Source organism: Acinetobacter colistiniresistens (genome assembly GCF_000413935.1).
Classification (GTDB): Bacteria; Pseudomonadota; Gammaproteobacteria; order Pseudomonadales; family Moraxellaceae; genus Acinetobacter; species Acinetobacter colistiniresistens.
The window spans coordinates 346,028-403,698 of sequence record NZ_KE340380.1; the positions used below are offsets into that span (position 1 = coordinate 346,028).

Annotated in this window: 60 protein-coding genes and 1 other annotated feature (2 of these 61 running past the window's edge); of the genes, 35 read left to right on the forward strand and 25 right to left on the reverse strand. The window is 40.9% G+C overall.

All coding sequences use genetic code 11. The features are described 5' to 3' along the window. On the reverse strand, window positions 1–339 hold the 5' portion of the coding sequence (locus F907_RS08575) for an MFS transporter (RefSeq protein WP_016652265.1). Its footprint begins 882 nt before the window's first position; 339 of the gene's 1,221 nt are visible here — the first part of the coding sequence; its start codon is at window positions 337–339; its stop codon lies off the left edge, out of view. Between the two features lie 196 nt (window positions 340–535). Here F907_RS08575 and F907_RS08570 point away from each other — a divergent pair, with 196 nt between their 5' ends. Continuing rightward, window positions 536–1,327, forward strand: coding sequence for a DUF4198 domain-containing protein (locus F907_RS08570; RefSeq protein WP_016652266.1), 792 nt, complete (start codon window positions 536–538; stop codon window positions 1,325–1,327). A 57-nt stretch (window positions 1,328–1,384) separates the two neighbouring features. Here F907_RS08570 and F907_RS08565 read toward each other — a convergent pair whose 3' ends face one another. Beyond that, window positions 1,385–2,089 carry an epoxyqueuosine reductase QueH gene (locus F907_RS08565; protein ID WP_005274940.1) on the reverse strand — a complete coding sequence of 235 codons (705 nt, stop codon included), beginning with the start codon at window positions 2,087–2,089 and terminating at the stop codon, window positions 1,385–1,387. Window positions 2,090–2,487: 398 nt separating this feature from the next. Here F907_RS08565 and F907_RS08560 point away from each other — a divergent pair, with 398 nt between their 5' ends. Then, a complete protein-coding gene (locus F907_RS08560) occupies window positions 2,488–3,408 on the forward strand; it encodes a LysR family transcriptional regulator (RefSeq protein WP_016652267.1) in 921 nt (306 codons plus the stop codon). Between the two features lie 86 nt (window positions 3,409–3,494). Here F907_RS08560 and F907_RS08555 read toward each other — a convergent pair whose 3' ends face one another. Beyond that, entirely contained in the window at window positions 3,495–3,950 is a 456-nt protein-coding gene (locus F907_RS08555; RefSeq protein WP_005274944.1) for a DUF441 domain-containing protein, read from the reverse strand. Between the two features lie 182 nt (window positions 3,951–4,132). Further along, on the reverse strand, window positions 4,133–4,987 hold the full coding sequence (locus F907_RS08550) for a hypothetical protein (protein ID WP_016652268.1): 855 nt from the start codon (window positions 4,985–4,987) through the stop codon (window positions 4,133–4,135). 452 nt (window positions 4,988–5,439) lie between these two features. On the opposite strand from F907_RS08550, the gene F907_RS08545 reads away from it, so the two are divergent. Further along, a complete protein-coding gene (locus F907_RS08545) occupies window positions 5,440–6,000 on the forward strand; it encodes a TetR/AcrR family transcriptional regulator (protein ID WP_016652269.1) in 561 nt (186 codons plus the stop codon). Between the two features lie 126 nt (window positions 6,001–6,126). Here the strand turns inward: F907_RS08545 and F907_RS08540 are convergent, their stop codons facing one another. Further along, window positions 6,127–6,906 (reverse strand): ferredoxin--NADP reductase, encoded by a 780-nt coding sequence (locus F907_RS08540; RefSeq protein WP_005274954.1) that lies wholly within the window; start codon window positions 6,904–6,906, stop codon window positions 6,127–6,129. A gap of 118 nt (window positions 6,907–7,024) precedes the next feature. Between F907_RS08540 and tsaA the strand changes: the two genes are divergently transcribed. From tsaA to F907_RS08515, 5 genes are all read left to right on the forward strand, one after another. Beyond that, complete coding sequence (tsaA, locus tag F907_RS08535) at window positions 7,025–7,738, forward strand: tRNA (N6-threonylcarbamoyladenosine(37)-N6)-methyltransferase TrmO (protein ID WP_171068380.1); 714 nt, start codon at window positions 7,025–7,027, stop codon at window positions 7,736–7,738. Between the two features lie 48 nt (window positions 7,739–7,786). Next, window positions 7,787–9,565, forward strand: a complete 1,779-nt coding sequence (locus F907_RS08530) for a type IV pilus assembly ATPase TfpB (protein WP_016652271.1) — start codon at window positions 7,787–7,789, stop codon at window positions 9,563–9,565. 98 nt (window positions 9,566–9,663) lie between these two features. Further along, the gene (locus tag F907_RS08525; RefSeq protein WP_016652272.1) at window positions 9,664–10,029 is read left to right on the forward strand and encodes a NirD/YgiW/YdeI family stress tolerance protein; all 366 of its coding nucleotides are present in this window, start codon (window positions 9,664–9,666) and stop codon (window positions 10,027–10,029) included. Between the two features lie 99 nt (window positions 10,030–10,128). Beyond that, a complete protein-coding gene (locus tag F907_RS08520) occupies window positions 10,129–10,788 on the forward strand; it encodes a response regulator transcription factor (RefSeq protein WP_016652273.1) in 660 nt (219 codons plus the stop codon). Window positions 10,789–10,792: 4 nt separating this feature from the next. Further along, window positions 10,793–12,124, forward strand: coding sequence for a sensor histidine kinase (locus F907_RS08515; RefSeq protein WP_016652274.1), 1,332 nt, complete (start codon window positions 10,793–10,795; stop codon window positions 12,122–12,124). 93 nt (window positions 12,125–12,217) lie between these two features. Here F907_RS08515 and hemP read toward each other — a convergent pair whose 3' ends face one another. Then, complete coding sequence (gene hemP, locus F907_RS08510; RefSeq protein ID WP_004653932.1) at window positions 12,218–12,388, reverse strand: hemin uptake protein HemP; 171 nt, start codon at window positions 12,386–12,388, stop codon at window positions 12,218–12,220. Window positions 12,389–12,565: 177 nt separating this feature from the next. Here hemP and F907_RS08505 point away from each other — a divergent pair, with 177 nt between their 5' ends. Continuing rightward, entirely contained in the window at window positions 12,566–13,471 is a 906-nt protein-coding gene (locus F907_RS08505) for a thiamine phosphate synthase (RefSeq protein WP_016652275.1), read from the forward strand. Between the two features lies 1 nt (window position 13,472). Here F907_RS08505 and F907_RS08500 read toward each other — a convergent pair whose 3' ends face one another. Then, on the reverse strand, window positions 13,473–14,018 hold the full coding sequence (locus F907_RS08500) for a tetratricopeptide repeat protein (protein WP_016652276.1): 546 nt from the start codon (window positions 14,016–14,018) through the stop codon (window positions 13,473–13,475). 17 nt (window positions 14,019–14,035) lie between these two features. Next, the gene (mrcB, locus tag F907_RS08495) at window positions 14,036–16,444 is read right to left on the reverse strand and encodes a penicillin-binding protein 1B (protein ID WP_016652277.1); all 2,409 of its coding nucleotides are present in this window, start codon (window positions 16,442–16,444) and stop codon (window positions 14,036–14,038) included. A gap of 234 nt (window positions 16,445–16,678) precedes the next feature. Here mrcB and F907_RS08490 point away from each other — a divergent pair, with 234 nt between their 5' ends. The 3 genes from F907_RS08490 to F907_RS08480 are packed head-to-tail and all read left to right on the forward strand — an operon-like array spanning window position 16,679 to window position 18,321. Further along, window positions 16,679–17,587 (forward strand): NAD(+) kinase, encoded by a 909-nt coding sequence (locus F907_RS08490; RefSeq protein WP_010589837.1) that lies wholly within the window; start codon window positions 16,679–16,681, stop codon window positions 17,585–17,587. Further along, on the forward strand, window positions 17,584–17,853 hold the full coding sequence (locus F907_RS08485; protein ID WP_016652278.1) for a YeaC family protein: 270 nt from the start codon (window positions 17,584–17,586) through the stop codon (window positions 17,851–17,853). Before F907_RS08490 ends, F907_RS08485 begins: the two co-directional genes overlap by 4 nt. 60 nt (window positions 17,854–17,913) lie before the next feature. Beyond that, the gene (locus tag F907_RS08480; protein ID WP_032862088.1) at window positions 17,914–18,321 is read left to right on the forward strand and encodes a hypothetical protein; all 408 of its coding nucleotides are present in this window, start codon (window positions 17,914–17,916) and stop codon (window positions 18,319–18,321) included. 39 nt (window positions 18,322–18,360) lie between these two features. Here the strand turns inward: F907_RS08480 and F907_RS08475 are convergent, their stop codons facing one another. Beyond that, entirely contained in the window at window positions 18,361–19,356 is a 996-nt protein-coding gene (locus tag F907_RS08475; protein ID WP_016652280.1) for a glycosyl transferase family protein, read from the reverse strand. Window positions 19,357–19,603: 247 nt separating this feature from the next. Here F907_RS08475 and F907_RS08470 point away from each other — a divergent pair, with 247 nt between their 5' ends. Continuing rightward, on the forward strand, window positions 19,604–20,749 hold the full coding sequence (locus tag F907_RS08470) for an acyl-CoA dehydrogenase family protein (protein WP_005241926.1): 1,146 nt from the start codon (window positions 19,604–19,606) through the stop codon (window positions 20,747–20,749). A gap of 61 nt (window positions 20,750–20,810) precedes the next feature. Here the strand turns inward: F907_RS08470 and F907_RS08465 are convergent, their stop codons facing one another. Continuing rightward, window positions 20,811–21,752 (reverse strand): alpha/beta hydrolase, encoded by a 942-nt coding sequence (locus F907_RS08465; RefSeq protein ID WP_032862171.1) that lies wholly within the window; start codon window positions 21,750–21,752, stop codon window positions 20,811–20,813. A 195-nt stretch (window positions 21,753–21,947) separates the two neighbouring features. Between F907_RS08465 and pheA the strand changes: the two genes are divergently transcribed. The 4 genes from pheA (at window position 21,948) to F907_RS08445 (ending at window position 27,621) form a co-directional block, all read left to right on the forward strand. Next, window positions 21,948–23,057, forward strand: a complete 1,110-nt coding sequence (gene pheA, locus F907_RS08460) for a prephenate dehydratase (RefSeq protein ID WP_005204264.1) — start codon at window positions 21,948–21,950, stop codon at window positions 23,055–23,057. 75 nt (window positions 23,058–23,132) lie between these two features. Beyond that, a complete protein-coding gene (locus tag F907_RS08455) occupies window positions 23,133–25,382 on the forward strand; it encodes a bifunctional prephenate dehydrogenase/3-phosphoshikimate 1-carboxyvinyltransferase (RefSeq protein ID WP_016652282.1) in 2,250 nt (749 codons plus the stop codon). 293 nt (window positions 25,383–25,675) lie between these two features. After that, window positions 25,676–26,059 carry a hypothetical protein gene (locus F907_RS08450; RefSeq protein ID WP_016652283.1) on the forward strand — a complete coding sequence of 128 codons (384 nt, stop codon included), beginning with the start codon at window positions 25,676–25,678 and terminating at the stop codon, window positions 26,057–26,059. Between the two features lie 101 nt (window positions 26,060–26,160). Then, a complete protein-coding gene (locus F907_RS08445; protein WP_016652284.1) occupies window positions 26,161–27,621 on the forward strand; it encodes an aminoacyl-histidine dipeptidase in 1,461 nt (486 codons plus the stop codon). Between the two features lie 155 nt (window positions 27,622–27,776). Here the strand turns inward: F907_RS08445 and rtcA are convergent, their stop codons facing one another. After that, entirely contained in the window at window positions 27,777–28,835 is a 1,059-nt protein-coding gene (gene rtcA, locus F907_RS08440) for an RNA 3'-terminal phosphate cyclase (protein WP_016652285.1), read from the reverse strand. 258 nt (window positions 28,836–29,093) lie between these two features. Beyond that, window positions 29,094–29,552, reverse strand: a complete 459-nt coding sequence (locus tag F907_RS08435) for a DIP1984 family protein (protein WP_016652286.1) — start codon at window positions 29,550–29,552, stop codon at window positions 29,094–29,096. A 77-nt stretch (window positions 29,553–29,629) separates the two neighbouring features. Between F907_RS08435 and F907_RS08425 the strand changes: the two genes are divergently transcribed. Next, window positions 29,630–30,849 (forward strand): IS3-like element ISAba19 family transposase gene (locus tag F907_RS08425; RefSeq protein ID WP_087486619.1). Its coding sequence is split into 2 segments (ribosomal slippage): window positions 29,630–29,906 and window positions 29,906–30,849, totalling 1,221 coding nucleotides; the frame shifts between segments, so codons are not numbered across the junction. After that, window positions 29,905–30,021 (forward strand) — a sequence feature (AL1L pseudoknot). Its footprint overlaps the gene before it by 117 nt. On the opposite strand, the gene F907_RS08420 is transcribed toward F907_RS08425, so the two are convergent. Then, window positions 30,846–31,319 (reverse strand): hypothetical protein, encoded by a 474-nt coding sequence (locus tag F907_RS08420; RefSeq protein ID WP_016652287.1) that lies wholly within the window; start codon window positions 31,317–31,319, stop codon window positions 30,846–30,848. The two genes, F907_RS08425 and F907_RS08420, sit on opposite strands and share 4 nt — an antisense overlap. Window positions 31,320–31,341: 22 nt before the next feature. Beyond that, window positions 31,342–32,613 carry an RtcB family protein gene (locus F907_RS08415; protein ID WP_016652288.1) on the reverse strand — a complete coding sequence of 424 codons (1,272 nt, stop codon included), beginning with the start codon at window positions 32,611–32,613 and terminating at the stop codon, window positions 31,342–31,344. A 433-nt stretch (window positions 32,614–33,046) separates the two neighbouring features. On the opposite strand from F907_RS08415, the gene F907_RS08410 reads away from it, so the two are divergent. Then, window positions 33,047–33,337, forward strand: coding sequence for a hypothetical protein (locus F907_RS08410; RefSeq protein WP_005241917.1), 291 nt, complete (start codon window positions 33,047–33,049; stop codon window positions 33,335–33,337). A 21-nt stretch (window positions 33,338–33,358) separates the two neighbouring features. On the opposite strand, the gene F907_RS08405 is transcribed toward F907_RS08410, so the two are convergent. Continuing rightward, entirely contained in the window at window positions 33,359–34,321 is a 963-nt protein-coding gene (locus tag F907_RS08405) for a ribonuclease Z (RefSeq protein WP_032862090.1), read from the reverse strand. A gap of 67 nt (window positions 34,322–34,388) precedes the next feature. On the opposite strand from F907_RS08405, the gene rtcR reads away from it, so the two are divergent. Further along, the gene (rtcR, locus tag F907_RS08400; protein ID WP_016652290.1) at window positions 34,389–35,990 is read left to right on the forward strand and encodes an RNA repair transcriptional activator RtcR; all 1,602 of its coding nucleotides are present in this window, start codon (window positions 34,389–34,391) and stop codon (window positions 35,988–35,990) included. On the opposite strand, the gene F907_RS08395 is transcribed toward rtcR, so the two are convergent. Beyond that, a complete protein-coding gene (locus F907_RS08395; RefSeq protein WP_016652291.1) occupies window positions 35,991–37,064 on the reverse strand; it encodes a DUF2157 domain-containing protein in 1,074 nt (357 codons plus the stop codon). A gap of 93 nt (window positions 37,065–37,157) precedes the next feature. Next, window positions 37,158–37,787, reverse strand: coding sequence for an alpha/beta hydrolase (locus F907_RS08390; RefSeq protein ID WP_016652292.1), 630 nt, complete (start codon window positions 37,785–37,787; stop codon window positions 37,158–37,160). 125 nt (window positions 37,788–37,912) lie between these two features. Here F907_RS08390 and yaaA point away from each other — a divergent pair, with 125 nt between their 5' ends. Genes yaaA through F907_RS08375 form a run of 3 tightly spaced genes read left to right on the forward strand, consistent with a single transcriptional unit; the run spans window position 37,913 to window position 39,604 of the window. Further along, window positions 37,913–38,695, forward strand: a complete 783-nt coding sequence (gene yaaA / locus F907_RS08385) for a peroxide stress protein YaaA (protein ID WP_016652293.1) — start codon at window positions 37,913–37,915, stop codon at window positions 38,693–38,695. Between the two features lie 21 nt (window positions 38,696–38,716). Next, window positions 38,717–38,980 (forward strand): hypothetical protein, encoded by a 264-nt coding sequence (locus F907_RS08380; RefSeq protein ID WP_005241911.1) that lies wholly within the window; start codon window positions 38,717–38,719, stop codon window positions 38,978–38,980. A gap of 9 nt (window positions 38,981–38,989) precedes the next feature. After that, window positions 38,990–39,604: an HD domain-containing protein gene (locus F907_RS08375; RefSeq protein ID WP_016652294.1), complete on the forward strand. Its 615-nt coding sequence runs from the start codon at window positions 38,990–38,992 to the stop codon at window positions 39,602–39,604. A gap of 70 nt (window positions 39,605–39,674) precedes the next feature. Here the strand turns inward: F907_RS08375 and F907_RS08370 are convergent, their stop codons facing one another. The 6 genes from F907_RS08370 to F907_RS08345 form a co-directional block, all read right to left on the reverse strand. After that, complete coding sequence (locus tag F907_RS08370; RefSeq protein ID WP_016652295.1) at window positions 39,675–40,001, reverse strand: hypothetical protein; 327 nt, start codon at window positions 39,999–40,001, stop codon at window positions 39,675–39,677. Window positions 40,002–40,179: 178 nt separating this feature from the next. Continuing rightward, on the reverse strand, window positions 40,180–40,965 hold the full coding sequence (locus tag F907_RS08365) for a thiazole synthase (RefSeq protein WP_016652296.1): 786 nt from the start codon (window positions 40,963–40,965) through the stop codon (window positions 40,180–40,182). A 23-nt stretch (window positions 40,966–40,988) separates the two neighbouring features. Then, entirely contained in the window at window positions 40,989–41,186 is a 198-nt protein-coding gene (gene thiS / locus F907_RS08360; RefSeq protein ID WP_005241908.1) for a sulfur carrier protein ThiS, read from the reverse strand. A gap of 9 nt (window positions 41,187–41,195) precedes the next feature. Next, a complete protein-coding gene (locus F907_RS08355; protein ID WP_004806592.1) occupies window positions 41,196–41,561 on the reverse strand; it encodes a DUF423 domain-containing protein in 366 nt (121 codons plus the stop codon). Between the two features lie 107 nt (window positions 41,562–41,668). Beyond that, window positions 41,669–42,538 carry an RNA polymerase sigma factor RpoH gene (rpoH, locus tag F907_RS08350; protein WP_005241906.1) on the reverse strand — a complete coding sequence of 290 codons (870 nt, stop codon included), beginning with the start codon at window positions 42,536–42,538 and terminating at the stop codon, window positions 41,669–41,671. Between the two features lie 132 nt (window positions 42,539–42,670). Continuing rightward, window positions 42,671–42,910, reverse strand: a complete 240-nt coding sequence (locus F907_RS08345) for a sulfurtransferase TusA family protein (RefSeq protein ID WP_026040228.1) — start codon at window positions 42,908–42,910, stop codon at window positions 42,671–42,673. Between the two features lie 357 nt (window positions 42,911–43,267). Between F907_RS08345 and F907_RS08340 the strand changes: the two genes are divergently transcribed. From F907_RS08340 to fba, 3 genes are all read left to right on the forward strand, one after another. Next, window positions 43,268–43,480: a cold-shock protein gene (locus F907_RS08340; protein WP_004911569.1), complete on the forward strand. Its 213-nt coding sequence runs from the start codon at window positions 43,268–43,270 to the stop codon at window positions 43,478–43,480. A gap of 102 nt (window positions 43,481–43,582) precedes the next feature. Then, window positions 43,583–44,734, forward strand: a complete 1,152-nt coding sequence (rhlB, locus tag F907_RS08335; RefSeq protein WP_005241904.1) for an ATP-dependent RNA helicase RhlB — start codon at window positions 43,583–43,585, stop codon at window positions 44,732–44,734. Between the two features lie 203 nt (window positions 44,735–44,937). Continuing rightward, entirely contained in the window at window positions 44,938–45,975 is a 1,038-nt protein-coding gene (gene fba / locus F907_RS08330) for a class II fructose-bisphosphate aldolase (RefSeq protein ID WP_005241903.1), read from the forward strand. A gap of 101 nt (window positions 45,976–46,076) precedes the next feature. Here fba and F907_RS08325 read toward each other — a convergent pair whose 3' ends face one another. After that, complete coding sequence (locus tag F907_RS08325) at window positions 46,077–47,390, reverse strand: peptidylprolyl isomerase (RefSeq protein WP_016652297.1); 1,314 nt, start codon at window positions 47,388–47,390, stop codon at window positions 46,077–46,079. Beyond that, the gene (locus F907_RS08320) at window positions 47,390–49,852 is read right to left on the reverse strand and encodes an LPS-assembly protein LptD (RefSeq protein WP_016652298.1); all 2,463 of its coding nucleotides are present in this window, start codon (window positions 49,850–49,852) and stop codon (window positions 47,390–47,392) included. Before F907_RS08320 ends, F907_RS08325 begins: the two co-directional genes overlap by 1 nt. Before the next feature lie 118 nt (window positions 49,853–49,970). Here F907_RS08320 and F907_RS08315 point away from each other — a divergent pair, with 118 nt between their 5' ends. The 9 genes from F907_RS08315 to lpxK all read left to right on the forward strand — a co-directional run. Continuing rightward, a complete protein-coding gene (locus F907_RS08315; RefSeq protein ID WP_016652299.1) occupies window positions 49,971–50,984 on the forward strand; it encodes an aminoglycoside phosphotransferase family protein in 1,014 nt (337 codons plus the stop codon). Beyond that, the gene (murU, locus tag F907_RS08310; protein WP_005275038.1) at window positions 50,984–51,673 is read left to right on the forward strand and encodes an N-acetylmuramate alpha-1-phosphate uridylyltransferase MurU; all 690 of its coding nucleotides are present in this window, start codon (window positions 50,984–50,986) and stop codon (window positions 51,671–51,673) included. The genes F907_RS08315 and murU overlap by 1 nt, the downstream gene beginning before the upstream one ends. Window positions 51,674–51,913: 240 nt before the next feature. After that, window positions 51,914–52,549: a 16S rRNA (guanine(527)-N(7))-methyltransferase RsmG gene (rsmG, locus tag F907_RS08305; protein WP_005241898.1), complete on the forward strand. Its 636-nt coding sequence runs from the start codon at window positions 51,914–51,916 to the stop codon at window positions 52,547–52,549. An 18-nt stretch (window positions 52,550–52,567) separates the two neighbouring features. Then, window positions 52,568–53,350 carry a ParA family protein gene (locus F907_RS08300; protein ID WP_016652300.1) on the forward strand — a complete coding sequence of 261 codons (783 nt, stop codon included), beginning with the start codon at window positions 52,568–52,570 and terminating at the stop codon, window positions 53,348–53,350. Further along, a complete protein-coding gene (locus F907_RS08295; protein ID WP_016652301.1) occupies window positions 53,347–54,234 on the forward strand; it encodes a ParB/RepB/Spo0J family partition protein in 888 nt (295 codons plus the stop codon). Before F907_RS08300 ends, F907_RS08295 begins: the two co-directional genes overlap by 4 nt. Before the next feature lie 99 nt (window positions 54,235–54,333). Beyond that, a complete protein-coding gene (locus F907_RS08290; protein ID WP_016652302.1) occupies window positions 54,334–54,963 on the forward strand; it encodes a MotA/TolQ/ExbB proton channel family protein in 630 nt (209 codons plus the stop codon). 14 nt (window positions 54,964–54,977) lie between these two features. Then, window positions 54,978–55,406 (forward strand): ExbD/TolR family protein, encoded by a 429-nt coding sequence (locus tag F907_RS08285; RefSeq protein ID WP_004806616.1) that lies wholly within the window; start codon window positions 54,978–54,980, stop codon window positions 55,404–55,406. Further along, the gene (gene msbA, locus F907_RS08280) at window positions 55,403–57,130 is read left to right on the forward strand and encodes a lipid A export permease/ATP-binding protein MsbA (RefSeq protein WP_016652303.1); all 1,728 of its coding nucleotides are present in this window, start codon (window positions 55,403–55,405) and stop codon (window positions 57,128–57,130) included. Before F907_RS08285 ends, msbA begins: the two co-directional genes overlap by 4 nt. 2 nt (window positions 57,131–57,132) lie before the next feature. Next, a protein-coding gene (lpxK, locus tag F907_RS08275; protein WP_016652304.1) for a tetraacyldisaccharide 4'-kinase crosses the window boundary here: on the forward strand, window positions 57,133–57,671 show its 5' portion. Its footprint extends 469 nt past the window's final position; the window shows 539 of its 1,008 coding nt (coding positions 1–539); its start codon is at window positions 57,133–57,135; the stop codon falls past the right edge of the window.

Here is a 57,671-nt window from a genome sequence, read left to right on the forward strand (position 1 = left end):
CAGCAGCATGGCTTCTGGTGTCGTTGCAAAAGCCGTCGCCGCATTGGCCAAGCCATAAAAAAGCATCAAGCTGAGCAAGAGCGTTTTACGCGGTACTTTGGCCCCTAAGATCGCAATGATTGGTGCACCGACCATGACACCGAGGGCATAAGCGCTGATGAAATAACCAGCATGCGGCACACTGACATTTAAATCAGTGGCGATTTCCTGAATTAGCCCCATCGCTACAAACTCAGTGGTACCAATACAGAAACTACCCACAGCAAGGGAGAAAATAACCAGAAATAAGGAGTAAGGGTGGAGAGATGCAGAATCTAAGGGAGCGCTTGGTGAGGACATAATCTTTCGAGTCAAAAAGTACCGGCGTATTATATTCGACTGGCTTTTAGAAAAGTGAAATAGAACACAATTTTTATCTCAATTGAATTTGATGGGACTACATAAAAACCAATTTATTTGAATGATAATTATTTTCATTTATGTATAATGCAAAGCAGATGTTTTTAGCTGAATTTTTATAAAGGGTGGAAAGAGAGTGAAAAAATTATTGATCAGTTCATTGCTGCTTGCTTCAGGTTATAGTTTTGCTCATGAACCCTATGTTGCACCGCTTGCGTATACCACGGAACAAACCCAAGTCGCAATTATCTCGGGTTATGCAGAAGAAGCTTTGCAAAGTGAATATGCATTAAAAGATGCCAAGTTTGAAGTCACCAGTCCGAATAACAGCAAAACCACAATTGCAGCAGAGTCTAAATTGGGTTCAGCAACGGTATTTGATTTAAAGTTGCCTGAAGCGGGGACGTATAGCGTTAAAACCAGCGCCAGTTATCCATTGAAATATGTGCAAGATCAAAAACAATGGAAAATGTTCTTTGATATGCCAGCAGACAAAGCACCTGCAAAAGCTGAGCGTGATTTTGTCATTCCTGCGGATTTGAAGGCTAAAAAAATTACGCCTGTTGAGATTACCCGTGAATGGACCTTATTGACCTATGTGTCTAAAGACAAGAACACGCCAGTGCAGGCAAGTACAGCACCGATTCAAGTTGAGTTTTTAACCCATCCAAGTGAGTTAAAAGCCAATCAAACCGTGAAAATTAAAGCATCGAAAGCCAATCAAGCATTGGCCAATGCGAATGTTGTGATTCGCGCTAAAGGTGCAACCGATAAGCAAGGGATTAACTTAAGAACAGCGGCAGATGGCAGTGCTGATCTGGTATTTGCCAAAGCAGGCGAGTATCTGATTGAAGTCAGTGAAGCGGTCGATGCGAAGCAAAAGCCAAGCAATCAGTTCTATAGCATTATTAGTGTTGCAGTAAATTAACAAGCTAAAAGGCTAATTCAAATGAATTAGCCTTTTATTGAGATCAATTTTTTAGAATTATTCATTGGTCTGATTCGATTCATCATCCATCGCATTACTATAAAACTTAACGCCCAATTGAATGCGATCACGTCCATTACTCATACGCCAGCGGTTGGTATCTCTGAGTGAATAAACACAGCCGCAGTATTCCTGTTGATAGAACTCTTCACGCTTGCTGATTTCAAGCATGCGAACGGCGCCACCGTGTTTGCGCCAGTTATAATCCCAATATTGAATATTGGGATAATGTGCCGCTGCGCGCAAACCACAATCATTAATTTGCTGCATATTCTTCCAGCGTGAAATACCGAGTGAACTACTGATTAAGCTAAAACCATGTTCATAGGCATACAGGGCTGTTCGCTCAAAGCGCATATCAAAGCACATGGTACAGCGAATGCCTTTCTCTGGCTCATTTTCCATGCCTTTGGCACGGGCAAACCAGTTGTCAGTATCGTAGTCGCAGTCAATAAACGGGATATTATGTTTTTCGGCAAATCGAATATTTTCCTCTTTACGAATCAAATATTCCTTCACAGGATGAATGTTCGGATTATAAAAAAAGATCGAAAAGTCGATGCCTGACTCAATCAAGGTTTCCATCACTTCACCAGAGCAAGGCGCACAGCAAGAATGCAGCAGCAGTTTGTTGTGTCCTTCGGGTAGGCTGAGCGTTTGGCGTTCAAGCGTCTTTTGACTTTGTCTTGTCATCGTAGGCATGGTCTGCAAAAGTAATTGTCTATTGTAAAAGTTTTAGAAGCCTGTGGCGGCTCAATAAAATGAAATGTTCTCAGCTTAAGCTGAAATTTTTTAATGACTCCATGTCTAAGTCCCCAGCGTTGTCATGTTTCAAAACTGTACCAAGTCGGAGATTACGACGATGAGATGACTGGTGGTTGATTGTTGATATAACATAGGGGCAAGACCTAAAGAAAAAGCTTATGTTGAGACAAACTAATGAGTTTTGTGTTAAGATGAAATAAATTCAACTAAAATCTTTCCAGCAGCATGCCTTCAATAAGCAGGCATACCCATCTATTTAGAATTTGATGATGATTTGTAGTCGGTCTCACTTAAAAATGGGTGATGCAAGGGGATTAAATCACTAGGCCAAAGCCATGTTAGAACTTCGTCATTTGAAAACTTTAATTGCTTTAAGAGAGCACGGTTCATTGGTTGCCGCAGCTACCGACCTATGTCTGACCCCCTCGGCGATTTCACATCAGCTAAAAGAATTAGATCATTGGTACGGCGTAGAAGTAGTGAATCGCCGTAGTCGCCCAGTTAGTTTTTCCAATGTTGGAGAGCGTTTACTGAAACTGGCAGATGATGTATTGCCACAGGTTCAAATTGCACAAACCGATATTACCCGTATTGTGCATGGGCAAACCGGACGGATTATCTTCTCATCGGAATGTCATAGTTGCTTCGACTGGCTTATGCCTTTACTGAATCAGTATCGTCATCAATATCCCGATGTCGATCTAGACTTTGCAGCAGGTTTTGAGTCGAATCCGCATGAGTTGCTGCAAAATGCGGAATTTGATCTATTGATTACTGCTGATCCGATTGCATTAAAAGGAATTGAATATTTTCCGATTTTCGAATACGAATCACGACTAGTACTTTCAAATACACATCCTTTGGTTCGTGCCGAAAAGATTTCTGTTGAAGATTTGGCTGAGCAAACCTTGATTACTTATCCGGTTGATAAGCATCGTCTGGATATCATGGCGCATTTGTTTCTTCCTGCAAATATCCACCCTAAGCAAATTCGAACCACGGATTTAACCCAAATGTTGATTCAGTTGGTTGCCAGTGGGCGAGGCATTGCTGCTTTGCCTGATTGGGTGGTGAATGAATATGAACAAAAGGGTTGGGTGGTGAGTCGCCGTCTGGATTGCGTTTCACCGCAAGGCTTAAGACGGACCTTATATGCAGGCTATCGAGTCGAGGATAAAGAGAAGAGTTATTTTGAAGGTTTTATTAAGCAGTTGGAGAAGTTTTCAAAATTACGTACTGTTTATTATGAGGCTTAATCAAGCATTGTTTATCATTAGGTAGTGGGAAATACACTACCTTGCTATTGATTAGCGCGATGTTCTTGTTGCTCGCTTGGGAAGTACTAAGATTTACCAATCAGCAGGGACAATATTCCAGCCGCAATTAGAGGGCCGACGGGCACGCCACGTAGTAAAGCAACGCCTGCCACGGTTCCAATCAAAAGTCCTGCAACAACATCGGGTTGATTACTCATCAGTTTAACTCCGCGCCCACCAAGCCATGCGACCAAGAGTCCAACAGCGATTGCAGCTAACGACTTAATGCTGATAAATGATTTCAGGATACTTTCACCGCTGATTTTACCGCTTGCGATAGGAGCAAGGACACCGATGGTCAAAATAATAATGCCAATATTCAGACCATGATTTTGAATATAAGGGAAAAACTGATTCAAGGGGGTGAGTTTGACTAGAATGAGACATGCTGCTGCGACGGTTACCGCTGTATTTTGACTAAAGATACCGCAGCCTAATAAAACGAGAAGAACCAATAAGTTGACATCGAGTTGAGAAAACATGCGCTGAATATATGTGCGAAAGAAAGGTGAATTATATCGTAAATTACAGGCTAACTTTGACCAAATTCATTTTCAGGTGACACCCGAGGTATTTTGCTATGCTGGTATTGAAGAATTTTTCAGGCAGTAAAAAAGCCATCGTTCAACTGAAAAGTTGACGATGGCTGTTGGTATAAAAGAAATTAAGCCAGTTTTTTGAATGTTCCATAGTAGGCAATTTGTTCATCCCAGAACTGTTCCCATAAATCACAGTATTCAAGACAGATTTGACGAATCGATGCATATTCAGATTCAACACAGGCTTGCGCCAATACGAACCATAAATCATCTTCATGGTCGTCATCGGCTGCTTCAGCAGTTGCATCATGTGAAACACCATGGACATAGTAGTAACCACTATCGACATCAAAACCAACGGCATGGGTTGCTTGACGTAATGCAGGACTAAATAGGATCACTTCTTCTTCTGCTACCGCTAACAGTGCTGAAACAGCTTGATAGCTATGGTAAGAGTTTTCCAGATAATGACGTACGCGTTGGGCAATTAAAGATGGCTGATAGTCATTACGCTCAGATTGGCTCAGTTCAAAGTCATTCAGGACGTCTTCAAACAGTGGATAGTGTGCGTACTCTGGATTGCCTGAATAGTAACCTTCTTCATCCAGCCCAGGGCGGAAACCGAATTCATCTAAAATATTAAGATTAAGTAAAAAACGAGGAAACATTTTAGAACCTGATAATAAACGTGGTTCTAATTGTTTGCTTTGGAATTGTGCCATCAATAATGCATCGGTAAATACCTGTACGATGGCGTGACGATATTCCAAATGAATGTGTTTTAAGGTTTCTTTATCAATAACACCGTCATTTAAAAGTTGAATGGCTGGATGGCGTGAAACTGGATGATTTGAAATTTCTTCACGAAGTTCATTCAGAAAATTCAGGTTTTTATTCCAAACATCGGCAGAAATACTATTCTTCATACCTTCAATAGCTTTCTGTCTTGGGTCGTTAAAGTTTTCAAATTTTTTTGGCATAGTCTTGTACTCGATGAATTAATAATATTATTGCTTTTCCAATTATTTAGTTAGATTTTTTTTGGTTGCTTATGAATATAACTATTGGTTCAACCAAACATCTTTTTATTGGATGATTTAAATATAAAATGATTTTTTTGTGAAATCAATTTATTAAATGGGCTAAAAAATAGTAAGAAAGTTTATTAATTAACTTAACTGTAAATAAAGAGTGAATTGCTTCACGTTAAAAGAAAATATTTTAAAAATAGAAAGATTTTTTTACAAATGATCTTGTTTATAGACTGATTTTTACATACCCTATAAGAGGGACAATAAAGAAAATACGACTTTTCTATAATGCTCTTACAATAACATAAACATACATAGCGAGTGGCCAGAAAATTCCAGCACCTAAACTATGTCTAAATAATGAATTAAGTTTTTTGATAGAATTCTAAAAGGATAATAAAATGTCAAAAAAAGAAGATATCATTGTAACGGCTCTAGACCTTTTTAACCGTCATAACTACAGCTCTGTAGGCGTGGATCGAATTATTAGTGAGTCTGGCGTTGCCAAGATGACTTTCTACAAATATTTTCCTTCTAAGGAAAATTTGATCGAAGAATGCCTATCTCGTAGGAATAAAAGCATTCAAGCTGCCATTGAACATGAAATTAGTTTAATACCAGAAGGTGACTATTTGGGGAAAATCAAGGCCGTCTATTTTTGGCATTTATCTTGGTTTAATACAGATGATTTTCATGGTTGTATGTTTCAAAAAGCCTCTTTAGAAATATTACAGCAGTACCCTTCAATTATTGGGCCAATTGTTGAATATCGGGAGTGGTTAATGGCGCTGATTGAAGATTTATTTGAAAAGGCTGAGGTGTTTCAACCACATGTATTAACCGCGATGTATATCAATATACTTGATGGAATGACTGCTTATGCGAAAGTAAATAAGGATCGTGCCCAAATTGAAGAGTGCTGGTATTATATTGAGCGTTTAATTCATTTAGAAGCTGCTTAACTATTTATTATATTTAGTTTTATTAAATAACGGTTTTATGAAAATTAATAAAATATAGCTTGATTTTAATCATATTGAAATAAAAAAAACCGAGGCTAAAACCTCGGTTTTTTTAATGGTTGAAAATTACTTTTCAACAAAGGCACGTTCGATAACGTAATCGCCCATGACACCCATACGTGGTGATTCTACCAAACCATGTTGGTCAAGGAGTGCCGCAACGTCTTTAAGGAAGGCAGGGCTACCACATAACATGGCACGGTCAGTTTCACGGTTGAAACGTGGTAAACCTATTTTTTCAAATAATTCACCAGACTCAATTGCCGTGGTTACACGACCTTGGGTATGGAATGGTTCACGTGTCACAGTAGGGTAATAAACCAGTTTGTCTTTGATGCCTAATTCTTCAAAAAACTCATGGTTTGGAAGTTCATTTAAGATCAAATCTTGATATGCAAGTTCGGACACATAGCGTGTACCGTGAACCATAATTACTTTTTCAAATTTTTCGTAAGTTTCTGGATCACGAAGCAGGGCAAGGAATGGAGCAAGGCCAGTACCAGAAGATAAAAGGTATAAGTTTTTGCCTGGTAATAAATCGTCATGGACTAAAGTGCCCGTCGGCTTTTTAGAAATCAGGATTTCGTCGCCCACTTGTACTTTTTGTAAGATAGAAGTTAATGGACCGTCTTGTACTTTAATAGAGAAGAATTCGAGTTCTTCTTCATAATTCGCACTCGCGATCGAATAAGCACGCATCAAAGGCTTACCATTCACTTCAAGACCGATCATCACAAACTGACCATTTTTAAAACGTAAGCTGGTGTCGCGTGTAGTTTTAAAACTGAAAAGTGTGTCATTCCAGTGGTGAACATGAGTAATGCGTTCAACGTTAAAAGCAGCCATTAAAGGTCTCGATCACAGTTAAAAGAAACAGATGGCTATTCTAATCTAAAATCATTCTCGATAAACTGAATATATTTAATTGTGTTTATAAGAAAAAGTGATGAGTAACTCTGTAGTCATGCCAGTCATCGGCCATATGCATTCTCCTTATCGTGAGAAATTTGGTATTCCGCGACAGCCAAATCTCGTGCAAGTCGAGTCCTATATAGAGATGGCGGAGCCCTATAACGATATTTTAGCCTTTGAGGGAATCGAAGATTTTAGCCATTTGTGGCTGCTGTGGCAGTTTCATGAAAATAAAAATCAAGATAACTCTTTGAATCAAATGTCTAAATTTCGTCCGCAGGTGCGTCCGCCACGACTAGGCGGTAATCAGAAAATTGGAGTTTTTGCAACGCGGAGTATGTATCGCCCATCTCCAATTGGTTTGTCGGTGGTGCGTTTTTTACGGGTTGAAAAGCAAGGTAAGGCCGTTCGCATCTATGTGATGGGCAGTGATTTACTGCATGGCACACCAATTTTAGACATCAAACCGTATATCCAATATTCTGATGCCATCGAGAATTCGATGAGTGGTTATGCGCAAGAAGAACCCATTCGTAAAAAAGTACGTTGGACGGAAACTGCTCTGTCACAACAGCAGCAGTTACTGGGGCAGCGGATTTTGGATAAAAAGATATTCGATGAACTAGAACAAGTGTTATCTTTAGATCCAAGACCTGCGTATCAAGCTGACGCTGAACGGGTCTATGGGATGTGTTTTTCAGAACTGAATATTCGTTTTACAGTTGATGATAGGCATGTCACAGTTGTCGCTATAGAGCAAAGTTAAAAAACTTTAAAAATATAAATGTGTTAAAAATTTGGGGAACTGACGGTAATGCAAGCTCAGGCAAAATTTGAAAATTTTTCATTTACGGTTGATGTGACGTGGTGTTTAGAGCAACTACTGAAAGACGGTCGGATTACTGAACGCGATAAGTTACTCATCCAAACCACACATCGTCAAAAAGATCAGTTGAAATGGCATCCCTTACAGTGGATCGCCAATTTCAATTTAAAGGATCAACTCAATGTAGGTTCTACCTTAGCATTGAATCGTTTATGTCAATGGTTGGCTGAAAAAGCCGATATTCCTTTATTCGTGATTGATCCGTTAAAAGCAGATGTGGCGGCTTTAACCAGTGTGATGTCACAAGAGTTTGCGGTACGAAACCATATTTTAGCAGTTGAAGTACAGCCTGACCGCATTCTAATTGGAACGGATCAGCCTTTTACGACAGAGTGGCTCAATAATTTAGAACGTAGTCTGGCACCCAAGAAAATTGAAAAGGTTCTACTCAACCCAGAACAACTACAACGCTATCTTATTGAATATTATCAAGTCAGTCGGGCAGTGAGTTCATCGCAAAATGCCAGTATTTATGATCGGGAAAATAAAGGTGTTGAGGCCTTACTGCAGTTAGGCGATACCCAAAACCCCGATGCCAATGATCAGCATATTGTCAAACTGGTGGATTGGGTGCTGCAATTTGCCTTTGAGCAAGGTGCCAGTGACATTCACTTAGAGCCAAGGAAAGATAAAGGTAAGGTGCGTTTCCGTATCGATGGTGTCTTGCATACCATCTATAACATGCCTGCCAATACGCTGACTGCGGTGATTTCCCGGATTAAGATCTTGGGTCGGATGAATGTCGCAGAAAAGCGCAAACCACAGGACGGACGCTTAAAAACGCGAACACCGAAAGGACAAGAGACAGAATTACGTCTTTCTACTTTACCAACAGCCTTTGGCGAAAAGTTGGTGATGCGTATCTTTGACCCAGAAGTGTTGGTACGTAGTTTCCAGCAATTGGGTTTTGAAGGACATTTATTACAGAGTTGGCAGCAACTGACTCAGCATAGTCATGGCATTATCTTGGTGACAGGCCCAACGGGCTCGGGTAAAACCACCACGCTATATTCGTCTTTAAAACAATTGGCAACCGAGCAGGTCAATGTCTGTACCATCGAAGATCCGATTGAAATGTTAGAGCCTAGCTTTAATCAAATGCAGGTCAATCCCAATATCGAATTAGGCTTTGCAGATGGCGTACGCGCCTTAATGCGTCAAGACCCTGATATTATTATGGTCGGTGAGATTCGCGATCACGATACTGCAAATATGGCGATTCAAGCGGCACTAACAGGGCATCTGGTGCTTTCCACTTTACATACCAATGATGCGCCGTCGAGTCTGACGCGTTTACATGATCTCGGGATCCAGCCCTTTCTTACTGCAGCAACCATTTTAGGGGTTTTGGCTCAGCGTTTAGTTCGAAGACTGTGCCCAAGCTGTAAGCAAGAAGGGCCGATGAATGAACAACAATGGGAACATTTGACCTTTGACTATATGATGGATATGCCGACGACCACGTATAACGCGGTAGGGTGTGAAGCCTGTCGTCATACGGGTTATAAAGGTCGTGTTGGGATTTATGAGTTTATGCCAGTCAGTCTAGAGCTCAAGTCATTGATTAGTGCGCATGGTACGTTGAATGACTTAAAGGCGCAGGCCAAGAAAGAAGGCATTGAACCTTTACGCATCGCTGGTGCGCGTAAAGTGCTTGAGGGAGTAACCACGCTTGAAGAAGTTCTGCGTGTCGTGCCGTTGAGCTGATCATCTTTGTAGATTGGTTTTAATCCTCAGATTCACCTCATTTTCATTTGCTTTAATGGCGATATCGAAATGATGAAGCCAGAATGAGGTGTATAAAGATGAATATTTTTTCTAAAGTTGCTGTAATTGCGGGTTTGGTTGGTGTGACAACTTTTGCAGTTGCAAATACAGGTGCAGTGAATCAACAGGCGCTAGCACCGACTCAAACTACTACCGTTAAACAAGCGTTGACCATGAAAGATGATATGCCAGTGCAATTAAAAGGCTATGTGGTAAAAGCAACGGGCGACGAGAAATATCAGTTTAGCGATCAAACGGGCTCAATCACTGTCGATATTGATGATGACTTATGGCAAGGCAAGCCTGTATCAGCAAAAACACCTGTGACATTGATTGGTGAAATTGATATTGACTATAAACCGGCCAAGCGTGTTGAGGTTGATGTAAGTCAAGTTCAATTTTAAACGATAGGTTATTTCAGAAGACCACATGGCTATCATGTGGTTTTTTGCTTATGCTTTATTTTAAGATCAAAGTGATAGATCACATGAGTGGATTGTTTTATGCGAATTTTATTGGCTGAAGATGATGCCTCTCAGGCAGAAAGTATTAAAGACTGGCTGGAAATGGATGGTTATAGCGTCGATTGGGTCGAACGTGGTGATCATGCAATCTTGGCGGTAGAACAGCATCAGTACGATTGCATCTTACTGGATCGGGGCTTGCCTCAAGCAACGGGCGATGAAATCCTAAAGCGTATTCGCGCTCAAGAGCGTAAAACCCCTGTCATTTTTATCACCGCCAGAGATCATATTCATGATCGGGTCGAGGGGTTGGATCTGGGTGCCAATGATTATTTAGTGAAACCATTTAATTTAGAAGAACTCTCGGCACGGGTTCGCTCACAGTTGCGTCAACATCAGGCACAAGCTGGACTATATCTAAGTTTTTCGGATTTGCAGCTTGATCCACAGGCTAAAATACTGACTAAAGCTGGACAAGCCATTAACCTGACTGCGAAGGAATTTCAAATTTTGCATAAATTGATGCAAAAGCCCGATCATATCTTGACAAGAGAACAACTGGAAGAATCCCTGTATGCCTGGGGGGATGAGATTGAAAGTAATGCGATTGAAGTATTTATTTATCAAATTCGTAAAAAAATTGGTGCGCAGTACATCAAAACCATCCGTGGTTTAGGCTATCGCATGCATAAGGAATAGCAGTATGAAAGTAGTGTCCTTACAAAGCAAACTGGTTAAAACATCGTTAATCAGCTCCATCATGGCAGGATCTATGGCACTACTTTTATTTGCAATCATTTCTGTTTATCAGGCCATGCAGGTACAAGATGAAATCATGGATGAGATTTCAGATATGTTACTGATTACTGACTTGACTTCGACTGCAGGGCAACAGATTGATGAACTCAGTGAGCAGTTTGAGATTCAGTATCGTTTGAGTAATCAGCAACAAGTGTTAACCCAGTCCGAAGAGTTCCATCTTGATCAAGGTCATTACGAGTTACTTAGGGCAAACAATGGTGATTATGGACTGATTTGGCAGAGTGGCCAGTTATGGCGCAGCTATGCAGCAGCAGATGAGCATTCGCATATGCGCGTGTTGTTGCTGCAGCCCTTTGGCGATCGCTTTAAAGACTTGCTGCATAGTTTTGCTGGTTATGCGTTGATTTTAATTTTGGTCTGGTTGCTGCAATGGATCATGCTGCATTTTCTGATTAAGCGTCAATTTATTGTGATGCATCAATTATCAAAACAAATTTCTGCCAAGAATGCAGATGATCTTAGTCCAATTCAAACAGGTGAAATGGAGTTAAAAGAGCTACAGCCGATGCTTGGCCAGTTAAATCGACTATTGCAGCGTCTAGATCATTCTTTGCAGGCTGAGCAGCGCTTTACTGCTGATGCATCGCATGAGTTACGTTCACCTTTATCAGCCATTCAGATGCGCTTGCAATTATTGCAGCGTAAATATCCAGAACGTGCAGCAGATTTTTCACAAATGCAGCAGGATGTGAGTCGTGGTATTCAGACTTTAGAGAATTTACTGTTATTGGCCCGCTTAGATCCAGAGCATGCAGAAAATTTACCGAAAGCAGATGTTGATTTGCAGATGATCATTGATGAGGTGATCCATACCGTAAGCTTATTTGCCAATGAAAAAAACATTCAGTTGCAACAGCGAAATCAATTAAATGGCGTTATGGTTTTTGCGAATCAACAGCTGATCTTTAGCTGTATACGCAATATTTTAGACAATGCGATTCGATATACGCCAGAAAATGGTAAGGTCTATATTGCTTTAAATCCGCAATCGCAAGGAATACTGCTTTTCATAGAGAATGAAGGATCAGGTATTGGCAGTGAAATTTTAACGCGATTGGGTGAACGCTTTTATCGTGCTTTGGGAACGAAAACACAGGGTTCAGGCTTGGGGTTATCAATTTGCAGAAAAATTATTGAATTACATCAGGGAAAAATCGAGTTTGCCGCTTCTGAATACGGTGGTCTTAAAGTCACGATAATGTTGAAGCGATAAGACAAATTTAAACGGGCGATGCGATTAAAAAAGCAGTATGCGCTGACATACTGCTATTCCCACGTTTATTGTTTTTGTCCGATTATTATTATATTACTTGGTTAAAATCAGGCGATTGTTGCGGGTTAAACGTAAGCGGTACTCCTCACCAGCATGCATAATGCGGATTTCGCGGCCTAGGGCAAAAAGGTTATTCGAATGCAACATCGGCAAAGATTGAGCTGCATCAGTACTACGAGTGAAAAGGCTGAATGGTGCGTTCATTTGTTATGCTCCGTGGTGTGTTTTTTAATGATTTAAATGATAATCATTATCGAATAGACCTGTCAACGGAAATTTTAAGAATTTACAAAATCCTCTATTAATTTTGTTTTTTGACATGGGAATAGCGCCCTAAATTCCTTAAAATAAAGCCGAAAAGATGAGAGATTTTAGTCTGTTATGGCCAAAGCTACGGTTGATGTTGCAATCGCAATTTTATTACATAAAAGTAAAGTATTGGTGGGGTGGAGACAAGCCAACCAGCATCAGGGCAATAAACATGAATTTCCAGGCGGGAAGGTTGAACTGGGGGAGACGCCTGAACAAGCCTGCCGCCGTGAAATTTTTGAAGAAGTAGGGATTGGTCTAAAAGACTGGCATGTATTTGATCTGATTTGTCACGAATATGATGACATCATTGTCAATTTACATTTATTCCATGCCTATGTACCTGATGAGTTGCTTAATCTCATCCACCAGCCTTGGGTATGGTATCGCCGTGATCAATTGGCGAACTTAAATTTTCCGAAAGCCAATGCTGCAATTTTACAACGTTTAAGCTGGCCGCATCTGATTCAAATCAGTGATCAGCTCAATCATATGTCAAAACAGAATACCTTGTTCTATTGGCGGACTGCTTTAGAGGATCAAACTCAGATTGATTCACAATTGCAGATTTTAACCGATGAACAATGTTCACGCTTGATCGTGAATTATGCACTTTGGCAGCAATTGAGTAGAGATCTGCAAGCAAAAATTCAAACCATTCACCTCAAACAATCCCAGTTGATGCATTTAAACAAAGCTGAATTGGTGGTAGGGAAACGTTTTATTGCGGCCTGTCATGATGCCGTGTCCTTGCAGCATGCACATCAGATCGGCTGTGATGCGGTGTTTCTGGGTCCTGTAAATGCGACAACCACACATCCTGACGTTCAGGGGATAGGTTGGGATGGTTTTGCGGCATTGGCACAGAACAGTGACATTCCTGTATTTGCCTTAGGAGGGGTTGCACCCGCAGATTTAGAACAAGCCCAAAAACATCATGCTTATGGGCTTGCAGGGATTCGTCAGTTCAAACTTTAAATTAAAGTGCTTGAATGGCTTTGTTTGCCTCTTGGGCCTGAATCTTATGACCTCGTGCTTCACTGGCTTTTAGGATGATCAGCCAGAGCTGTTTCTTCATGGCATTGCTTTGCGCATAACTTAAGCCACGACGTGCCAGTGCCTCAGCATTGGCATATTCCTTGCGCTGATCTGCAATTAATGCCAAATACAGATAAGTCTCAGTTGCTTGTGGTGCAATGCGCTGCGCTTGTAAAGCATAACGTTCAGCTTCTGCAAGTTGCTGCTGCTTATATGCCACCTGTGTTTTTTGCATTAAAGTTTTAAATGCAGGCAGTTGACTACCATCATTAAAGGTTTGCTGAACTTTCTGTTGTGGTACAACCACAGGAACACTTTGGCGTTTAATCTCTTTTTGATCATAAGGCGTAATTTTCACCCCAGAAGAAGGTTGGGTCACTTTCTTTGGTGGCTGCGTAGGTGTTGTTTTGGTGAGTGGCTTTTCAGGTGCAGCGGTACAGCCTGCAACAAGTAACACACCGATCATCACCGTTGTTTTCTTCATCATGTGAATCATCCTTTGACTTAGTTGTCACCGCTATAGCTGCCGCTAGAGATCACACGGCTTGGTTGGCGATTGGATAAATCTGTATCCATTTGGTTTTCACTTTCACGAATGTAATTACTGATCCCGTCCTGATGATCATCCACAGGTGCTTCATTATTCTGAGGAATATAAGTCGGCTCTACTTCGTAGTGAGACTGGCCACACAGGGTTGCACGACGGGGTACAGTTTGACGTAGTAAAGGAATATACATGGCACCATCACAGCCTTGGGCCGATAAGTCGCCTGTTGCACTATCAATCCATTGCCATTGCACATTGTCAGTTTGACGCAGATTGACCGGTTCCTGACGCAACTGACGCATCACATTGATCCAGACCGGTAATGCACCTGATGAACCTGTTAAGCCTGTCACTTTATTGTCATCCAGACCTAACCACACAACAGCAACATGGTTTCCTGAATAACCCGCAAACCAAGAGTCACGTGTATCATTGGTTGTTCCTGATTTACCCGCCAGATTAAGCGATTCAGGCAGACTATTATAAGCAGAGCGGCCTGTACCAGAGCGCATCACTTGCTGTAAACCGTAGTTGATAATATAAGCTGCAGCAGGATCAATGGTCTGTTGCACATTTAGGCCATAACGATCCAGTAAACGTCCTTTAGCGTCGACGACGGTACGAATCGAGCGTGGTGGATATTTAAAGCCACCTGTCGCAAAATTACCGTAAATGCTCAACACCTCCATAGGTGACATGTTCACTGCACCGAGGTAAATAGAAGGGTAGGCAGGAATATCAGAGCTGACGCCAAATTGTCTTAATTTATTGCTAAATGCAGATAAGCCAAACTCATTGGCCAAACGTACAGTAGAAAGGTTGTAAGAGTTGGCCAGTGCTTGTTGCATTGGTACTACACCATGCTCGCCGCCACTATAGTTTTTCGGTGTCCAGCTCTTATCCCCATCAATTGGAATATTCACTGCACTATCTTCGATTGGACTTGCCCAGGTATAACGACCAGACTCAATCGCATTTAAATAAATAATCGGTTTTAATAATGATCCGACTTGACGTTTGGCATCGAGTGCACGGTTAAAGCCTGTAAAGTCTTGGGTTGAACCCACTGCTGCAACTAATTCGCCGTTTTCTGGATGTGCAACCAGTACAGCACCTTGCAAGTTTTTCAAACGACCGGGATTGGCTTTGGCTAAACGATCAACGGTATTCTTAAAGGCATTTTGAACTTGCGTCTGCGCAATTGGATCTAGTGTGGTAAAAATTCTTAGGCCTTGATTGGTAATGTCGCTTTCTTGGTATTCCGTACGGAGTTGACGACGCACGATATCAAGGAAATCTGGGAACTTTGCAGGGCCCAAAGTCGGTTTACTCACTACATTTAATGGGCGGGCAATTTCATCCTGATATTCAGCTTCGGTTAAGTAGCCCATCACCATCATGTTGTTTAACACAACATCTCGGCGTTTCTTGGCAGACTCAGGGTTGCGCCAAGGGTTATATAAGGATGGACCTTGTACGAGGCCAACCAAAAAGGCTTGTTGCGAGATGTTTAGCTCGCGCAAAGGCAGGCCAAAGTAAAACTGTGATGCTAGACCATAACCATTGATCGAGTAACTACCATTTTGACCAAGGTTTACTTCATTCAAGTAAGCTTCCAGAATTTCATCTTTACTGTAATGTAATTCAATCAATAGAGACATCAATGCTTCATTGACTTTACGTTTCAGTGTTTTCTCTGGAGAGAGATAGAAATTCTTGACCAATTGTTGCGTTAAGGTTGAACCGCCTTGACGGCGACCGCCTGTAGCATTACTGACCAAGGCACGGGCTGTGCCGCGGATTGAAATACCGTGGTGGTGATAGAAGTTACGGTCTTCGGTTGAAATTAACGCTTCAATTAAGGTTTTTGGTACTTTATTCAGCTTAATGAGCACACGGTCTTCATTATGTTGAGGATAAATACCGCCAATCAATAAAGGTTCTAAACGTGCAATGCCTGTATTTGAGGGTTTGGTTGAGCGAATCTCACTCACCTGACCATCGGTAAAGGCAAGTTCAAGTACCTGCTCAGGCTCAGTACTATCACCATAGTCAAAGCCACGGGTATGCACAAACATTTTATTGCCTTGTACCACATAGCTGCCTGACTTATCGTAATTCGCTGTGTTTTTATAACCCAATAATTTTAACTCTTGAGTAAAATTCTCTTGAGTAATCTGGGCATTAGAATAGATTTCCAATGGGCGAGCAAACACCTTGGCAGGGATGTCCCAACGCTGACCTTCAAACTTGTCACGAATAATATTATCTAAGCTGATCAGATAGATACTAAAAGCAACAAAGACACCTATCACTAACATTGAAAAAATGAGTGCTAGAAAACCAATACCACGTTCAAACTTCATAGATTTGCGTTAAAACCAAAACAATGTCGGTAATGATGCGATAGCTTATTGTCATTTTGCAATCATAAAACTGTGAATAAATAGCTACATGCAATAAAAACTTTAAGGATGCGTTGACATTAATCGTATAAAAAAACAACGGATAGACATTTTTATACTTTTTAATCAATCATCAACGCAACATTGGTTGTTAGTGATATGATAGTCAGTAATCGCGACGGAGCTGAATTATTCGTGCAAATTTCACATAAATCCTTTCGAAATATTGGTCTAATTGGACGACCAGATAAATATTCTGTAGTAGAAACGTTATGTTTAATTCATGATCATTTGATCAATTTAGGTTTAAACCCCGTTTTTGATCAGGAAACAGCGAAACTGGTTCCCTATAGCCATGGGCAGACCGTAAGTCGAAATTTACTGGGCGAAGTTGTAGATTTAGTGATTGTAGTCGGTGGTGATGGTTCGTTGCTACATGCTGCACGTGCGTTGGTTCGGCATAATACGCCTGTGATCGGGATTAACCGTGGTCGACTGGGTTTTTTAACAGACATCAAACCTGCTGAAGCGATTTTTAAACTCGATCAGGTTTTACAAGGTCAGTTCCAGCTGGATCGCCGTTTCTTATTGGAAATGGAAGTTCGAACCAATGGTGAAACAATTTATGATGCAATTGCACTGAATGATGTGGTGCTACATTCGGGCAGATCGGTTCATATGATCGATTTTGAACTGAATATTGACGGACAATATGTCTATCGTCAGCATAGCGATGGTTTGATTGTGTCAACGCCAACAGGTTCAACTGCTTATGCACTTTCTGGAGGTGGGCCGATTTTGCATCCGAGTATGGATGCAATTGCGCTGGTTCCGATGCATCCGCATACCTTATCATCACGTCCGATTGTGGTTGGTGGGCAAAGTGAAATTAAGATCACGATCCGTGAAAACCGTGTTTTGCCGATGGTCAGTGCTGATGGCCAACATAGTGTTGCATTAAATGTCGGTGATACGGTGCATATCCGCAAACATCCGTTTAAACTAAGCTTATTACATCCACCGGGTTATGACTTTTATATGGCGTGTCGTACCAAATTGGGGTGGAATCAAGATTTTGAATCTTTTCAACAGGATGACTCATGAATATTGAACAAATGCTCGCTATTTTAAATCCTGAAATTGTTGAGCGCCTGAAAACTGCTGTTGAAATTGGTAAATGGCCTAATGGGATTGCATTAACTAAAGAGCAGCGTGAAATTTGTATGCAAGCTGTATATGCATGGGAAATGGAACATTTGCCTAAAGAACAGCGCAGTGGTTATATCGACCGCGGTACCAAAAAAGACGGTGAGGAATGTGATGATCATCACCATAACGAACCTGAATTTAAGCCGATTCGTTTTGTTTAAACTTAAAGAGCTCAGTCAACACTGGGCTTTTTTTATCTTTATCAAAATATAATGAATGGGATGAAACTTATAAAACTTGTCTGCACGTTCTTATTGCTTAGTTTGCTGAGTGGCACTGCCTTGGCTAAACAGCCGATTGAATGTTTACTCAAGGTGAAGGTGATTGCCAGCCAGAAATACACTTCACCTCAAACTGAATATACAGCAATAAAAAATGATGGTTATCCGATGTTGTTGATTGGGATTCAGGTGATGGGTGCTCAAACAATGCCAAGCTCGCAAAAGATCAAAGCACATCATTTATACTGTAAAACGCTTATTGGTCAAAAACGAGATGCTTATCTTTCAGGTTCTTACGATTCAAATAAGATTACAATCAAAATAGGTGATCAATTGAACTTAAGAAATATTCATTCTTCAGGTCAGGAATATCCGTTTTGGCCAGATTTTTATTATATTGAACCTTAAAACCAAGGCTATCCGATATAACCTTGGTCATTGGTATAATTAGAAACGACTCTTCCACAACGTTTTGGCTTTATCCATTGCATCGTCATAGCTATTGACTACGCCCATGGTATACAACGCGATTCCCATGGTTTCAACGACTGCCAACTCTCCATATTCATGAGATTGTTCACCCAACCACACTGCTTTAAACACGGCTAAATCAAGCTCTTCTTCAATCGGGCTACGGTCAGGTGTTAACTTCGGTAATTCGTGCTCGTACAACTCACCATTCTTAATCCCACAAATCAAAGTTTTGGCATCAGGATTACGCTCAAACTCACCACCTTCACCTTTAATCACTGTACTGTTTTGATAACCCAAACGAAACGCAGTTTGCTGGTGTGAACTACGATAAGCAGGGTGGAAAATTGCCTGTAAGGTTGCTTTGGCATTAAAGGGGTTGATTAGGCGTGCTAAGGTGTGAATGGGAGAACGTAGCCCCATCACATTTCGTAGTGAAATCAATTCACTTAAAATTGGTGAGATGACTTCAAGTGGCAGGTAGGCAAAATGGTGTTGTTCCAGTTGCTCACGAACCTCTTGTTCATTTTGGCAAATTGAATAGCCTAAGTATTGTAGTACTTGTTCTGTATACACACGGTTAATGGTATGACCAGATGCACCATGCATCACAATTTTGTAACCATGATGCGCTAAAGTCAGTGCTGCCAATAAGAACCATGGATAGTGCTTACGCTTGCCTGCATAAGAAGACCAGTCAAGGTCGACATCAAGTGGCTGAAAATTGAGTTGGTCACGGGTGGCTTGAACAAAACCTGCCAGCTCATCCACGGACTCTTCTTTAACACGCAACAGCATCAAGAATGCACCCAACTGCACATCCAGTACTTCATTTTTTAAAATCATCGTAAAAGCTTGATAAGCTTCTTCGTAACTGAGCGAACGAGCCCCTGTTTTGCCCTTACCTAAAATACGCACATACTGAGCAAATGGATGTTCTGCGGTTTTATAAATATTACGTTTGGTGTTCATGGCCGTAGTGAAGGTTGTCACAAAGAATAAAATCAATATGACATAAAACTGCGCTGTGTAGCATAAAAAAACCAACAAGCTGTTTAATCAATAAACAACTGTGAACTGAAGATCGATGATGCAAACAAAATTATTGACCGAATCAGTCTAGTGATTTGATGTAAACGGGACATGACATCCCATCTAAAAGTTATTAGCATGACTGCGAACAAACTTTTAAGAACAATGAAAGCGAAAGGAAATAATGATGTTAGCTTACGATTCAGATTTGGAACTCTTCCGCGATAACTTTAAACGCTTTATGAGCGAGCAGATTGCACCGCATTATGACCAATGGGAGCGTGAAGGCATTATGCCGCGTTCAGTATGGAGCGCATTGGGTGAAAATGGATTCTTGTGTGTCGATGTTCCAGAAGAATACGGCGGTTATGGTGTACCAACGCATTATTCATTGATGTTGGTTGAAGAGTCTGCACGTGCAGGCTATTGCGCATTATCAACTGCGATTTCATGTCACTCTGAAATTGCTGCGCCGTATATCCAGCACATTGCGACAGAAGAACAAAAACAGTATTGGTTGCCAAAAATGGTGTCGGGCGAAGTCGTGGGTGCGATTGGTATGACTGAGCCAGGTGCAGGTTCTGACTTACAGGCGATGCGTACCAGTGCTATCTTGCAAGATGATCATTATGTGTTAAATGGTTCGAAGACCTTTATTTCAAATGGTCAACATGCCGATCTTGTGGTTCTAGCTGTGAAGACTGATCCACAAGCACGTGCCAAAGGTGTGTCACTCATGTTGGTGGATACACATTTAGAAGGGTTTAAAAAGGGAACCAACCTCGACAAAATTGGTTTGCACTCACAAGATACGTCAGAGTTGTTCTTTGATAATGTCAAAGTACCGAAAGATCAATTGTTGGGCCAAGCAGGGCAAGGTTTTGCTTACCTGATGCAGGAGCTTCCACGTGAACGTACCGCGATTGCTTCAACGGCATTGGGTGCAATCCGTGGCGCAATTGATTTAGCAACAGCGTATGTAAAAGAACGCCAAGCCTTTGGTCAGGCAATTTCACAATTCCAAAATACACGTTTTGTCTTGGCTCAAGCGAAAATTGATGAGTTGGCAACAGCTGCTTTCTATAACCAAAATGTCGCTTTATATAATGAAGGCAAGTTAGATGTTGAAACAGCCGCTGCATTGAAGAGCTTTAGTACTGATATGCAAATGAAAGTCGCTGATAACTTGCTTCAACTCTTCGGTGGTTATGGCTATATGACTGAATATCCAATTTCACGTTTCTTCGTTGATGCACGTATCCAGCGTATTTATGGTGGTACTAACGAAATCATGAAAGAAATCGTGGCACGTGGCATTATCGGTAAAGCTTAATTCATTCGCTTAAAAAGTAGCCTGCGCTATAGCAGGCTATTTTGTTTTATGCAGGAAGAGATTAAGGCTTTGGCTCATTAAATAAAGCAGCACAATGTTCGGTTTGACATCCTGCCAGTAGAATGGCTTTGGGGAGACTGGCGTACAGATTGGTCAAGTGCTGTTCAGCGGGATGCTGAAAATGCCAAAAAGAAAATTGTTTCGAGTATTGGTCTTTAAAATTTTGATAAAAATCATTTTGCTTTTTTAAAGCATTGGGATCTGCCGCGGGTCCTTTCCCTAATTCTTGCGTACCGACGGTGGTCATGAGCATTACATTTTGAGTTGTATTGGCTTTATTTTTTAGCCATTCAGCCTGTCTATTGGCTAAGGCGTAGTTGTCAAACCAAAGTGAAGGGCTTGCTGCAATATATCGCTGAAATGTTTGTGGCTTCGAAAAGAAGGTATGTAATGCAAACAATCCGCCAAAGGAGTGTCCGAATAAGCTTTGTTGCTGGGCATTGATCTTAATTCGTGAACTGATTGCAGGTTTAAGTTCTTTATCTAAAAACTGGATGAACTGGTCTGCACCACCATACTGATATTTTGCCTGCGCTTGGAACTCGGCAGAGGTTTTAGGGGTATAGTCTAAAGCGCGTTTTTGCACATCAAAGGTGCTCTGGTCGGGATAGCCAACTGCAACAATTACCACAGGGCTAAGCCCTAAACGATTTGCACCAACACCAACTGATCTCGCAATATTGGCAGCGCTTTCAAAGGCTGCATTGCCATCCAGCACATACAAAACAGGAAAGCCATCTACAGGTGCTGCACGATCGGGAACGGCAATCTGGATCAGGTAGTCTTGAGAAGTATATTTTGATTTCAGGATAAAACTTTGTCTGGTCTGAGTATTTGTTTGTACTTCTTGAGCTGAACTGGAACTTGCCGTAGAAGGTTGTGCAACTACTGATTGGCTAGCGATCATGAAAGAAAAAGTCAAAATACCAAGACGTTTAAACATCACTTTATTTACACTCATCAAAATTTTGACAAGAAATATATAATGAAAATCATTATCAATAAAGTTTAATGGGAAAAAGAGTTAAAACTCAGCGTGTTTAATGCATAAAAGTATTGTTATACTCTAGCTCGGATAATCGATTCATAGATAGATTGTAATCCATTCTTATAGATGATTTTGCTGAGGCTGCATTCAATGGTAAACGATGGACAAAACACATCGAATTCACTTAATTTAGAACAAATTCGTAACGATATTGATAGTGTTGATCAACAAATCCAAGAGTTACTCAACCGCCGTGCGACACTGGCAGAAGCGGTAGCTAAAGCGAAATTTGCATCCGAAGAAAATCCGCTGTTTTACCGCCCTGAACGTGAAGCTCAAGTGCTGCGCAAAGTGATGGAGCGTAATCAGGGACCTTTGTCTGATGCGACCATGGCACGTTTATTCCGTGAAATCATGTCTGCTTGTCTGGCACTTGAAGCACCACAAAGTATTGCGTTCTTAGGTCCAGAAGGGACTTATACCCATTCAGCTGTGTTAAAGCATTTTGGTAAAGATGCGGTTGTGCGTCCATTACCAACCATTGATGAAGTCTTCCGTGAAGTCGAAGCGGGTAGCGCACATTATGGCGTTGTTCCAGTGGAGAACTCATCTGAAGGTATTGTTAACCATACGCTGGATTGCTTTAAATCATCGACTGTCAATGTGATTGGGGAAGTTGAACTACGTATCCATCATCAATTCCTTGTATCAGAGAATACCCGTAAAGACAGCATTAAACAGATTTATGCGCATCAGCAAACCTTGGCACAATGCCGCAAATGGTTAGATGCCCATTATCCGGGTGTAGAGCGTGTTGCGCTGAACTCAAATGCGGAAGCGGCGCGCCGTATTCGTAATGAATGGCATTCTGCTGCGATTGCATCTGATATTGCGGCAAGCATGTACAACCTTGAGATTTTACATAGCAATATTGAAGATAATCCTGAAAATACCACACGTTTCCTTGTCATTGGTCGTGAGAAGATTCCTCAAAGTGGTAATGACAAGACTTCGTTATTGATCTCTGCGCATGATCGTGCTGGTGCTTTGCTGGAAATTCTTGCACCATTTGCGAAGCATCAAATCAGCTTGACCAGCATTGAAACGCGTCCAGCATTACCTGAAAAATGGGCGTATGTGTTCTTTATCGATTTGGAAGGGCATATTGGTCAGGAAAATGTTGCGGCAGCATTGGAAGAAATTCGTCCAATGGTCAAAGAACTACGTGTACTCGGATCGTATCCAATCGCAGTTTTATAATTCTGTTTTATCGTATGGATAGATGGCTTCGGCATCTATCCATATCAAAGTCGTCTCATTAGGCAAACATCTTTTATGTCTCAACCATTATTTAATAAAGTCGCATTTATTGGGCTTGGACTGATTGGGTCTAGCCTTGCTCGTGTGATTGTGGCAGAACAGCTTGCATCTCAAATTGTGGCTTCAACACGTTCAAAAAAAACATTAGAAGATGCCAAAGCACTCGGTCTTATTCAACACGGTTATGCTACGCCTGAAGAAGCAGTTCAGGATGCAAATTTAATTGTTTTAGCCTTACCTGTTCGTGCAACGCAAAACGTGCTTGAGCAAATCAAACCTTATTTGGCAGACAATGTCATCATTACTGATGTGGGTAGTACCAAAGGCAATGTCGTTGAAGCGGCGAAAGCAGTCTTTGGCGAAAACTTGCCAGTCGGTTTTGTACCGGGGCATCCGATTGCGGGGGCTGAGCATACTGGGGTACATGCAGGTAAAGTTGATTTATTTGTTAACCATAAAGTAATTTTGACTCCCTTGCCAAGTAGTGCGGATTGGGCTGTTGAAAAGCTGGTTCAACTCTGGTCTGCGGCAAAAGCTGAAGTCATTTGCATGGATGTGGCAAAACATGATGAGGTATTGGCACATACTAGTCATTTACCGCATTTGATGGCATTCAACTTGGTTGAGCAACTGGCAAATCGTGAAGATAATTTAGACATTTTCCGCTATGCTGCTGGCGGTTTCCGTGACTTCTCTCGGATTGCAGCCAGTGATCCACAGATGTGGCATGACATTTTCTTTGCCAATAAGACTGCAATTTTGAATGCTGTTGATGGCTTTGAACAGCAATTGTCAGTTTTAAAGAAATTGATTGAACAGGAAGATTCGCAAGCGTTGATGGGACTACTTGGGCATGCTCAAGCGGCACGTCAGCACTTTAACCATATGTTGGCCAAAAAACCTTTGATGGAGAAAAACAAGGTGACACAGCAATTTACCATTTTACCGGGAAAGAAAACATTTACAGGTAAATTCACCGTACCAGGTGACAAATCTGTGTCACATCGCTCCATCATGTTTGGTGCGATTGCTGAAGGCACAACCCATGTGACTGGCTTCTTGGAAGGTGAAGATGCACTCGCAACTTTGCAGGCTTTCCGTGACATGGGCGTGAGCATCGAAGGGCCTAAGAATGGTGAAGTCACCATTCATGGTGTGGGCATGCACGGTTTAAAAGCGCCAGCAAGTGCTTTGTATATGGGGAATTCAGGTACCAGTATGCGTTTGCTGTCAGGCATGTTGTCTGCGCAGAAGTTTGATTCAGTGATGACAGGTGATGCCTCATTGTCTAAACGTCCAATGGAGCGTATTGCCAAGCCATTACGTGAAATGGGTGCACAAATCCAAACGACTGGTGAGAAAGGTACACCACCAGTCAGCATTACAGGTAGCCAAGCCCTTAAAGGGATTCAGTACGATTTACCAATGGCGTCTGCTCAAGTGAAATCCGGGATTTTACTGGCAGGCTTATGGGCGGCTGGTGAAACTTCAGTGACTGAACCTGAACCAACACGTGACCATACCGAGCGTATGTTACGTGCCTTTGGTTATGAGGTAAAAACCGAAGGCAATAAAATTTCACTCGTGGGTGGTGGTAAATTAGTGGGGACTGATATTCAGGTACCTTCTGATATTTCATCTGCTGCATTCTTTATGGTCGGTGCTGCGATTACTGAAGGAGCAGACGTCATTCTTGAAGCGGTGGGGATTAATCCAACACGTACAGGTGTGATTGAAATTCTTAAGCAAATGGGTGCTGATCTAACTGTAGAAAATGAACGCATTGCAGGCGGTGAACCGATTGCAGATATTCATATCAAAGGTTCTCGAACACTGAAAGGTATTCATATGCCTGAAGACCAAGTGCCATTAGCCATTGATGAATTCCCGGCATTATTCATTGCTGCTGCATGTGCAGAAGGCCAAACGGTTCTGACTGGTGCTGCTGAGCTACGTGTCAAAGAATCTGACCGTATCCAAGTAATGGCAGATGGCTTGAAGATCATGGGGATTGATTGTACCCCAACCGAAGATGGCATCATCATTGAAGGTAAAGGCAAGTCTGGTGATTGGTCTGCGATCTTTACTGGTGGTGAAATTGAATCACACCATGACCATCGTATTGCCATGAGTTTTAGTATGGCTGGTTTGCGTACCTCGGGTAACATCACCATTCATGGTACAGAAACTGTGGCGACAAGTTTCCCGACATTTACTGAACTCGCAAATTCAGCGGGTTTGGATGTACAGGTTGTGAATCCATAAGCTGATTTTAAAAAAGCAGTGTTTAGCTTTGAAAATAAGTTAAATGCTGCTTTTTTATATAAGCATATCGATAAAAACAATTGGCTAAAGATAATGCGAAAACGCTTAAATAATAAAAAGACTGAGTTTGTCGATGTACATATCTAATCGGGCCTAAATTTATCAATTTAGCTATAGAACCAAGACAATCAGCTAATCTATTAAAGACAATTGTATATATAATAATTCTTAGCGTACCAGTTGGTTTAGCGCTGCGATCCAGAGCTAAAAAACATAAGAATAGAGGGAATAGCATGAAAACGTTGCAATTTATAGCAGATTGCCCAAAACATGGGATGGTTGATCATCCACCGAATGAATGCTATATCACGCAAGAGTACGTGGCTGCGCTGCTGTATAAACAATTAGAACAATATGGTTTTGATGCGAAGCATATCCGTCATGAGCATGAAAAAATTGAAGTGCGTATCGACAATCACCAATTACCGCTTTCCATCTTATGTTCACAACAGGATACGGAAGGGCATATTCTCTGTGAAATCTCTGCCAATCCACAGCAAGAACAAGCTTGGTTTGAGCGTATTGAAACCCAAAGTATTATTCGCCAATTGGCTCAAGCTGTTGAAAATAGCTTAAAAGCAGAGCATAGTTTTTCTCAGTTTGTGTGGAAAAGCTAAGTCAATTTTGCGCATAAAATCTAAAATGAAGTGATTTAAGCACCGCCATTCAGGTGTATGGTGTATATTGGTTTAAACGCTTTATTTGAGAGTATAGGTGCATGATACAGGTCGATTTTTCTAAATTATCACCCCAAGCGGTTTGGCAACATTTTGAGACCTTATGTACGATTCCTCGACCATCCAAGCATGAACAACAATTAAGGCAACATTTAAAAGATTGGGCGGAACAGCGCAACTTGGAAACCTATGTTGATGGCATAGGGAATTTAATAATTCGAAAAGCCGCTACAGCGGGTAAAGAACAGGTTGCAGGTGTGATTTTGCAGGGACACTTAGACATGGTGACTCAGGCAAACCGTGGTACTCAACATGACTTTTTTAAAGATCCAATCCAACCTGTATTAAAAGATGGCTGGCTAATTGCTGAAAATACCACCTTAGGTGCTGATAATGGCATTGGGGTTGCACTTGCACTGGCTGTATTAGAATCAAATGATATTGCCCATGGGTCGATTGAAGTTCTATTAACCATTGATGAAGAAGCGGGAATGAGCGGTGCTCGTTTGCTTGAGTCAGGCATTTTAACTGGGCAATGGCTTTTCAATATTGATACCGAAGAATGGGGTGAGCTGTATCTTGGCTGTGCAGGCAGTATTGACCTAGAAGTGGGACAGCCACTTGAATATGAACCGGCACCTGTAAATTTGATTTATGTAGATTTACTGGTGTCAGGCTTGAAAGGTGGTCACTCTGGGGTTGATATTCATTTAGGTCGTGGTAATGCCAATGTGATTCTAGCCAATTTCCTGAATGACTATTTAGTGCAATCCAATGGTCGACTGGTTGAATTTGTCGGTGGATCAGCACGAAATGCTATCCCACGCGAAGCTGTGGCAACCATTGCAATTGAGATAGATCAATTGGCTGGTCTAGAAAAAGCAATTCAAGCTACACAGGCTGAATGGCAACAAAAACTACAAGGTATTGATGATCAGCTGCAAATCACCTTACAACAAAATGCCAATCAGATAAATGAAGTTATTACCTTACAGCAGCAACAAGCTTGGTTGCAGGCCTTGGCAACTTGCCCTTATGGCATTGCACAGTGGAGTAGTGCTTTACCCGATGTGGTTGAGACCTCGAATAATATCGGTGTGGTTAAAATCACTAAAGATGAAGCGAAAACCTTAATTATGGTTCGTTCGATGGTGAACCAAGAAGCAGTGACATTTGCACAAAATATTCAACAACACTTCGCTAATTTCCAGATTAAATCCGAATTAACGCCGTTAGTATCGGGCTGGACACCAAATCCAGATTCAGCTGCATTGAAATGTCTACAACAAGCTTATCAATCCGCATTTAAAATTGAACCAAACTTGAAAGTAATTCATGCAGGCTTGGAATGCGGTATTATTGCAGAGCATTATCCTGATTTACAGATGGTATCGTTTGGCCCTGATATTCAAGGGGCGCATGCGCCGGGTGAAAGAGTTAAAGTGGATACTGTCGAGAAATGTTGGACGTTGTTAGTGACGGCGCTAGAGTCTATCAAGTAATTGCTGTTTTAAGATTCAGTAATCAAAAGTTTTAAGAAGATGGTTTTGTTAGACTGACGGTCGTCCTTGCTACCGCAGTCTAACAAGGCGGCATCCATGCTGCCGCCGCGATAGTCAATACTGATTGTGGTAGAAAAATACAAAATAATGGAACTTTAGATTTTACGGTCATGATTTACGTTGACCTGAAACAGTGTTTGATCCAACTCGATAAATTCAATTTCACAATCAATAAATTTTTCAATCATAGTGGCTTGAGTACGGGTATGTTCACTAATACATTGTGCGGTAAATTCACCGCCTTGACCCAATGCCATAGGCAATAACAACTGATCCGCTAAATATTCATCTACTACGGCTTGGGAATTAATATATTGTTTCACTTGTTCGGCCAAATGACTGGCAATTTGTTCTGCACTTTTACGCATTTCACCTAAAGCAGTAAATAGCTGAGTGTGGTGTTGATGCTCAACTCTGACATACGCCGTATTGCCTTGGCTAATCCCATTTAAATGGAACTGTTGTTGTGCATCTAATTTCAGTCTTTTACTTAAAGTTGTTAATTCCCGCTCTGCGATTTGCGCTTCTTTTGAAAGATTCAATACAGCTACAAAAGCTGCAGTATTTTGTAAAGCGCCACGTTCTAACAAGCTAAACTTGTTTCGATGTCGCCACGGCTGAATCTTGATTTGAATTTCACCTGCACCAATCGGGAAGAAGCCTGCTTTATTTAACTTAAACTCGGTTTCTATTCCCATCTTTGTGAGTGTAGGTAAAAAGCAATGCTCGATAAAATCCGCTGTCGGTGCAAGTGGATTATGAGTACCGCCTGAGATGGTAAGTTCACTGGCTTCATTTTGCAATAACAAAGCAGGCAATAGGGTCTGTAAAACCAGAGTTGTGCTGCCTGCTGAACCAATCTGGAATTGGTATTTTCCACTTTGTACATGTTGAGGTGCAAAGTACAAGTGCTGGCTATGGAGTTCGGCACCTTCAACATACGCTTGGCTAATCTGTTGGGATGCCTGTACACAGACCAAATGCTGACGCATTAAACCTGGTTTTTTCCGTCCAGCCCGAATGTTGATTAATTCAAATGCTTGGCCTGTAATCATCGAAAGGGTAAGGGCGGTTCTTAAAATTTGTCCACCACCTTCACCTTGTGAACCATCAATCTGGATGGCTGCTGGCATATTTGCCAAGGCCTTATTCACTTCTATTTTCCTTATTTTCTAATTAAATGAACATACTGTCAGTACATGGTAATGCGAAGTAATGTGTGACTTTGCTTTTGGCAAAGGTTTACTCGGTACATAGTGCTGAGCCTAATCAGTGAAGATTGATGCACGGCTCACATGCTGCCATAGCCGCCTGAATTATTTTCAATCCCTCAGATCGGAGTAACGCAGGATCTTATACTCGCCCAGTATGTCCAAACTGTGATTGTGAACTAAATTCACAAAATCTGTTGTCTATTCGACTAAATCAATCTGCCAATTGGCCGCCTGAATTTTGATATTTAAATCACGTAGTTTCGCGCTGATATCATCGGCTTGTTTTTGCAAGCTAGAAACAGGGATAACCTTCTTCCATTTGATCTCACGTGAGCTATAACGATCAGGTTCACGATGGGTATTGGCAATCGCATCAACGAGAATCTTGTGTTGCTCAGCATAACTATCACGTAAGCTTAATAGGGACAGCAATATTGTGCCGTCTTCTAACTTTGCTTGTGCATTGGTCAAATGAATACGACAAATCAGTTGATTGCTTTCTTGGGTTAAAGCAAATACTTGTTTGATGAGTTCATTTGGATCTTCACTCGGTTCATCACCATCTTGCACCAAGACATTGGCATTGATCCGTTGTTTTAAGGAAGCGAGCTTTTTTTGTTGATCGCTTCGCAGTAAAAGTGCTTCTGCAAGTTTCATTTTTATCCTTGATATGTATATAACATTTGAACCGTACCGGGTTTGTCGGAGAGTCAATATTCTGAGAGACTATCCCGATGACAAAACCAAACTATACCCCCGAAATTAGAGAAAGAGCGGTTCAATTACTAATTGAATCTGAAAAAGATTATCCTTCTACTTGGGCAGCAATCACAGCTATTGCTCCTAAAATCGGTTGTACTCCTGAAACATTGCGTGTTTGGTATTTAAAGCATCTGGATCAACTAAATCCTGCCAAAGTACAACAGATATCTGACCAAGAAAAAATGAAGCAAATGGAACGTGAAATTAAAGAATTAAAACGTGCCAATGAAATTCTACGTAAAGCAGCCGCTTTTTTCGCCCAGGCGGAGCTCGACCGCCCACACAAATAATGGTGGATTTTATCCATAACAATAAAGATCGATATGGTGTTGAAGCGATTTGTAGAATTTTACCGATTGCACCTTCAACCTATTACCGAACTTTAGATCTCACTGACAATCCAGAACATCGAGCGAAACGAGATCTACATGATGAGTATCATGCTGAACAAATTAAACGAATTTGGAAAGAAAGTTCAGGTCGATATGGTGTACGTAAAGTTTGGCAAAAATTGAAACGTGAGGGTTATGTTATTGCACGTTGTACAGTTGCTCGATTGATGCAAAAGCTAGGTATACAAGGTGTTTGGCGTGGTAAGAATAAACAAACCACCCGTAACCGAGATGACCAAAAACGGGCAGATGATTTAGTGAAACGTAATTTTAATGCTGATCATCCAAACCAACTATGGGTGGGTGACTTTACGTATATTCAAACTCATTCAGGCTGGGTATATACCGCATTTGTTATTGATGTGTTCTCACGAGCAATTGTTGGATGGAAAGTATCTACACGGATGAATACAGATATGGTGCTTGATGCATTAGAGCAAGCATTGCATGATCGAGGCATGCCAAAGAATGTGATTCATCATTCCGACAGAGGTGTGCAATATCTTTCCATTCGCTATACCAATCGTTTAGAAGCAGCAAATTTACGAGCATCAGTCGGTACAACGGGTGATTCATACGATAATGCTCTGGCTGAAACGGTGAATGGCTTATACAAAACAGAGGTGATTGAATATTTAAAAGCAGATTGGCAAGGTTTAGCAGATGTACAACTTGCGACACTAAACTGGGTAGATTGGTTCAATAAAAAGCGTGTACACAGTGCACTGGGTTATGTATCGCCTTTTGAGTTTGAAGCAATGTACTATGATAAGATTAACCCGTTAGGTCAGGTGGCTTAACTTAAATAAAAAAGTCTCCGACAAACCCGGTACGGTTCAATTCTTGAGTTTTCTATAAATACAAATTGATCTTGATCAATTTTTTTGAAATTCAAATTGATATCATGAATGGTATTGATATCTTCATTAATACTGCCTTGAGTCCAAGATACTATAATTTCAAAACTAATTTTTAGCGTTACAAGCCGATTAAAAATGTCATAAGCAATATGAGTTGCTTTGATAGCCTGTTCACTCTCATGAAGCCATGCAATAGGTGAAATAAATCCTAAAGCAAGTGGTAAAATTCTAAAATGGCAGCTGCATGATTCTTCATTTGGAAATCCAGCAATATACCAACGATTATTAAATTTCATTTCATTGATTTCAGGGACATAATCCGGAAGTTGTCGTGTAAATGAAATGTCTTCACAATTGAAATAATCTAAATCAATACATTTATTCGTGCTGATTAATAAAACATGACACATAGAAATCTCCGTATATATCGCTTTACCCTTTAACACACACCACTTGTCTTAATGTATACACCACTTCAACCAAATCCTGTTGCGCTTTCATGACATCTTCAATTGGTTTATAGGCCGATGGAATTTCATCAATCACAGCAGCATCTTTACGGCATTCCACACCTTCAGTCTGCGCAATTTGATCTTCCACTGTGAATCGACGTTTTGCTTCAGCACGGCTCATTACGCGGCCTGCGCCATGTGAACATGAGCAAAATGATTCCTGATTTCCAAGCCCGCGAACAATAAAGGACTTGGCTCCCATTGAACCTGGGATAATTCCATATTCTCCCAAACGTGCACGTACAGCACCTTTACGGGTTACCATCACTTCTTCGCCGTAATGCTCTTCCTTTTCCACATAATTATGGTGGCAATTCACGGCTTCCAAACGTGCTTGGAACGGTTTTGGAATAATCGTTGCTAAGGCCTTAATCGCAGACTGCATCATGATTTCACGGTTTTTCATGGCAAAGCGTTGTGCCCAACCTACTGCAAACCAGTAATCATCAAAATGTTCAGTTCCTTCGACTAAATAAGCCAAATCTTTGTTGGGTAAGTTAATAAAGTGCTTCTGCATATCTTTACGTGCTAGCTCGATAAAATGATTACCGATGGCATTACCCACCCCGCGAGAACCTGAGTGCAACATAATCCAAACATGGTCGTGTTCATCCAAACAGATTTCTACAAAGTGATTTCCTGTTCCTAAAGTTCCCAGTTGCTTGCGGTTATTGGTATTTTTTAGGCGAGGATGCTTCGCACAGATGAACTCAAAATCTGCAACTAAATCAGCCCAAGCTTGGTCTACCATTTCAGGTGGCGTTTCCCAAGAACCTTTATCTCGACCACGGCCTTTGGTCATTCCATGTGGAATCAAGCGCTCAAGCTCAGTACGTAAAGCATATAAGTTATCGGGTAAATCAGAAGCGGTTAAGCTGGTACGCGTCGCCATCATTCCACACCCAATATCGACACCGACTGCAGCAGGGATAATCGCCCCTTTGGTTGGAATCACACTTCCAATGGTTGCACCTAGGCCAAAGTGAACGTCTGGCATCACGGCCATCCATTTATAAATAAAGGGCATTTGTGCTGTTTGTAACAGTTGTCGTTTTGAGTTGTCATCGACCATTACACCGTTGGTCCACATTTTTACTGGCATACTCGTTTCATTTTTTAGAACCTGATAAGCACGTTGTTGCTGTTCTTGTTCAAATTGAGCTTGTTGGTTGAGTTGTTCAACGACAGACATTTTCATTTTCCTTTCAAAGCCTGCCTGCCAAGCGTTTGCAGGCAGGTGATATTCACAAGATCCCAATGATATTGTGTGCTTATACTTTTGCAGGGACTGTGCCAACTTTTTATAAAATGCAAAATAATTTACATAAGCTTTTGATATGCATGATTTAATTAATTTTTAAAATATTTTTCATTCAATCGTGTGAGATTGCTATTAAGAAAATAAATATAAAATTATATAAATTTATATCTTTTTTGATATTTTATTTAAGGTGCTTTCTCATTGTGGAAAAGCAAATTTTCATTCCTTATAAGTATGAAAGGAGTGTAATTGGCATGGCGAATATTTTTCAGACGAGTAGCGGTTTGTTTATGGAAATTCAAGTATGTCTTTGCATAAGGACATGCTATAAACATAACAAAATACAAATAAATTGCTAAGTCGAATGGATATTTTTCGTTATTTAATCACAATTCTTTTATTTGCAGCTGGGGTGTTTTGCCTTGTTCAGTTCCTAGGGGGAAATTTTGATCTTATATTTTTCGCGCTAAGTATCGTTTGTTTTTTATTTGCCTACTGGGTGAAACCAAAGCGAGAGAATCGTGAGCGTAGAAATGATGCTTGGTACTGGTTTGATTTAATAGATATGTTTGTTGAGGCTGTTTATTTGGTCATTATTTTACCATTTCGTCTATTACGAAGAATATTTGATTTTTTATCTCCTGATGTACCGTGATGAGAACGCAGTAACTGCATATTATTTCTGATTTACTTTAGTGAGTTGACCTGTCTCATCTAAGCTAAATTGATCAAAATCATGGGCTAAATAGAAGTTCCCTTGATAGAAAGCTTGCACTTCCTCTGTGATGGCTTGTTGTCCAGTGCTGTCTTGATGGCGCGAGCTAAAGTGTGTCAGGATCAGATTGCTTAGGCCTTGTTGTTGAGCGAACTCAGCAACCATCTTGGCGGAGCTATGCATGGGGCCAGAACCCACCTTATCTAAAATGGCTTGCGTGTAGGTGCTTTCATGAATCAAAAGTTGGGCATCTTGGCATGCTTGTGCGAGTAATTCGGGCAGATCGTTGTCGCCACCGACAATGGCATGTGCGCGTTGTACTTGGATTTGAATGAAATCAGCCGCGTTCAAGGTCTGTTCATTAAATTGGATGTCCAGACCTTGCTGTAAATCTCCCCAAGCTTTGCCTTTGGGTACACCGAGTTGAACTAAAGCCTGTGTGTCTAATTTCTTTTGCGTATATTGTGCGATAATACTAAATGCAAAACTGGATACACGATGACTGAGTGGATGGGCTTGAATCGAAAGTTCATCCGTCAGTTGTTGTGGCTGAGTCGCTTCATTCACATCGATAAAGTTGAGGGAGTAGGGCAAATGTAAATCGGTCAGTTGTGCTGTGACTTCAATCCATTGTTGAATTTCTTTTGGAGCAATAATGGTTAAAGGTGCTGTACGGGCATTCATCCCTGCGCTGGCCAATAAGCCGACTAATCCATAACAGTGATCGCCATGTACATGGGTAATGCAGATTGCAATTAAGCTTTGTAATGAAAGCTTGGCTTGTTGAATGCGGTGCTGTGTACCTTCACCAGCATCTACCAGTATCCAGTCTTTATTCTTGCTGTTGCGGATGGCTAAACCAGAAACATTGCGTGTGAGTGTGGGTACACCAGAAGATGTGCCTAAAAAAGTAAAATGAAGCATATTATTGGAATTTTTCATTGAATTGCGTATTGTATATGATAGACATATATAAAATATTATAGAAATTATGCTGAATGCAAAGAAAACCGTCGTCATTGGCTTTGTAGGCTCTACTTTAGATCAAGGAAAGCGTCCTGATCGATGGCAACGTTGGCGTCCAACGCTGAGTCTTCTGATGCATGAAGATCTGATTGTGGACGAACTGGTACTATTGCATGATCGACAACATCATAATTTAGTCAAATTTATTGCCGAAGATGCGCAAGATGTGTCGCCATCGACTAACGTGTCGGGGCAGCGTGTGAGTATTCGTGATCCTTGGGATTTTGCCGAAGTTTATGGTGCGCTGTATGACTTTGTAAAAACCTATCCATTTGATACTGAAAAAAACAACTATCTTTTGCATATCACGACAGGCACACACGTTGCTCAGATCTGTTGGTATCTATTAGTCGATGCCAATTATTTGCCTGCCAAGCTGATTCAAAGTGCACCCAATCAACAAAAAACACCAGAAGGTGAATATCGCATCATAGATCTGGATTTATCTCGATATGATGTTCTTAAGCAACGTTTTGAAGACGAGCAACAACAAAATTGGCAACAGCTTAAAGCAAATATTTCAACTTATAACCCTGAATTTAATCAACTGATCACCGAGGTTGAGCTGGTTGCGACACGTTCAAGTGCCCCGATTTTGATTATGGGTGCAACAGGGGTTGGTAAATCACATTTAGCCAAACAAATCTTTCAATTAAAGAAAGACAAGTTTCATTTGAGTGGCCGCTTTATTGATGTGAACTGTGCAACCTTACGTGGTGACAGCGCCATGTCGAGTTTGTTTGGGCATATCAAAGGTGCATTTACAGGCGCAGCAGCTTCGCGGACAGGTTTATTAAAAAGTGCCGATCAGGGTATTTTGTTTTTGGATGAAATTGGTGAGCTTGGACTGGATGAACAAGCGATGCTGCTCAAGGCGCTTGAGGATAAATCCTTTTTCCCTGTCGGAAGTGACAAAGAGGTTCAGGCAGATTTTCAACTGATTGCAGGGACAAATCGGGATCTAAGAACCGAGGTACAAGCAGGTCGTTTCCGTGAAGATTTATGGGCGAGATTGAATACATGGACTTTCTTTTTGCCTAACCTTAAAGATCGAATTGAAGATATTGCCCCGAATATTGAATTTGAGTTGCAACGCTTTGCGGCAAATCAGCAACGCCAATTACGCTTTCAACGTGATGCACTCGATGTGTATTTGAAATTTGCCAAGTCTAAAGAAGCATCATGGCAAGGCAATTTCCGTGATTTAACTGCCAGTGTGACGCGGTTAGCGACATTATCCAGTGGTGAGCTGATCCGTTCAGAAACAGTCGAAAAAGAGATTCAGCGTTTAAAGCAGTTGTGGTCGATTCAAACCACACAAAGTGAATTTAAGGAAAAGGATGTTCTACTCAAGTATTTAGATCAAGCGCAGTTGAGCGAGATCGATGAGTTTGATCAGATTCAACTGCGTGGAGTGCTGCAAGTCTGTGAAAATGCCAAGTCGATGGCGGATGCTGGACGTCAATTGTTTGCAGCTTCACGTCAGCAACGTAATAGCACCAATGATAGTGACCGAGTCAAAAAATATTTGGCTCGGTTTGACTTGAGTTGGGGCGATTTTCAATAATTATTCAATTGGACGGTGATCTTTCTTGATTTGAGATTGGTTAGGTAGAAACTCTAAGTTCCAGAGTTTTTCGGCATGCCGACCAAGCCACCAGAAAGATACCGCCAACAAAATAAAGAAAATGGCTTTGTGCATGCCATTCCAGAAGAACTCAAAATATTTGGTGTAGAGGTTAATGAATAAAAAGGTGATACCAAAACCACGTGAGGTAGCATCATCGTGTTTTAAACCATAAACAATTGCGATGATGGCAATAAAGGCAAACAAGACACCCCAATGCAACAGCTCATATTGTTTAACGCTATACCAACTATTCAAGTCTCCATAATTGCCAAAGATTGAGAGAATCCATAAGGCAATAAATAGATACAGGAGTCCCATAACATAAGTTGAATGTGCAAAGTCTTTAAAATGCGCATAGCGTTTAAACAGTAGGCTTAAGCCGATCAATACATCGCCAAAAAATACAAAGCGTAAAGGGAAGTTCATGCCTAGATAATAGGCACCCCAGCCAGACATATAGCCTGTTTCCGTCCCAAACCATGAGCCGAGCGATAGTAGCGAAAACACCCAAATCAATCTGGATGGGAACCAGAAGGCAAGTGCTGCATAAATGATGGTGGAGAGCAGAAATAGCAAAGAGAAATGCCCACTACCTGTATCAATCGCTTGGCCGAAATAAGCCACAGACGCTGCGGTAGACAACACGCCTGCGAAAATAATCGCCTCATTGCTAAATTGATGTAAGGGTTTGGTTTTACGCCGATGATAGGCAAAGCCATAAAAGGCTGCTGCAACCACAGCAAAAATCAGACAGGGAATGATTTTTGAATCAATAAAGATTTTTTCAATCAATTCCATCAAGAACTGATCAGCGGTAATTGCAGCAATCGCAATCACCGCACAAATCATTGAAATCCAGAATGAATATTTTGCCAGTCGTTCCCAGTCAAACGGCCGAATTGAAAAACTCTGATTTAACTCATTGGCTACATCAGACGTAATCGTGCCTTGTTGTTGCCATTGTTCAATGGTTTGCTTTAAAAAAAGTCCCTGTTTTTTATTTAATTTCATTATTAAAGAACCCGAATGTCTGTACATTTATACTGATATAACAGACATTGGATTCAAAACACGTATTCTTTTCTTAGTAATTTGTTGTTAAGTCTACAGTTTTAAAAAACGAGCAATGACTTGACGCAACTGTTTTAGATACCCTGTGAAGAAATGATTGGCGCCTGGCAAAATCGTGATCGGATGCTTTTGTGGTTTTGCCCACGCGATCATATCTGAGAGCAGGGTAATATCATCCTGCTCGCCGTGAACAAACAGAATATCACCATCAATTGCAGGGGTTTTGTAATGACGTAAATCAACCACCGAACCTGTTGGCAAGCCACATAACACCAACTGTTTAGGACGTAACTCATTGCTGAGTTGGGCTTGGCATTTTGCCAGTACATGTGAACCAAAGCTAAAACCACCTGCGTAGAAGGTTAAACCTGCATGCTTTTCACGGGCATATTCAATCACAGCCATGATGTCATCAGTCTCGCCGTGCCCTTGGTCATGTGTGCCTTCACTACCAGCTAAACCGCGGAAGCTGGGGCGGTAAACGACACAGCCCATTTCATTGAAAATCTGAGCCAATAAAACAGGGACTTTGTGATGAGGTGTACCACCTTGTAAGGGATGTGGATGGCAGACAACAGCAAAACCTGTGATTTCACCTTGGGGTTGATCGACAAACATTTCAATTTGACCAACAGGACCTTGGATGAATAATTGCTCAGACATAAGATACGCAATGGATAATGGAAGAATCCACTATTTTACCGATAAAACTGAACGAGAACACGAATTGGCATTAAAAATTATCAACTGTTATAGTTTCACCAAGATAAATTTATTTTTGATTGATTATGCTTGCTTTAATTTCTCCTGCTAAAACACTTGATTACACCACAGCACTTCCTACAGATACGCATACTCAGCCACGTTTATTGGCACAATCTCAACAGTTGATTGATGTATGTCGTAAACTGTCGGCAACTGAAATCGCATCCTTGATGACAGTAAGCGAGAAAATCGCAAATTTAAATGTAGAGCGTTTTCGTGACTGGAAGGCTGATTTTGATTTTTCCAATGCACGCCAAGCCTTGTTTGCATTTAAAGGCGACGTATATACAGGTTTAGATGCGTATCACTTAAAAGACCAAGAGATTGATTTTGCGCAGCAGCATTTACGTATGTTGTCTGGACTTTATGGTTTATTGCGTCCGTTGGATTTGATGATGCCGTACCGTTTGGAAATGGGGACTAAACTAAAAAATAAGCGTGGTCATAATCTATATGAATTCTGGGGTAGTATGATCACCGATCAAATTAACCAAGATTTAGCTGAAATTGATGCGAAAGTATTGGTAAATTTGGCCTCTGACGAATATTATAAATCTGTGAATGAAAAGAAAATTCAGGCAGAAATTATTAAGCCTGTATTCTTGGATCAGAAGAACGGAAAATATAAAGTCATTAGTTTCTATGCGAAAAAAGCGCGTGGATTGATGGCAAGATACTTGATTGAAAATAAATTAAGCCAAGCAGAACAATTAAAAGCATTTGATAGTGAAGGGTATTACTTTGATGCTGAAAGTTCATCGGATAAAGAATTGGTCTTTAAGCGAGATGAGCAACACGCAGCTTAGATTTGCCTTGGGCAGGGTGGGATGTTAACCAAAGAGCATTTATTAAAACACGCAATATCGTCTGATCAAGTCCTGATTAAAGGCCACCTGACAGAACCTCGGAGTTATGGGGTGTATGCATTGCCTTTAGATCGGGATGGTACTCGACGATTTCGATTTGGTAATCATCCTATGCGCCAACAGGAACTGAAACATGAGTTTGGTTCCTGTACCTTATATCAGCTTTTTTTAGAGCGTAAAGATGCTGAATCATTGGCAAAGTGGCTGAATAAAGAAATCCAATGAGGATGAGTAATGCAGCAGTATTTATCCACATTAGAAAAATCATGGTTTGAGCTGCATCAGCATTATCATTTTGCTGAGCCGCAGAAAATTTTTAACAAGTTGATTGTTGCCTATAGTGAAAAGCAGCGCGCGTATCATACGCTTCAGCATTTATATGAATGTCTAGTTCTAGTTGACTCGATTCGAGCTGATTTAAATGATGCACATGCAGTTGTCTTGGCGCTCTGGTTCCATGATGCAGTTTATGACCCACAAGCAAAAGACAATGAACTTAAAAGTGCTGAGCTATTTGAACAGTATCTGGCTCAAGATTTACCAAACGATATTGTTGAAACGATAAAGCGATGGATTCTTGCCACGCAAAAGCATGCATCGACAGATGAGCTGGATTTACAGTTTTTACTGGATATTGATTTGGCGATTCTAGCGGCTGCACCAGACCGTTTTGCGGAATATGAGCAGCAGATTCAGCAGGAATATGCTTGGGTTGATCCAGATGTCTATTCGATTAAAAGAAAAGAAGTTCTAGCGCATTTTTATCAGACGGAGCCGCTTTATCAAACGGAAATTTTCCAGCAGCGTTTTGAGCAAAGGGCGAAAGGGAATTTGAGGAAGGTTGTTTGAGATTAGATCTCTATTTAATAAGGATTTTTGAATAAATAATTAAAGCTAAAGATATATCTAATCTGAGAGTTTATTGAATATAATTTATTGCGTATTTTTCTTGGTTTTCATAAATTTTTAACTCAATCACCCCATCTTTCCGATTTCCTTTTATATAGAAATGATAGTAATAATATGGTGTATGGTCTTGGCTATCTCCAGAATACCAGCCAGATTTTCTTAGTTTATAATTTTCTATCGTTCCATATTTTTCATGTAATTCTGTATCGTGTTGGAATATTTGAGCAATATTCCTCTCATTTTTCTTGTAATCTTTATTTGTCATATAAGTTGAAAAATATGCTAAGCAAATTGCTAACACTAAAAAAGTTAGAATTTTTTTTACATTCAACTTCATTTTATACTCTTAGATATCAGCATTGTAAAATAAGAAAGAATTTGATATTTTTTTGACAATAAGGTTTAGCTAATGTGTTAATTTCACTAGAGTTAAGCTGAACACATCTTCGTCATAATTGCGTAGTTTATAAAAGAAAAGTAACGAAGGAATAGAATTTATCCCTTCGTTAAACAAATTACTTGAAGAAATAACCAGTTTCTGGTGAGCTTGCATTCGCCATACGCTTACGCGGCATACGACCCGCTAAAAACGCTTCACGACCTGCTTCAACTGCTTTTTTCATGGCAGAAGCCATCAAAATTGGATTTTGCGCAGCCGCAATCGCTGTATTCATTAATACGCCGTCACAACCCAATTCCATTGCAATGGCAGCATCGCTGGCTGTACCAACACCAGCATCCACCAAGACAGGGACTTTGGCATTTTCTTTGATGATTGAAATAGTATGTGGATTCAGAATACCGAGACCAGAACCGATCAAGCTGCCCAAGGGCATGATCGCAACGCAACCCATACTTTCAAGTTCTTGTGCAACAATTGGGTCATCCGAGGTATAGACCATGATTTCAAAGCCATCATCAATCAAGGTCTGCGCAGCTTTCAGTGTTGCAGTGACATTTGGATATAAAGTTTTTTCATCACCAAGTACTTCTAACTTCACCAGATTGTGACCATCAAGCAGTTCACGTGCCAACATACAGGTACGAATTGCGCTATCCGCATCAAAGCAGCCTGCCGTATTTGGCAGAATCGTGTATTTTTCTGGTGGAATTACTGAAAGCAAGTTCGGCTGATCAGCATGCTGTCCGATATTTACACGACGAATTGCCACGGTAATAATTTCAGCACCACTGGCTTGAATGGCTAAATCAGTTTCATTGAGGTCTTTATATTTACCTGTCCCAACCAATAAACGAGATTGGAAAGTACGAGAACCAATAATTAAAGGGGAATCTTGCATGGGCTTACTCCATTTTTAGCCAATTAGCCGCCACCAACAGCTTGAATAATTTCAATACGATCTTCAGGAGCAATTGCGGTTTGCTCAAGTCTACTTTTCGGAATAATCTGTTGGTTCTTTTCTACAGCGAAGCGTTTGCCTTCAAGCGCTAAGCTTTGAATCAATTGCTGTAGGTTTTCACAAGACGTGTCTGTTGACTCGCCATTTAAATAGATGTGCATGATCAATCCTTATTTCGCATGCTTGATTGCTTGCCATGCGAGTAACAACCAGCCCGCAATCATAAATGCGCCGCCAATTGGGGTAATTGCACCTAAGATTCGAGGCAGGCCGAGCGCCATAATGTACAACGAACCGCAGAAAAAGATGATACCAATTTGGATCAAAATAAAAGGAATTTTTATTGGGAAGGTTGCTGTGGTTTTATGCAGGACACCCAAGATAAGCAAACCAATCGCATGATAGAAAAAGTATTGAGTTGCTGTACCCCACCAAGTCAATTGCTCTGGGGTTGCAAAAGATTTGAGTCCATGAGCACCAAAAGCACCCAACATAACTGCAAGCGCAAGGTTAAGCGCCGAGATAGCTATCCACATAATGATAATGGAACTGGAAATTTGATGAACAAAGTTAACATATTCGAGGGCTTAAACAAAGCCAGATAAAACAAAAGGGCATTAAAGCCCTTGTGTTTGTTTTAGTTCTAGCTTGCAGACATTGCGGTCTTGATTTTCTCCATTGCATTTTTTTCAAGCTGGCGAATTCGTTCCGCGGAAACGTTATATTCAGCAGCCAGTTCATGCAAAGTCGATTTATCATCATCTAACCAGCGGCGTTGTAAGATATTACGAGAGCGATCATCAAGCTGTTCCATTGCCTCGTGTAAGGCAGAGGTACTTTGCTCTTCATAATCTTCTTCTTCAATCAGGCGCGCAGGGTCGTAACGATTATCTTCTAGATAAAGTGCAGGAGCGGTATGTGGTGTATCGTCATCATCATCACCTTGTGCTTCAAAAGCAGCATCATAAGCGGTTAAACGACCTTCCATTTCGAGCACTTGCTCTGGTGTTACGTTCAAATCATTGGCAATTGATTTCGCTTCTTCCAAAGTGAGTCGTTTGCTCGATTTTTTAAGGCTACGTAAGTTAAAGAATAATTTACGTTGTGCCTTGGTCGTTGCGATTTTGACAATACGCCAGTTACGAATCACATATTCGTGAATTTCAGCTTTAATCCAGTGCACAGCAAAAGAAACTAAGCGAACACCCATATTCGGATCGAAGCGTTTTACCGCTTTCATTAATCCGAGGTTACCTTCTTGAATAAGATCACCTTGTGGTAATCCATAACCTGCATAACTACGTGCAATATGTACGACAAAGCGTAAATGTGACATCACCAATAATTTGGCAGCATCAAGGTCTTGGTCATAATAATAACGCTCAGCAAGTTCTTTTTCCTGCTCGGCCGTTAAGATTGGAATTTGATTGACAGTACTGATATATGCACCAAGGTTTACACCTGGCGCAGACAATGACAGGGGCATCAATTGATTGCTGCTGTCAGTAGTCATGGAGTCTCCTTATAGGATGATATTTAAGTCAACAATTTCATCTTAATGCGAATGTTCTTCATCACTAAGGAAATTTGAGTATAGAAATGTAAATTAAGCAATTTTATCTTTAACCAAGAGTTTAACAAAGAATTACATAGATTCAATTAAATAGTGAAATTCATGGTCTGAAATTTTCTGTGTCTGGCATTGAAGTTGTTGGATTTTGCAATATCGTGTTACATCAATTTCGCTATGTGGATCAGAAGATTTCAGTAAATATTGTTTTGAACCTTCAGTTTTCTTTAACGCGCGTTTCAACATGAGTAACGGCATAGGGCAAGGCTGTCCGAGTGCATCAATTATTTCAGGAGAATTGGGGGTATCAGTCATATTCATTTAAATTATTTCATTCGAAATCATATTAACAAATTTTTGCGTAATTTTTGAGAGAAAAATTTCATTAAAAAAATAGCTAAATTATTGAAAAAAACAGATAGAAACTAGGGAAATAACTAAAAATAATTCTATTAATTGTCATAAACCCGTGATAAGCTCGATGCGTTTTAGGAAGAGTTTAATGCAATATTATTGTAATAAACCCTAATAACAAATGGATGTAACCGGAAATTGTTGATAGTTTTACAGAATGATTACAAGCTTTAAAATTATAAATATTTTAAAACCTTGTTGGCTCTGCTGTTTGCAACACCGGAAGGTCCTTATCTTTCAAAATCTGAGGATTGACTTATGACAGCTCGTGAACAAGGCGTAGTAAAGTGGTTTAACGACACTAAAGGCTTTGGTTTTATTCAACGTAATGGCGGTGATGACGTATTCGTTCATTTCCGTGCAATTGTTGGTGAAGGTCACCGTTCTTTACGTGACGGCCAACGCGTAGAATTCAGCGTAGTTCAAGGACAAAAAGGTTTCCAAGCTGAAAACGTTCAGCCTTTAGACTAATTTGTTGCCTTATACGCAATATGAAAACGCTCCAATGTAATTTGGGGCGTTTTTGTTTATAATAGCCACTTTCTTTTGATCACTGATGGTTCGAGAGCATATATGACGTCTGGTTTTGAAACCTTAAATTTACATCCGCAGTTGAAGAAAGCGATTGATGCTTTGGGTTTTACACAAATGACCCCAATTCAACAAAAGGTTTTAAAATATACATTGGCAGGGCATGATGCCATTGGTCGAGCGCAAACAGGTACGGGTAAAACTGCGGCCTTTTTGATTAGTGTGATCAATGATCTACTTAATAATCCAGTGAAAGAACAACGTTTCCGTGGTGAGCCACGTGCGTTAATTCTAGCGCCAACACGCGAGCTAGCATTACAGATTGAAAGTGATGCACAAGCATTGACGAAGTTTTCAAATTTGCACCTTGTAACGCTGTTGGGTGGTGTAGATTTTGAAAAACAAAAGAAAATGTTGGATCGAAACTTCGTTGATATTATCGTCGCAACGCCAGGGCGTTTGATCGATTTTGTTGAACAAAAAGAAGTTTGGTTAGATAAAATTGAATTTCTGGTGATTGATGAGGCTGATCGCTTACTCGATATGGGTTTTATTCCATCGGTAAAACGAATTGTCCGTTATTCACCATTTAAAGAGCAGCGTCAAACCTTAATGTTCTCTGCAACATTTAGCTATGATGTTTTGAATCTTGCACGTCAATGGTTATTTGAGCCTGTAACAGTAGAAATTGAACCTGAGCAAAAAACCAATAATGATGTTGAACAACGTGTTTATGTGGTTGCGAAGCAAGATAAGTATAAGCTGTTACAAGAGATTCTTCGTGAAGAGCCAATCGATAAGGTGATGATTTTTGCGAATCGCCGAGATCAGGTGCGTCGCTTGTACGATCACTTAAAGCGTGATGGTTATAAGGTTGGGATGTTGTCTGGTGAAATTGCACAAGATAAACGCCTGAAAATGCTCGATCAGTTCAAGCAAGGTAAGAATAATATTATGATTGCAACCGATGTTGCAGGTCGTGGTATCCATGTCGATGGGGTTTCGCATGTGATCAATTTCACCTTACCTGAGCAATCAGATGATTATGTACATCGTATTGGTCGTACGGGTCGTGCGGGAGCGCAAGGTGTAAGTATCAGTTTCCTGTCTGAAGATGATGCATTCTATTTACCTGAGATTGAAAAAGCGATTGGTAAAAAATTACCATTAACGCGTTTAGAAGGTTATTGCTAAGTCTTATAAGGTGTTTAATTAAGACGATAAGATCTTCTTTAAAAAGGCCAAATCATGCGGTGATTTGGCCTTTTTGCTTATTTCATAAGGTTTGCTACTCAAATTACACAAAAGACTGAAGATTTTTTTATAATTCCTGTGATTAGTTGCTGAATTGAAATACATCAGCATGTAGAATATGGCGCATTACCTGGGAGGATATTATGGCTCTAATCTCAATGCGCCAGCTCTTGGATCACGCTGCAGAACATAACTACGGCGTACCAGCATTTAACGTAAACAACTTAGAACAAATGCGTGCAATCATGCTCGCTGCGGATGCAACAAACTCACCTGTGATCGTGCAAGCTTCGGCGGGTGCACGTAAATATGCGGGTGCACCTTTCTTACGCCATCTTATTTTAGCAGCGATTGAAGAGTGGCCACATATTCCAGTGGTAATGCATCAAGATCATGGTACAAGTCCAGATGTTTGCCAACGTTCTATTCAATTGGGCTTTAGCTCGGTGATGATGGATGGTTCATTAGGTGCAGATGGTAAAACACCAACAACATATGATTACAACGTTGATGTAACTCGTCGTGTTGTGGCAATGGCGCATGCTTGTGGTGTGTCGGTTGAAGGTGAGATTGGTTGCTTGGGTAGCCTTGAAACTGGTATGGCTGGCGAAGAAGATGGTGTTGGTGCAGAAGGTGTGCTTGACCATTCTCAGTTGTTAACTTCTGTTGAAGAAGCAACTCAATTCGTTGCAGATACCAATGTAGATGCTTTGGCAATTGCAGTGGGTACCTCACACGGTGCGTATAAGTTTACTCGCCCACCTACAGGCGATATCTTAGCCATTGATCGTATCAAAGAAATTCATGCCGCGTTACCAAATACACATCTTGTTATGCATGGTTCAAGCTCTGTACCACAAGAGTGGTTGGCTGTGATTAACCAATATGGTGGCGATATTAAAGAAACTTATGGTGTACCTGTCGATCAGCTTGTCGAAGCGATCAAGCACGGTGTGCGTAAGATTAATATTGATACCGATTTACGTTTGGCTTCTACAGGCGCAATGCGTCGTATGATGGCTGAAAAACCAAGCGAGTTTGATCCGCGTAAATTCTTCGGTGAAACTGTAGAAGCAATGAAAGAGATCTGTGTTGCTCGTTACGAAGCATTCGGCACTGCAGGTAATGCTAGTAAGATTCGCCCAATCTCTTTAGAGAAAATGGTTGATCGTTACAAGTAATTTAAGTGTTATTTGTGATATGAAAAAAGCGGCTATGGCCGCTTTTTTCATTTGTGAGACATAAAAAATACCAGCAACTTGCTGGTATTTTTTAGCATCAATTATTTTTGCTTTGCCTTAGAGTCTAGGCTAGCATCTTTAATTTCAACATAGGCATTTGCACGTAGCTCTCGCATCCAGCTATCCACCTCGGTATCAAATAAGCGTTCACCCAAAATCTGACGTGCCATACGTTCTTGTACTTCTTTGGTCATATCTTGTTGGCGCGTATCCGTCACTTGTAGGATATGCCAGCCAAATTGGCTCTGGAATGGTTTGCTAATTTGTCCGACAGGGGTCTCTTTCATCACTTTTTCAAACTCAGGGACCATAACACCAGGGCTAACCCAGCCTAAGCTACCGCCATCACGCGCTGAACCTGTATCATTTGAGTAGGTTGCAGCCAATGTCGCGAAGTCTTCACCTGCTTTAGCGCGGTTGTAAAGACTATCGATCATTTGTTTTGCACGATCTACGCTGACAACTTCAGAAGGTTGAATCAAAATATGGCGGGTTTGATATTGAGGAACCAAGGCTTTTTGATCGTTTTGTTTACGTTCAAGTAATTTTAATACGTGTACGCCATCACGAACATTGATTAACTCTGTGGTTTGTCCAACTTGGAGTGGTGCAATACGCGCTGAAAGTTCTGTTGGGATATCAGAGAGTGAGCGGAAGCCCATATCTGCACCATCGACCTTGACTGAAGCTGTTGATAGCTTAGAGCTGATCGCTTTTGTATCATCACTGTTTGTTAACGATTGTTTAACTTGTCGAGCAACTTGCTGTACGTCATTCTCATTTTCTCCAGAGATACGCATATGTAATACGTGGACCTGTGTGCCGAGGGCTGCTTGGCCTTCAGGAGATTTTAAGAAGTTTTCGACATCATGATCACTAATTTTGATACGAGACATGACTTGTTGTTGGCGTAAACGTCCAATGGCTAGGTCTTCAGCAACACGGTTACGTAAATTTTCATAAGTCCCAGGTGCAATTGCATCCAGCTTTTGCTGGAATGCTTCGAGTGTATTTGCGCCAGATTGATTCGCGATTTTTAAAACAGCTGCATTTAAACTTTTTTCATCAGGTTTGATGCCGTAACGTTTGACTTGCTCTAATTGAGCTTGACGAATAATCAGTTGATCCAGTACTTGCATTTGTAAATACTGTTGCGGCGGAATTGTTTTATTTTGAACCTTTAGCTGGTGCTCTGTTTCAGCAACTCCTTGTTCTAAATCACTTTTAAGAATGACACTACTATCAACAATTGCAACAACCTCATCCGTTGGTTGTGCAAAGCTGTGCATTGATGAAGAAATTAGGGCAGCGAGAACAGTCGCTTTAAAGATATGTTGAAAAGGTTTTATCTTCATTAACGTTGTGTCCAAGATTGATTAATTTTGTCGAAACCTAAAACTCTATTCTCAAGCAGAGAAGCAAGTTTGTTGTTTAAAGCACCTAGGCCTTTGAGAGTGAATTCAGCCATAACCGCATTCTTCTTATGAACGCCTGGGGTGTTTGGATCATCTAAGTCATTGTAGTAAGAACGGCCATAGACAGATACAGCCCAACAGCACGACTCGTAATTTACACCGAGTAAGTATTCACGCATAACATTGTTGTCTATGTCGTATTGAGCATGGCCCATAATACGCCAATTGTCCTTTACAGGTTGTATAAAGGATGCAACAACTTGATCGTAGGCATCTTGTCGGTCTGTAATTCTCTTTCTGTAAAAATAACCCAGATTGTATAGATTGCCTTTGTCACCGGTATAGTAAGCTTGTAAGTCTCGTTGTGCGTTATCACCATTTTCTGTCCATGCTGAGTTAGAGCTGATGGTGACATTTTGGTTGAGTTGACTAGAAAGACTTACAATAGGTCCTGTACGACGTTGAGTGTCGAATTCATCCAGTTTTTCGTTTAGGCTGACACGGCGATCGCTAAAATAATAGCTTTGACCAATGCTGGCTTTAATACGCTCTAAACCTTCAGTGTCCAATAAACTATAGGTAATACCAAGCGATAAGAAATTGTTGTCATCTAAGCGGTCATGCCCATAAAAGCGATATGGGTTGAACAGTTGATCATAGTTAACCGAGGCTGTCGTTGAGTCAAAGTTTGGATTGTTGTCTTGGTTTTTATATGGTGAATAAGCATAGAAAGCGCGTGGAGAAATACTTTGAAGGTATTTACCATCTTTTTCAAATGTTAGGCCAGTTGCAAAAGTAAACTGAGGTACGACCACCGATTTTTCTTGACTGTCAGACCCAAGGGTTGCTTTAGTATCTTGGTCATAATAGGTGTTAATACTGCGAACAGAAACTTCTGGGACTGCGTAGAACCAAGATGGGGTTAGATAGTTATATCGAACTGCAAACTGGTTGTAGATACGCGTACCACTTGACTCAAGCGCGGACCCATCATTGATCGATTTTTTGAAGTAAGCCGTATCATTATTAAACTCGTACTGTAACCCTTGTGGGTTACCCGTGACATAGTTTAATAAAAATTGCGGTAATCGAGCATATGGTTTATTTGCATCGGGGATCGTTTTATCTAGTGTCTGGAAGTCTTCAACTTTTAACTGAGCTTTTAGACCTGGAATACCGTTGCGATAATTAAGTTCCCATGCTCGACGTAAGTTAAGATCGGTTCTGGTATTTGGGTTGTGGTTGAAGTCTGCAAAATAGTCTTTATCGGAAGCGTAGTTATACTCTAAATTGGTTGACCATTGATCATTAATGCCCCAGTGATGAAGAAAGTGTAAGTCATCACGATTCTCGTCACCATACTGCTTATCTTTGGCAATATAACCACCCCAGAGACGGCCTGAACCAAAGTTTTCCGTCATATATCGGAATTCAGCATCTAACTTCTCTCCACGCTTACTCATATAACTTGGTGTGAGCGTCAGATCGTAATTAGGTGCCAAGTTAAGATAAATAGGGGTTGCAAGTTGAGCACCACCATCATTGCTATAGCCAAAAAGTGGGCTGAGCAGGCCAGTAGTACGGCGGTCATCAATCGGGAAGTTGAAATAAGGGACTGCAAGTACAGGTACATTTTTCACATAAAGTTTTGTACCGCGAGTGACGCCTCGTCCTGTATCTTGATCTAATTCAATTTGTTTCGCTTGAATTTTCCATGCAGGCTTTTGTTCAGGAGGACAAGCTGTATAGCTTGCATCTTTTAAAATAACTAAATTTTCATTGGCGCGTTTAATCTGACTTGCATGTCCGTGTGCATGCTGTTGTTCAGAAATATAGTAGCTATTATTTAAATCACCTGTCTGGGTCTTTAAATTATAGTTAATGGCATCACTTTGGCTGAGTAAGCCAGATTGGGCAAGTTGAACACGACCTTCGGCATTGGCATAGGTTTGGGTCGAGTCAATAGTAACTTGATCTGCGCGAATCGTACGACCTTCTTGATCGATTACGACATTGCCTTGTAGAACTGAGTCGCCTGTCGGGTTGTAATGTCCATAATCAGCAGTAATGACAGAAGTCGTCGTGTTTTCGTTGCCTGCTTTTGTTTGAGGGTTAATTGGAGTGACCCAAGTCCCTTGGCAAAAAGAAGAACTTAAATAACGATTATCACGTAACTGTGCCTCTGGTGCAGATTTATCTACGTAATATTGCTGGAAAAAGCTTTCCCCAGGATAACTTTCTTGGTCTTGCTGTCCCTGATTTCGAATTGCTGCTTTGAGCTGTTTGTTGTCAAGCGTAGAGACAGCATCAGCTTGAGCTGCGAAACCAGATTGGATCGAGCCGCCACACAAGAGTGTCAAAATAGCTGTTGCTAAAGGATTAAATTTAAACTGATGTTTCATTGTCTCATTAACCAGTACGCTAATTCACAATTAATTATTGTCGCATCATAGAGAAAAAGTTGATAAGTGGCTACACTTAAGCTTTCAAAATCTCAGCTAGTTTTAGATTTTATTGCAAATGAATACACAACGTGAACAATTGATACAAACTTGGCTTCAAGCCACTCTCCAATCTGATCAATTTGAGATCAATTTTTTAGCAGGAGATGCAAGCTTTCGTCGTTATGCGCGAATTGGATTACAAAACAAAACATATATGCTTATGGATGCGCCTCCTGAAAAAGAAGATTGTGCGCCTTTTGTGAGTATTGATGAGTTTTTTGACAAAAATGGTGTGCGTGTTCCGCATATTGTTGCGAAAGACTTAACACTTGGTTTGTTGCTGTTAGAAGATTTTGGTGATGTTGTACTTTCGACATTGCTAACAGATCAGACTGTTGATCAGTACTACGCACAAAGCTTTAAGCAGTTAATTGAATTGCAACAGGTCGATGGTCATGGGCAATTGCTAGCTTATTCATACGAAAAGTTAATGACTGAAATGCGTTTGCTAACGGATTGGATGTTGCCTTCACTGAACATTCAGCCGACAGAGCAGCAGTTGGAAACAATTGAACAGGCGTTTGATTTCCTTGCGATTGAGGCAACTCATCAACCACAAGTGATTGTACATCGTGATTTTCACAGTCGTAACTTGATGAAAATTGAAAATGAGCAAGAGCTTGGCGTGATTGATTTTCAGGATGCTGTGATCGGTGCGGATACCTATGACTTAATTTCAATTACACGTGATGCTTATGTACAGTGGAATGCCGAGCGTGTATATGAGTGGTTTGAGGTGTTTTATAACTTATTACCAGCGGCAGCAAAGGAAAACCGTAGTTTTGAGCAATTCAAACGAGATGCGGACTTGATGGCAATTCAGCGCCATTTGAAAATTTTAGGTATCTTTGTACGCCTGTTTGAACGTGATGGTAAATCTGGCTATTTAAAAGATTTACCACGTGTGATGTGGTATTTGCTTGAAGAAAGCCAAGGCTATGATGAACTGAATGATTTCATGCAGTTTATCCGTAATGTGGTGATGCCGAAGTTTATTGAAAAATATGGTGATTACGAGGTTGCAGCATAATGAAAGCCATGATTCTAGCTGCAGGCTTGGGTAATCGCATGCGGCCTTTAACATTACATACCCCTAAACCTTTACTTGAGGTCGGTGGAAAACCACTGATTGTCTGGCATATCGAGAAACTTAAAGCGATTGGCGTGACTGAGATCGTGATTAATACGGCTTGGTTGGCTGACAAACTCGTTGCGGCGCTTGGTGATGGTTCGCAATTTGGTGTGACGATTTTATGGTCGCATGAAGGTGAGGGGCTGGAAACGGCAGGTGGCATCATTAATGCTTTACCTTTGCTGGGTGATCAGCCTTTTATCTTGGTGAATGGTGATGTCTGGACCACGATGGATTTCTCTTCATTGCTCAGTGTTCAGTTAGATGGTAAGCAAGCACATTTGGTGCTGGTGGAGAATCCGCCACAACATTTGAAAGGTGATTTTATTCTTGCGAATAATCTAGCTTATACTTTTGAGCAGGATCAGTTTGGTGAAGCATTGACTTATAGTGGTGTTGCGGTATTTGATCCACAGATGTTTAATGGATTAGAAAATGGTAAGCGACCTTTAGCGCCATTACTGAAACAAGCGATGCAACAACAGCAGGTTTCAGCTGAAAAGATGCAGGCAATTTGGGTGGATGTTGGCACACCAGAGCGTTTGCAACAGCTAGATCAACAAATCCAGCAAGGTGTATTTGCATAAGGCTATGGTTTGTTTATGACATTTTAGCCGATAGCACAATGCATGGCTGAAATGTCAATAGTCCTAAGAAAAATGCTTTGTCTATCTGTGATTTGCATAGGAACAGACAAAAAATTAGCGGATTGTGCAGTTTATCATGCTTGTAAATGTTTAACTGCATAATCGTTCAACAAGTCCTACTGTGCCTTGTATCAGAAATCGGTATACTGCACAGCAAATTTATCGAGATGTTGCACTGTTATGCATCCTTTTTTTCAAGAATTAAAGCAAGGTAGTCAAGCTCTGGGTTTAAACCTGAGTGAGGATAGCCTAACACTCTTATTGAAATATCAAGATGCTCTAGTGCTGTGGAATAAGGCCTACAACTTAACGGCGATTCGTGAGCCGAAAGAAATGTTGGTTAAACATTTATTGGATAGTTTAAGTATCTTAAATGATTTACCACAAGGCCGCTTACTGGATGTTGGTACAGGTGGCGGAATGCCCGGCATGATCATTGCTTTATGTCAGCCAGAACGTTCTTGTGTACTATTAGATTCAAATGGGAAAAAGATTCGTTTCCTGAAGCAGTTTATTGCTGATTTGAAATTGAAAAATGTTATTGCTGTGCAAACACGTGTTGAAAATGAAGACAGCATTGGCGAGTTGGGACAGTTCGATGTCATTACCAGCCGAGCATTTGCTTCGTTGACTGACTTTGTGGATGCGGCACAACCTTATATGCATGAGCAGAGTATTATTGCTGCAATGAAAGGCTTGGTTCCAGCGGATGAAGTTGAACAGATGAAAGATGAGTATTCATGTAAGATCATTGAACTTCGTGTCCCGAGATTAGATGAACAACGTCATTTACTTTTACTTCAACGCATTCAATAAAAATATTAAGAGGAAGTCATGGCTCAAATTATTGCGATTGCAAACCAAAAAGGTGGTGTCGGAAAAACCACGACAGCAGTCAACCTTGCTGCTTCTTTGGCGATCTTGAAAAAACGTGTCTTGTTGGTCGATATGGACTCGCAAGGGAATGCCACCATGGGGTCTGGTATTCAAAAGAATGATTTACTTTACTCTGTGACCGATGTGTTGTTGGGCGAAGTACCGATTGAAACTGCCATTCAAAAAGCAGAAGTAGGTTATAAAGTACTTGGAGCCAACCGTGAACTTGCTGGCGTAGAGCTGGCGATTGCAGAGCAGGAAGGGCGTGAGTTCATTCTTAAAAATGCCTTACAAGAAGTCGATTCTGCATTTGATTATATTATTGTGGATTGTGCCCCAAGCCTAAGCTTGATTACCGTCAATGCGCTTGCTGCGGTGAATGGTGTAATTATTCCAATGCAATGTGAATATTATGCCTTGGAAGGTTTGGCTGATCTCACTCAAACGATTGATCGTATACAAAAAGCCCTTAATCCAAACTTGGAAATTGTTGGGGTATTACGTACCATGTATGATGCTCGTAATGCCTTGACACGCGATGTGTCAGCAGAGTTGGAGCAATATTTTGGTAAAAAGTTATATGAAACGGTTATTCCCCGAAATATTCGTTTAGCAGAAGCGCCAGCGCATGGTTTGCCAGTGATTTATTTTGAAAAAAGTTCTAAAGGTGCTGTTTCATATTTGAATCTAGCCGCTGAAATGTTGAAGAAAAGTAAAGTGAAAAAAGGAAGTGTGGTATGAGCATCAAAAAACGCGGATTGGCTAAAGGTCGTGGTTTAGATGCGCTGTTGGGTTCAATTCAAAAAGAAAAATTGCAACTTGAAGCACAAGCCTTGGATCATGGTCAACTCAAGCAAATTGATGTCAACTTATTAAAGCGTGGTGAATACCAGCCACGTCGCTTTATTCAAGAACAAGATTTACAAGAGCTTGCCGCATCGATTGAAAAACATGGCGTGATGCAACCGATTGTGATTCGTCCTGTTGACGATGAACAGCATCCCTATGAAATTATTGCAGGTGAGCGACGTTGGCGTGCGGCACAATTAGCAGGGTTAACAGAAATTCCTGCAATTGTGCGTGACTTAAATGATCAAGTCGCAATTGCTTTGGCATTAATTGAAAATATTCAACGTCAAGACCTGAATCCGATTGATCAAGCGGTCGCTTTACAGCGTTTCCATGATGAGTTTGGTTTAAGCCATCAAGAAATTGCAGATACTGTCGGTAAAGCACGTACCACAGTCAGTAACTTATTACGTTTACTCAGCTTGGCAGATCCGATTAAAGACTTGATGCAACAAGGTCAGATTGATATGGGACATGCCCGTGCTATTTTGGCCTTGAAAGCAAAAGATCAGATGGCGGTTGCACAGATCGTGATTGAAAAAGGTTTGTCGGTACGTCAGACTGAACAGTTAGTTCGTGAGTGGAGTGAACCAAAACCTGAAAAAGAAAAGGTTCAGGTTTCTCCTGATATTGAACAGTTGACTCAGAAGCTATCAGAGCGTTTCGGGGCAAATGTGAAAATTGACCATAACCAAAAAGGTAAAGGGAAAATGGTCATTCATTACCACTCATTGGATGAGTTGGATGGAATCCTCAATATTTGTTTACCTAACTAATATTAAGGGTGGATTCATTTATCACGTCTGTAAAGAGACTTGAGTGATAAATGAATCCTGATCCATCCTTTTATATTTTTAATATTATTGGGGAATAATATGTGGGAACTTGTGAAAGCGGGTGGCTGGTTAATGCTGCCCCTTATTCTCTCATCAATTTTTACGGTTGCCATTGCACTTGAACGATACATTCGTTTAAAACGGTCACAAGTTTTACCGCAAGTTTTGCTTATCAATGGTTCTGATGTCGAGTCAGTGATGAGCCATTTACAACAAGATGAAGCATTAAAAAGCCCATTAGGTCGTATTTTAAAAGCAGGTTATGACAACCAAGACCAAGGAGAGCAATTTGCGCGTGCTCAGATGGAAGCAACCGCATCTCAAGAGATTAGTCATCTTGAAAAAAATATTAACTTTTTAGGAACTTTGAGCGCCATTGCACCTTTGTTGGGTTTGCTGGGTACAGTGCTCGGGATTATTGAATCATTTTTAGTGATTGATGTCGGGTCAGCTGGTAATGCCAGTATGATGATGCCTGGTATTTCTAAAGCTTTAATTACCACTGCTGTAGGGATGCTGATTGCGATTCCTGCAATGATTGCTTATCGCTATTTTCAGCGGGTGGTACATGAATATGTTGCTGAATTAGAGCAGCAGTCAACCCTGTTTCACGCTGCGCTTTTTTATAAGAAAGCAGCTCATGCACATGAACACCGTCGTGCAAGCTAAGCTGAGGTGTTCATATGAAGTTTAAACGTTCTCAAGTTGAAGATATTCATATCAATTTGACACCAATGATTGACTGTATGTTATTTATTTTGGTGTTTTTATTACTGTCGACCACTTTTAGTCAGCAAAGCCGTATAAACCTGACATTACCCGATGCACAGGGTGTTCCGCCTAAACAATTCGATCATAAAATTGAAATCATGGTAGACTCCACTGGACACTACTCTGTCAATGGTCAAGCTTTATCAAGCAAAGATATTGCTGACTTAAGTACGGCGATCAAACAGGTTGCACAAGATCGTCGTGATTTTATGTTCATTATTGCGGCTGATGCCAAAGCTGCGCATCAAGATGTGATTCGAGTGATGGATGTTGCCGGTCAACTCGGTTTTGTTAACGTCAATATCAGCACCAAAGTACCAACAAGAGGTTTTACTGAGTGAATCAGGATTTTAAGGTTTATGTCCGTTTAATATCGTATTTAAAATCTTATTGGGGCGTTGCCTTATTAGTCTTACTTGGTTTCGGGATCAATGCAGCGACAGAAGTTTCTGTTGCAAAACTGTTGAAGTACATTATTGACGCCATTCAAGAAGGTAGCCGAACAAACCTAGACTGGTTTCCGGCACTGATTGTTTTATTAATGTTTTTCCGTGGTGTTGGTCTCTTCCTCGGTGGTTACTTTTCTGCGGTGATTTCACGTAGTTTGGTATTTAGTATTCGTCAGGAAGTCTATGCAAAACTTTTAAGACTTCCATCGCAATATTATCTTGATAACAGTGCGGGTCATATCAGTGCAAAGCTGATGTATAACGTAGAGCAGTTAACAGCAGCTTCTTCTGAATCTCTGCAAACATTGATTAAAGATGGATTGATTGTTGTTGGTTTATTGAGTTATCTGCTTTATACCAACTGGCGTTTAACCCTGTGTATTGTCGTTTTCATGCCATTCATTGGTTTGTTGGTCAGGATCGCTTCGAAAAAGATGCGTAAACTGTCAATCCAAGTACAGAATACGATGGGCGATGTAAACCACGTGGTACAAGAAACCATTACTGGAAACTCGGTTGTGAAAAGCTTTACGGGTGAAGAGTTTGAACAGAAGCGTTTTTATAAATCTTCTGAAGAGAACCTGCGTCGTGGTTTGAAAATGGTGGTGGTGCAGAATATTAACAGCCCGATCATTCAGCTGTTATTATCAATGGCGATGGCGATTATTCTTTGGCTGGCGTTGCGTCCACAGGTTTTTGGTGATACCTCCGCGGGAGAGTTTATTTCCTTCATTACTGCTGCTGGTTTGATCTCTAAGCCTGTAAAGAACTTAACTGATATCAATGAAAAACTACAGCGTGGGTTAGCCGCAGCACACTCAGTGTTTGAATTGCTAGATATGCCTGAAGAAGTCAATAACGGGCAGCTTAAACCAGTTTTGCAAGGCAATATTAAATTTGACCATGCAAATTTGCGTTATGAAGATGGCACACATGCAATTAAAGACTTCTCTTTGGATATAAAGGCAGGGCAAACCATTGCATTGGTTGGGCGATCTGGTGCAGGAAAGACCTCATTAGTAAATATGTTGCCGCGCTTCCAAGAGTTAAGTGAAGGGCAAATTTACTTTGATGATATTCCTGTTCAGGATATCGAGTTGGCTTATTTGCGTTCACAAATTGCGACAGTGAATCAACAGGTCGTACTATTTAACCGTTCGGTGCGTGATAACATTGCCTATGGTCAATTACAAGATGCAAGTGATGAGCAGGTAATTGCAGCCGCAAAAGCAGCCTATGCACATGATTTCATCATGAACTTACCGCAAGGCTATGACACGATTCTTGGAGCACAAGGTCTGAATCTGTCAGGCGGTCAGCGTCAACGTATCGCAATTGCAAGAGCGATTTTAAAAGATTCTCCTATCTTGATTTTAGATGAAGCGACCAGTGCGCTGGATAATGAATCTGAATATTTCATCCAACAGGCATTTGATCAAGCAATGCAAGGGCGTACGACGATTGTCATTGCACATCGTCTTTCAACGGTCGAAAATGCAGATATGATCGTGGTCATGGATAAAGGTCAAATTATTGAACAAGGGACACATGCCGAATTGCTTGCCAAGCATGGTATGTATTATCAATTACATCAACGTAATTTTGAGGAAAATTAAGCATGTCGATGGCACAGCGGATTCAGGATGCTTGGAATGAACAGGCTTCGTGGTTAGTGCTGTTGCGCCCATTGTCATGGTTATATCGACTCGGTTTTTGTGCGAATCAGGCGCTATATCAACATGGAATTAAGCCTGTTTATCAAGCGCCTGTGCCGGTTATGGTGATTGGGAATATTACGGTTGGTGGTAGTGGTAAAACACCGTTATTGATCCAGTTGGTTAAGTACTTACAGCAGCATAATTTAAAAGTTGGGGTAATTAGCCGTGGTTATGGTGGCACAGGCCCATTTCCACTTTTGGTGACGCAGGGTTCAGAGCCTGAAGCTGCAGGTGATGAGCCTTGTCTGATCGTACAATCGACCCATGTACCGATGGCAGTGGGACCAAACCGACAAGCTGCTATTGAGTTACTTCTTGAAAATGAAAAACTTGATCTAATTATTAGTGACGACGGCTTGCAACATTGGGCTTTAGCGCGGCAAATTGAATGGATTGTATTGGATCAAAATCGCGGTTTAGGCAATGAAAAACTATTACC

Excerpts from the sequence above, each read along its gene's own strand:
- F907_RS08365 (WP_016652296.1), bottom strand. The coding sequence starts at position 40,965 with ATGCAAGATTCCCCTTTAATTATTGGTTCTCGTACTTTCCAATCTCGT.
- thiS (WP_005241908.1), bottom strand. The coding sequence starts at position 41,186 with ATGCACATCTATTTAAATGGCGAGTCAACAGACACGTCTTGTGAAAAC.
- F907_RS08550 (WP_016652268.1), bottom strand. The coding sequence starts at position 4,987 with ATGCCAAAAAAATTTGAAAACTTTAACGACCCAAGACAGAAAGCTATT.
- F907_RS08525 (WP_016652272.1), top strand. The coding sequence starts at position 9,664 with ATGAATATTTTTTCTAAAGTTGCTGTAATTGCGGGTTTGGTTGGTGTG.
- F907_RS08380 (WP_005241911.1), top strand. The coding sequence starts at position 38,717 with ATGTTAACCAAAGAGCATTTATTAAAACACGCAATATCGTCTGATCAA.
- F907_RS08390 (WP_016652292.1), bottom strand. The coding sequence starts at position 37,787 with ATGTCTGAGCAATTATTCATCCAAGGTCCTGTTGGTCAAATTGAAATG.
- F907_RS08540 (WP_005274954.1), bottom strand. The coding sequence starts at position 6,906 with ATGGCTGCTTTTAACGTTGAACGCATTACTCATGTTCACCACTGGAAT.
- F907_RS08435 (WP_016652286.1), bottom strand. The coding sequence starts at position 29,552 with ATGAAACTTGCAGAAGCACTTTTACTGCGAAGCGATCAACAAAAAAAG.
- rhlB (WP_005241904.1), top strand. The coding sequence starts at position 43,583 with ATGACGTCTGGTTTTGAAACCTTAAATTTACATCCGCAGTTGAAGAAA.
- F907_RS08555 (WP_005274944.1), bottom strand. The coding sequence starts at position 3,950 with ATGTTTTCTCAACTCGATGTCAACTTATTGGTTCTTCTCGTTTTATTA.
- F907_RS08485 (WP_016652278.1), top strand. The coding sequence starts at position 17,584 with ATGAATATTGAACAAATGCTCGCTATTTTAAATCCTGAAATTGTTGAG.
- F907_RS08325 (WP_016652297.1), bottom strand. The coding sequence starts at position 47,390 with ATGAAGATAAAACCTTTTCAACATATCTTTAAAGCGACTGTTCTCGCT.
- F907_RS08515 (WP_016652274.1), top strand. The coding sequence starts at position 10,793 with ATGAAAGTAGTGTCCTTACAAAGCAAACTGGTTAAAACATCGTTAATC.
- F907_RS08545 (WP_016652269.1), top strand. The coding sequence starts at position 5,440 with ATGTCAAAAAAAGAAGATATCATTGTAACGGCTCTAGACCTTTTTAAC.
- pheA (WP_005204264.1), top strand. The coding sequence starts at position 21,948 with ATGGTAAACGATGGACAAAACACATCGAATTCACTTAATTTAGAACAA.
- F907_RS08355 (WP_004806592.1), bottom strand. The coding sequence starts at position 41,561 with ATGTGGATAGCTATCTCGGCGCTTAACCTTGCGCTTGCAGTTATGTTG.
- F907_RS08315 (WP_016652299.1), top strand. The coding sequence starts at position 49,971 with ATGAATACACAACGTGAACAATTGATACAAACTTGGCTTCAAGCCACT.
- F907_RS08290 (WP_016652302.1), top strand. The coding sequence starts at position 54,334 with ATGTGGGAACTTGTGAAAGCGGGTGGCTGGTTAATGCTGCCCCTTATT.
- F907_RS08465 (WP_032862171.1), bottom strand. The coding sequence starts at position 21,752 with ATGTTTAAACGTCTTGGTATTTTGACTTTTTCTTTCATGATCGCTAGC.
- murU (WP_005275038.1), top strand. The coding sequence starts at position 50,984 with ATGAAAGCCATGATTCTAGCTGCAGGCTTGGGTAATCGCATGCGGCCT.
- F907_RS08420 (WP_016652287.1), bottom strand. The coding sequence starts at position 31,319 with ATGTGTCATGTTTTATTAATCAGCACGAATAAATGTATTGATTTAGAT.
- F907_RS08470 (WP_005241926.1), top strand. The coding sequence starts at position 19,604 with ATGTTAGCTTACGATTCAGATTTGGAACTCTTCCGCGATAACTTTAAA.
- F907_RS08565 (WP_005274940.1), bottom strand. The coding sequence starts at position 2,089 with ATGCCTACGATGACAAGACAAAGTCAAAAGACGCTTGAACGCCAAACG.
- F907_RS08475 (WP_016652280.1), bottom strand. The coding sequence starts at position 19,356 with ATGAACACCAAACGTAATATTTATAAAACCGCAGAACATCCATTTGCT.
- F907_RS08285 (WP_004806616.1), top strand. The coding sequence starts at position 54,978 with ATGAAGTTTAAACGTTCTCAAGTTGAAGATATTCATATCAATTTGACA.
- rsmG (WP_005241898.1), top strand. The coding sequence starts at position 51,914 with ATGCATCCTTTTTTTCAAGAATTAAAGCAAGGTAGTCAAGCTCTGGGT.
- F907_RS08480 (WP_032862088.1), top strand. The coding sequence starts at position 17,914 with ATGAAACTTATAAAACTTGTCTGCACGTTCTTATTGCTTAGTTTGCTG.
- F907_RS08530 (WP_016652271.1), top strand. The coding sequence starts at position 7,787 with ATGCAAGCTCAGGCAAAATTTGAAAATTTTTCATTTACGGTTGATGTG.
- F907_RS08320 (WP_016652298.1), bottom strand. The coding sequence starts at position 49,852 with ATGAAACATCAGTTTAAATTTAATCCTTTAGCAACAGCTATTTTGACA.
- F907_RS08340 (WP_004911569.1), top strand. The coding sequence starts at position 43,268 with ATGACAGCTCGTGAACAAGGCGTAGTAAAGTGGTTTAACGACACTAAA.
- F907_RS08500 (WP_016652276.1), bottom strand. The coding sequence starts at position 14,018 with ATGATGAAGAAAACAACGGTGATGATCGGTGTGTTACTTGTTGCAGGC.
- F907_RS08295 (WP_016652301.1), top strand. The coding sequence starts at position 53,347 with ATGAGCATCAAAAAACGCGGATTGGCTAAAGGTCGTGGTTTAGATGCG.
- F907_RS08415 (WP_016652288.1), bottom strand. The coding sequence starts at position 32,613 with ATGTCTGTCGTTGAACAACTCAACCAACAAGCTCAATTTGAACAAGAA.
- F907_RS08445 (WP_016652284.1), top strand. The coding sequence starts at position 26,161 with ATGATACAGGTCGATTTTTCTAAATTATCACCCCAAGCGGTTTGGCAA.
- F907_RS08520 (WP_016652273.1), top strand. The coding sequence starts at position 10,129 with ATGCGAATTTTATTGGCTGAAGATGATGCCTCTCAGGCAGAAAGTATT.
- F907_RS08300 (WP_016652300.1), top strand. The coding sequence starts at position 52,568 with ATGGCTCAAATTATTGCGATTGCAAACCAAAAAGGTGGTGTCGGAAAA.
- F907_RS08560 (WP_016652267.1), top strand. The coding sequence starts at position 2,488 with ATGTTAGAACTTCGTCATTTGAAAACTTTAATTGCTTTAAGAGAGCAC.
- F907_RS08505 (WP_016652275.1), top strand. The coding sequence starts at position 12,566 with ATGGCCAAAGCTACGGTTGATGTTGCAATCGCAATTTTATTACATAAA.
- F907_RS08395 (WP_016652291.1), bottom strand. The coding sequence starts at position 37,064 with ATGAAATTAAATAAAAAACAGGGACTTTTTTTAAAGCAAACCATTGAA.
- F907_RS08375 (WP_016652294.1), top strand. The coding sequence starts at position 38,990 with ATGCAGCAGTATTTATCCACATTAGAAAAATCATGGTTTGAGCTGCAT.
- F907_RS08455 (WP_016652282.1), top strand. The coding sequence starts at position 23,133 with ATGTCTCAACCATTATTTAATAAAGTCGCATTTATTGGGCTTGGACTG.
- yaaA (WP_016652293.1), top strand. The coding sequence starts at position 37,913 with ATGCTTGCTTTAATTTCTCCTGCTAAAACACTTGATTACACCACAGCA.
- tsaA (WP_171068380.1), top strand. The coding sequence starts at position 7,025 with ATGCCAGTCATCGGCCATATGCATTCTCCTTATCGTGAGAAATTTGGT.
- F907_RS08450 (WP_016652283.1), top strand. The coding sequence starts at position 25,676 with ATGAAAACGTTGCAATTTATAGCAGATTGCCCAAAACATGGGATGGTT.
- F907_RS08345 (WP_026040228.1), bottom strand. The coding sequence starts at position 42,910 with ATGACTGATACCCCCAATTCTCCTGAAATAATTGATGCACTCGGACAG.
- rpoH (WP_005241906.1), bottom strand. The coding sequence starts at position 42,538 with ATGACTACTGACAGCAGCAATCAATTGATGCCCCTGTCATTGTCTGCG.
- F907_RS08410 (WP_005241917.1), top strand. The coding sequence starts at position 33,047 with ATGGATATTTTTCGTTATTTAATCACAATTCTTTTATTTGCAGCTGGG.
- rtcR (WP_016652290.1), top strand. The coding sequence starts at position 34,389 with ATGCTGAATGCAAAGAAAACCGTCGTCATTGGCTTTGTAGGCTCTACT.
- F907_RS08370 (WP_016652295.1), bottom strand. The coding sequence starts at position 40,001 with ATGAAGTTGAATGTAAAAAAAATTCTAACTTTTTTAGTGTTAGCAATT.
- hemP (WP_004653932.1), bottom strand. The coding sequence starts at position 12,388 with ATGAACGCACCATTCAGCCTTTTCACTCGTAGTACTGATGCAGCTCAA.
- mrcB (WP_016652277.1), bottom strand. The coding sequence starts at position 16,444 with ATGAAGTTTGAACGTGGTATTGGTTTTCTAGCACTCATTTTTTCAATG.
- fba (WP_005241903.1), top strand. The coding sequence starts at position 44,938 with ATGGCTCTAATCTCAATGCGCCAGCTCTTGGATCACGCTGCAGAACAT.
- F907_RS08405 (WP_032862090.1), bottom strand. The coding sequence starts at position 34,321 with ATGCTTCATTTTACTTTTTTAGGCACATCTTCTGGTGTACCCACACTC.